Annotated in this window: 56 protein-coding genes (1 of these 56 running past the window's edge); 28 read left to right on the top strand and 28 right to left on the bottom strand. The window is 63.4% G+C overall.

Annotated elements, in window-relative coordinates; genetic code table 11:
* Positions 1–223 precede the first annotated feature (223 nt).
* The 8 genes from CHB69_RS14165 to purE form a co-directional block, all read right to left on the bottom strand.
* The gene (locus CHB69_RS14165; RefSeq protein WP_089216676.1) at positions 224–643 is read right to left on the bottom strand and encodes a DUF3035 domain-containing protein; all 420 of its coding nucleotides are present in this window, start codon (positions 641–643) and stop codon (positions 224–226) included.
* 26 nt (positions 644–669) lie between these two features.
* On the bottom strand, positions 670–1,209 hold the full coding sequence (gene lspA, locus CHB69_RS14170) for a signal peptidase II (protein ID WP_089216677.1): 540 nt from the start codon (positions 1,207–1,209) through the stop codon (positions 670–672).
* Positions 1,206–4,289, bottom strand: coding sequence for an isoleucine--tRNA ligase (gene ileS / locus CHB69_RS14175; RefSeq protein WP_089216678.1), 3,084 nt, complete (start codon positions 4,287–4,289; stop codon positions 1,206–1,208). The genes lspA and ileS overlap by 4 nt, the downstream gene beginning before the upstream one ends.
* A gap of 284 nt (positions 4,290–4,573) precedes the next feature.
* On the bottom strand, positions 4,574–5,509 hold the full coding sequence (locus CHB69_RS14180; protein WP_089216679.1) for a bifunctional riboflavin kinase/FAD synthetase: 936 nt from the start codon (positions 5,507–5,509) through the stop codon (positions 4,574–4,576).
* Between the two features lie 142 nt (positions 5,510–5,651).
* Positions 5,652–6,833, bottom strand: a complete 1,182-nt coding sequence (locus CHB69_RS14185) for a dipeptidase (RefSeq protein ID WP_089216680.1) — start codon at positions 6,831–6,833, stop codon at positions 5,652–5,654.
* Positions 6,833–7,324 (bottom strand): dihydrofolate reductase, encoded by a 492-nt coding sequence (locus tag CHB69_RS14190; protein WP_089216681.1) that lies wholly within the window; start codon positions 7,322–7,324, stop codon positions 6,833–6,835. Before CHB69_RS14190 ends, CHB69_RS14185 begins: the two co-directional genes overlap by 1 nt.
* Positions 7,321–8,394 (bottom strand): 5-(carboxyamino)imidazole ribonucleotide synthase, encoded by a 1,074-nt coding sequence (locus CHB69_RS14195; protein WP_281252663.1) that lies wholly within the window; start codon positions 8,392–8,394, stop codon positions 7,321–7,323. Before CHB69_RS14195 ends, CHB69_RS14190 begins: the two co-directional genes overlap by 4 nt.
* 4 nt (positions 8,395–8,398) lie before the next feature.
* Positions 8,399–8,896, bottom strand: coding sequence for a 5-(carboxyamino)imidazole ribonucleotide mutase (gene purE / locus CHB69_RS14200; RefSeq protein WP_089216683.1), 498 nt, complete (start codon positions 8,894–8,896; stop codon positions 8,399–8,401).
* A 185-nt stretch (positions 8,897–9,081) separates the two neighbouring features.
* On the opposite strand from purE, the gene CHB69_RS14205 reads away from it, so the two are divergent.
* From CHB69_RS14205 to CHB69_RS14220, 4 genes are all read left to right on the top strand, one after another.
* A complete protein-coding gene (locus CHB69_RS14205; protein WP_089216684.1) occupies positions 9,082–9,726 on the top strand; it encodes a GGDEF domain-containing protein in 645 nt (214 codons plus the stop codon).
* A 75-nt stretch (positions 9,727–9,801) separates the two neighbouring features.
* The gene (locus tag CHB69_RS14210; protein WP_089216685.1) at positions 9,802–10,116 is read left to right on the top strand and encodes a hypothetical protein; all 315 of its coding nucleotides are present in this window, start codon (positions 9,802–9,804) and stop codon (positions 10,114–10,116) included.
* 32 nt (positions 10,117–10,148) lie between these two features.
* A complete protein-coding gene (locus CHB69_RS14215) occupies positions 10,149–10,715 on the top strand; it encodes a TMEM165/GDT1 family protein (RefSeq protein WP_089216686.1) in 567 nt (188 codons plus the stop codon).
* Between the two features lie 106 nt (positions 10,716–10,821).
* Positions 10,822–11,271: a Dps family protein gene (locus CHB69_RS14220; protein WP_245836814.1), complete on the top strand. Its 450-nt coding sequence runs from the start codon at positions 10,822–10,824 to the stop codon at positions 11,269–11,271.
* Positions 11,272–11,471: 200 nt separating this feature from the next.
* Here CHB69_RS14220 and CHB69_RS14225 read toward each other — a convergent pair whose 3' ends face one another.
* Complete coding sequence (locus CHB69_RS14225; protein ID WP_089216688.1) at positions 11,472–12,110, bottom strand: glutathione S-transferase family protein; 639 nt, start codon at positions 12,108–12,110, stop codon at positions 11,472–11,474.
* 104 nt (positions 12,111–12,214) lie between these two features.
* Here CHB69_RS14225 and CHB69_RS14230 point away from each other — a divergent pair, with 104 nt between their 5' ends.
* A complete protein-coding gene (locus tag CHB69_RS14230) occupies positions 12,215–12,976 on the top strand; it encodes a competence/damage-inducible protein A (protein ID WP_089216689.1) in 762 nt (253 codons plus the stop codon).
* Here the strand turns inward: CHB69_RS14230 and CHB69_RS14235 are convergent.
* A complete protein-coding gene (locus CHB69_RS14235) occupies positions 12,949–14,202 on the bottom strand; it encodes an MFS transporter (protein WP_089216690.1) in 1,254 nt (417 codons plus the stop codon). The genes CHB69_RS14230 and CHB69_RS14235 overlap by 28 nt on opposite strands.
* A gap of 112 nt (positions 14,203–14,314) precedes the next feature.
* On the opposite strand from CHB69_RS14235, the gene CHB69_RS14240 reads away from it, so the two are divergent.
* Positions 14,315–15,079, top strand: coding sequence for a transglutaminase-like domain-containing protein (locus CHB69_RS14240; RefSeq protein ID WP_342746782.1), 765 nt, complete (start codon positions 14,315–14,317; stop codon positions 15,077–15,079).
* 151 nt (positions 15,080–15,230) lie between these two features.
* Positions 15,231–16,526: a tyrosine-type recombinase/integrase gene (locus tag CHB69_RS14245; RefSeq protein WP_089216692.1), complete on the top strand. Its 1,296-nt coding sequence runs from the start codon at positions 15,231–15,233 to the stop codon at positions 16,524–16,526.
* 284 nt (positions 16,527–16,810) lie between these two features.
* On the opposite strand, the gene CHB69_RS19775 is transcribed toward CHB69_RS14245, so the two are convergent.
* Complete coding sequence (locus tag CHB69_RS19775) at positions 16,811–17,170, bottom strand: hypothetical protein (protein WP_141133992.1); 360 nt, start codon at positions 17,168–17,170, stop codon at positions 16,811–16,813.
* A gap of 79 nt (positions 17,171–17,249) precedes the next feature.
* On the opposite strand from CHB69_RS19775, the gene CHB69_RS19780 reads away from it, so the two are divergent.
* Together CHB69_RS19780 and CHB69_RS14250 are read left to right on the top strand one after the other, a co-directional pair.
* The gene (locus CHB69_RS19780) at positions 17,250–17,600 is read left to right on the top strand and encodes a hypothetical protein (protein ID WP_141133993.1); all 351 of its coding nucleotides are present in this window, start codon (positions 17,250–17,252) and stop codon (positions 17,598–17,600) included.
* A 402-nt stretch (positions 17,601–18,002) separates the two neighbouring features.
* Complete coding sequence (locus CHB69_RS14250) at positions 18,003–18,365, top strand: phosphoglycerate kinase (protein ID WP_089216693.1); 363 nt, start codon at positions 18,003–18,005, stop codon at positions 18,363–18,365.
* A gap of 42 nt (positions 18,366–18,407) precedes the next feature.
* Here the strand turns inward: CHB69_RS14250 and CHB69_RS14255 are convergent, their stop codons facing one another.
* From CHB69_RS14255 to CHB69_RS14270, 4 genes are all read right to left on the bottom strand, one after another.
* Entirely contained in the window at positions 18,408–18,779 is a 372-nt protein-coding gene (locus tag CHB69_RS14255; RefSeq protein ID WP_089216694.1) for a hypothetical protein, read from the bottom strand.
* A gap of 42 nt (positions 18,780–18,821) precedes the next feature.
* On the bottom strand, positions 18,822–19,196 hold the full coding sequence (locus CHB69_RS14260) for a HepT-like ribonuclease domain-containing protein (RefSeq protein WP_089216695.1): 375 nt from the start codon (positions 19,194–19,196) through the stop codon (positions 18,822–18,824).
* A complete protein-coding gene (locus CHB69_RS14265) occupies positions 19,196–19,456 on the bottom strand; it encodes a nucleotidyltransferase family protein (protein WP_170935570.1) in 261 nt (86 codons plus the stop codon). The genes CHB69_RS14260 and CHB69_RS14265 overlap by 1 nt, the downstream gene beginning before the upstream one ends.
* Before the next feature lie 159 nt (positions 19,457–19,615).
* Positions 19,616–19,828 (bottom strand): hypothetical protein, encoded by a 213-nt coding sequence (locus tag CHB69_RS14270; protein ID WP_141133994.1) that lies wholly within the window; start codon positions 19,826–19,828, stop codon positions 19,616–19,618.
* Positions 19,829–20,217: 389 nt separating this feature from the next.
* Between CHB69_RS14270 and CHB69_RS14275 the strand changes: the two genes are divergently transcribed.
* The 11 genes from CHB69_RS14275 to CHB69_RS14325 all read left to right on the top strand — a co-directional run bounded on the left by CHB69_RS14275 (position 20,218) and on the right by CHB69_RS14325 (position 37,318).
* The gene (locus CHB69_RS14275) at positions 20,218–20,868 is read left to right on the top strand and encodes a hypothetical protein (RefSeq protein ID WP_141133995.1); all 651 of its coding nucleotides are present in this window, start codon (positions 20,218–20,220) and stop codon (positions 20,866–20,868) included.
* Positions 20,865–23,459: a type IV secretion system DNA-binding domain-containing protein gene (locus CHB69_RS14280; RefSeq protein WP_170935571.1), complete on the top strand. Its 2,595-nt coding sequence runs from the start codon at positions 20,865–20,867 to the stop codon at positions 23,457–23,459. The genes CHB69_RS14275 and CHB69_RS14280 overlap by 4 nt, the downstream gene beginning before the upstream one ends.
* Before the next feature lie 514 nt (positions 23,460–23,973).
* Positions 23,974–24,411 carry a plasmid mobilization protein gene (locus CHB69_RS14285; RefSeq protein WP_089216700.1) on the top strand — a complete coding sequence of 146 codons (438 nt, stop codon included), beginning with the start codon at positions 23,974–23,976 and terminating at the stop codon, positions 24,409–24,411.
* Positions 24,377–25,864 carry a relaxase/mobilization nuclease domain-containing protein gene (locus CHB69_RS14290; protein ID WP_089216701.1) on the top strand — a complete coding sequence of 496 codons (1,488 nt, stop codon included), beginning with the start codon at positions 24,377–24,379 and terminating at the stop codon, positions 25,862–25,864. Before CHB69_RS14285 ends, CHB69_RS14290 begins: the two co-directional genes overlap by 35 nt.
* A gap of 765 nt (positions 25,865–26,629) precedes the next feature.
* Positions 26,630–29,698, top strand: coding sequence for a helicase-related protein (locus CHB69_RS14295; protein ID WP_245836815.1), 3,069 nt, complete (start codon positions 26,630–26,632; stop codon positions 29,696–29,698).
* Positions 29,695–30,465 carry a DUF4391 domain-containing protein gene (locus CHB69_RS14300; protein WP_089216703.1) on the top strand — a complete coding sequence of 257 codons (771 nt, stop codon included), beginning with the start codon at positions 29,695–29,697 and terminating at the stop codon, positions 30,463–30,465. Before CHB69_RS14295 ends, CHB69_RS14300 begins: the two co-directional genes overlap by 4 nt.
* Before the next feature lie 23 nt (positions 30,466–30,488).
* The gene (locus CHB69_RS14305; RefSeq protein WP_089216704.1) at positions 30,489–32,471 is read left to right on the top strand and encodes a site-specific DNA-methyltransferase; all 1,983 of its coding nucleotides are present in this window, start codon (positions 30,489–30,491) and stop codon (positions 32,469–32,471) included.
* Entirely contained in the window at positions 32,471–32,980 is a 510-nt protein-coding gene (locus CHB69_RS14310) for a gamma-glutamylcyclotransferase family protein (RefSeq protein ID WP_089216705.1), read from the top strand. The genes CHB69_RS14305 and CHB69_RS14310 overlap by 1 nt, the downstream gene beginning before the upstream one ends.
* Positions 32,977–35,958, top strand: coding sequence for a type III restriction-modification system endonuclease (locus CHB69_RS14315; RefSeq protein ID WP_089216706.1), 2,982 nt, complete (start codon positions 32,977–32,979; stop codon positions 35,956–35,958). Before CHB69_RS14310 ends, CHB69_RS14315 begins: the two co-directional genes overlap by 4 nt.
* Before the next feature lie 48 nt (positions 35,959–36,006).
* Positions 36,007–36,624: a DUF6338 family protein gene (locus tag CHB69_RS14320; RefSeq protein ID WP_089216707.1), complete on the top strand. Its 618-nt coding sequence runs from the start codon at positions 36,007–36,009 to the stop codon at positions 36,622–36,624.
* 439 nt (positions 36,625–37,063) lie between these two features.
* A complete protein-coding gene (locus CHB69_RS14325) occupies positions 37,064–37,318 on the top strand; it encodes a hypothetical protein (protein WP_089216708.1) in 255 nt (84 codons plus the stop codon).
* Here the strand turns inward: CHB69_RS14325 and CHB69_RS14330 are convergent.
* On the bottom strand, positions 37,315–38,322 hold the full coding sequence (locus CHB69_RS14330; protein WP_141133997.1) for a hypothetical protein: 1,008 nt from the start codon (positions 38,320–38,322) through the stop codon (positions 37,315–37,317). The genes CHB69_RS14325 and CHB69_RS14330 overlap by 4 nt on opposite strands.
* Positions 38,323–38,731: 409 nt before the next feature.
* Here CHB69_RS14330 and CHB69_RS14335 point away from each other — a divergent pair, with 409 nt between their 5' ends.
* The 4 genes from CHB69_RS14335 to CHB69_RS14350 all read left to right on the top strand — a co-directional run bounded on the left by CHB69_RS14335 (position 38,732) and on the right by CHB69_RS14350 (position 42,156).
* Positions 38,732–39,646, top strand: a complete 915-nt coding sequence (locus CHB69_RS14335) for an ArdC family protein (RefSeq protein WP_089216710.1) — start codon at positions 38,732–38,734, stop codon at positions 39,644–39,646.
* A 506-nt stretch (positions 39,647–40,152) separates the two neighbouring features.
* Positions 40,153–41,421: a tyrosine-type recombinase/integrase gene (locus tag CHB69_RS14340; protein WP_089216711.1), complete on the top strand. Its 1,269-nt coding sequence runs from the start codon at positions 40,153–40,155 to the stop codon at positions 41,419–41,421.
* Between the two features lie 61 nt (positions 41,422–41,482).
* Positions 41,483–41,821: a type II toxin-antitoxin system RelE/ParE family toxin gene (locus CHB69_RS14345; RefSeq protein WP_089216712.1), complete on the top strand. Its 339-nt coding sequence runs from the start codon at positions 41,483–41,485 to the stop codon at positions 41,819–41,821.
* A 35-nt stretch (positions 41,822–41,856) separates the two neighbouring features.
* The gene (locus CHB69_RS14350) at positions 41,857–42,156 is read left to right on the top strand and encodes a helix-turn-helix domain-containing transcriptional regulator (RefSeq protein ID WP_245836816.1); all 300 of its coding nucleotides are present in this window, start codon (positions 41,857–41,859) and stop codon (positions 42,154–42,156) included.
* A gap of 468 nt (positions 42,157–42,624) precedes the next feature.
* Here CHB69_RS14350 and CHB69_RS14355 read toward each other — a convergent pair whose 3' ends face one another.
* Genes CHB69_RS14355 through trbB form a run of 11 tightly spaced genes read right to left on the bottom strand, consistent with a single transcriptional unit; the run spans position 42,625 to position 51,868 of the window.
* On the bottom strand, positions 42,625–42,846 hold the full coding sequence (locus CHB69_RS14355) for a DUF2274 domain-containing protein (protein ID WP_089216714.1): 222 nt from the start codon (positions 42,844–42,846) through the stop codon (positions 42,625–42,627).
* Positions 42,843–44,018 (bottom strand): TraB/TrbI/VirB10 family type IV secretion system protein, encoded by a 1,176-nt coding sequence (locus tag CHB69_RS14360; RefSeq protein ID WP_245836817.1) that lies wholly within the window; start codon positions 44,016–44,018, stop codon positions 42,843–42,845. Before CHB69_RS14360 ends, CHB69_RS14355 begins: the two co-directional genes overlap by 4 nt.
* A 32-nt stretch (positions 44,019–44,050) precedes the next feature.
* A complete protein-coding gene (gene trbG, locus CHB69_RS14365) occupies positions 44,051–44,902 on the bottom strand; it encodes a P-type conjugative transfer protein TrbG (protein WP_089216715.1) in 852 nt (283 codons plus the stop codon).
* Positions 44,899–45,582, bottom strand: a complete 684-nt coding sequence (trbF, locus tag CHB69_RS14370) for a conjugal transfer protein TrbF (RefSeq protein WP_089216716.1) — start codon at positions 45,580–45,582, stop codon at positions 44,899–44,901. Before trbF ends, trbG begins: the two co-directional genes overlap by 4 nt.
* 6 nt (positions 45,583–45,588) lie before the next feature.
* Positions 45,589–46,869 (bottom strand): P-type conjugative transfer protein TrbL, encoded by a 1,281-nt coding sequence (gene trbL, locus CHB69_RS14375; RefSeq protein WP_089216717.1) that lies wholly within the window; start codon positions 46,867–46,869, stop codon positions 45,589–45,591.
* Entirely contained in the window at positions 46,866–47,120 is a 255-nt protein-coding gene (gene trbK-alt / locus CHB69_RS14380; RefSeq protein WP_089216718.1) for a putative entry exclusion protein TrbK-alt, read from the bottom strand. The genes trbL and trbK-alt overlap by 4 nt, the downstream gene beginning before the upstream one ends.
* Position 47,121: 1 nt before the next feature.
* A complete protein-coding gene (gene trbJ, locus CHB69_RS14385; protein WP_089216719.1) occupies positions 47,122–47,841 on the bottom strand; it encodes a P-type conjugative transfer protein TrbJ in 720 nt (239 codons plus the stop codon).
* Positions 47,842–47,854: 13 nt separating this feature from the next.
* Positions 47,855–50,290: a conjugal transfer protein TrbE gene (trbE, locus tag CHB69_RS14390; RefSeq protein ID WP_089216720.1), complete on the bottom strand. Its 2,436-nt coding sequence runs from the start codon at positions 50,288–50,290 to the stop codon at positions 47,855–47,857.
* A complete protein-coding gene (locus CHB69_RS14395; protein ID WP_089216721.1) occupies positions 50,287–50,556 on the bottom strand; it encodes a VirB3 family type IV secretion system protein in 270 nt (89 codons plus the stop codon). Before CHB69_RS14395 ends, trbE begins: the two co-directional genes overlap by 4 nt.
* Positions 50,556–50,888: a TrbC/VirB2 family type IV secretion system protein gene (locus tag CHB69_RS14400; protein WP_089216722.1), complete on the bottom strand. Its 333-nt coding sequence runs from the start codon at positions 50,886–50,888 to the stop codon at positions 50,556–50,558. Before CHB69_RS14400 ends, CHB69_RS14395 begins: the two co-directional genes overlap by 1 nt.
* A complete protein-coding gene (gene trbB, locus CHB69_RS14405; protein ID WP_089216723.1) occupies positions 50,885–51,868 on the bottom strand; it encodes a P-type conjugative transfer ATPase TrbB in 984 nt (327 codons plus the stop codon). Before trbB ends, CHB69_RS14400 begins: the two co-directional genes overlap by 4 nt.
* A gap of 216 nt (positions 51,869–52,084) precedes the next feature.
* On the opposite strand from trbB, the gene CHB69_RS14410 reads away from it, so the two are divergent.
* The 4 genes from CHB69_RS14410 to CHB69_RS20185 are packed head-to-tail and all read left to right on the top strand — an operon-like array spanning position 52,085 to position 54,421.
* A complete protein-coding gene (locus tag CHB69_RS14410) occupies positions 52,085–52,576 on the top strand; it encodes a helix-turn-helix transcriptional regulator (protein ID WP_245836818.1) in 492 nt (163 codons plus the stop codon).
* Positions 52,577–52,635: 59 nt separating this feature from the next.
* Positions 52,636–52,968 (top strand): hypothetical protein, encoded by a 333-nt coding sequence (locus tag CHB69_RS14415; RefSeq protein WP_089216725.1) that lies wholly within the window; start codon positions 52,636–52,638, stop codon positions 52,966–52,968.
* Between the two features lie 41 nt (positions 52,969–53,009).
* The gene (locus CHB69_RS20180) at positions 53,010–53,483 is read left to right on the top strand and encodes a hypothetical protein (RefSeq protein WP_170935572.1); all 474 of its coding nucleotides are present in this window, start codon (positions 53,010–53,012) and stop codon (positions 53,481–53,483) included.
* 44 nt (positions 53,484–53,527) lie between these two features.
* Positions 53,528–54,421 carry a JAB domain-containing protein gene (locus CHB69_RS20185; protein WP_170935573.1) on the top strand — a complete coding sequence of 298 codons (894 nt, stop codon included), beginning with the start codon at positions 53,528–53,530 and terminating at the stop codon, positions 54,419–54,421.
* A gap of 310 nt (positions 54,422–54,731) precedes the next feature.
* Here the strand turns inward: CHB69_RS20185 and CHB69_RS14425 are convergent, their stop codons facing one another.
* Positions 54,732–56,027, bottom strand: the 3' portion of a protein-coding gene (locus tag CHB69_RS14425) for an alginate export family protein (RefSeq protein WP_245836819.1). 96 nt of this gene lie beyond the right edge of the window; 1,296 of the gene's 1,392 nt are visible here — the last part of the coding sequence; its start codon lies off the right edge, out of view; its stop codon occupies positions 54,732–54,734.

Here is a 56,027-nt window from a genome sequence, read left to right on the forward strand (position 1 = left end):
TCGAACAGCGCTCCTCAAGCGATAAATGACGGTATCTCGACATGGCACCACCTGCTTGAGGTGTTGCACTTCGTTTGTGAACTCAGGGGGGTCCATGATTTCGGCGCTGCCATGGATCCCGGATCAAGTCCGGGATGACGAAAGAGAGTGAATGGCCGCTCCCCACCCCAAAGCCGTCAACCGGCTTCAGGCTCGCAAATGACCGGGAGTGGAGGCGCGCGGATCAGGCGCCGGGGATCGAAGCGCTCGCGTCGCGGCCGTCGCCTTCGGGGGCGGCGAGGATGTCACGGGTGACGAGGCCCTTGTCGACGACCTGCGTGTCGGCGCTGCCGACCTCGCTGCGGATGCCGGGGTCGGCGCGTGCGCCGTCGGCTTCATCGAGTATTTCGGTTTCGCTCGGGCTGCGCGGCGCGGCGCCGCCGAACAGCGCGCGCAGCGTCTGCTCGGCTGCGGTCTCTCCGCCGCTGCGCGCGGCGCCGGGGGCGGGCGGGACGAGCGCGAAGTCGGGCGGCACGACGAGCGGCGCCTGACGCGACACGGCGAATTCGTCGGGACGGTCGCGGCTGAACAGGCTGTTCGAGCCGCACGCCGACAGGGTCGTCGCGGTCAGGGCGCTGGCGAGGATGAGGATGGTCCGGTTCACTGAAAAATCTCTCCTGATACGCCCCGTTAGTCGGTGGCGGCCCCGTCCGTCGAACGTTCGGCCGCCGAAGGGGCCTTTTCGCGCAAGAGCAGCGCGCGCGCAACCAGCAAAAGCACCCCGATCGTGATGCACGCGTCGGCGACGTTGAAGATGAGGAAGGGGCGAAATGTCCCGAAATGCAGGTCGGCGAAATCGACGACATAGCCGAAACGGATGCGGTCGAGAATATTGCCGATCGCGCCGCCGAGGATCAGCGCGAGCGCGATCACGTCGCCCTTCGCCTTCTCGCGCGTCATCCAGAAGGCGACCGCGGCCGCGACGATCGCGGTGACCGCGACGAGGATCCAGCGCACCGTTTCGCCCCCGTCGGCGAACATCGACAACGAGATGCCGGTGTTTTCGGCCCATTGCAGGTTGAAGATCGGCAACAGCTCGATCCGCGCGCCGGGCTGCGTCTCCAGCGACAGCGGCACGGTGACGACCCATTTGGTCGCCTGGTCGAGCAGGAAGGCGGCGGCCGCGAGCAGCAGGCCGAAGCGCAGGTGCGGGGAACGGGTGGCGGTCATGTCGCGTCCAATACCGTCTCGCAGCGATTGCACAAGGCGCCGTCTTCGGCGACCTCGGGCAGATGGCGCCAGCAGCGGCCGCATTTGTGGTTGGCGGTGCGCTTCACGTCCCAGTCGCCGTGATGGACAGTTGAGGTGATGAAAATCTCCTCGAAATCGACGTCGCCGCGGTCGTTCGGCAGCCAGACCTCGGCTTCGAGGCTGGAACGGATGACCTTCTCGCGGCGCAGCGGTTCGATGCGTTCGGTGACGAGCGCGCGCGTGTCGCGAATCCCTGCCCATTTCTCCTTCAGCCCGTCATTCCCGCGAAAGCGGGAATCCAGGGTGGAGTCGGCCGACGCACGCTCTGGATCCCCGCTTTCGCGGGGATGACGAATATCGGGAAGCGTGGGCCACTCGAGCAGATGCACACTGCCGCCGCCGGGATAGCGCGTGCCCCACACTTCCTCGGCGGTGAACACCAGCACCGGCGCCGCGTAGCGGACGAGCGCATGGAAGAGGATATCGAGCACGGTGCGGTACGCGGCGCGCTCTGCCGTCTGATACCCGCTCGCCGGATTGACGTCGCAATAGAGCCGGTCCTTGCGGATATCGAAGTAAAAGGCCGACAGATCCTCATTACAGAAGTCCGCAAGCGCGCGCGTATAGGCGTTGAAGTCGAAATCGTCGACCGCGCGCGCGAGCTTTGCGTCGAGGTCGGCAAGCAGCGCCAGCATATAACGCTCGAGCTCGGGCATCGCCGCGACATCGGCGACACGCTCGTCCTCGGTGAAACCTTCGAGCGCGCCGAGCAGGTAGCGGAAGGTGTTGCGCAGCTTGCGATACTGGTCGGCGACCCCGGCGAGGATTTCCTTGCCGATGCGGTGGTCCTCGGTGAAGTCGACCGACAGCGCCCACAGCCGCAGAATGTCGGCGCCATAGTCGCGCATCAGGTCGATCGGGCTGATCGTGTTGCCGAGCGACTTCGACATCTTCATGCCCTTGGCATCCATGGTGAAGCCGTGGGTGAGGACGGCCTTATAGGGCGCGCGGCCGCGCGTGCCGCAGCTTTCGAGCAGCGACGACTGGAACCAGCCGCGATGCTGGTCCGACCCTTCGAGATAGAGGTCGGCGCTGTGCGCCCCCCCGTCGCGGCGGACGAGCGCGGGCCATTTGCCGCTTTCGAGCACGAAGGCGTGGGTGCAGCCCGAATCGAACCACACGTCGAGGATGTCGGTGACGCGCTCATAATCGGCGGCGTCATAGGCATCGCCCAGATATTCCTGCGCGCGCGCGTCGCTCCACGCATCGACGCCGCCTTCCTTTACCGCAGCGACGATGCGGTCGTTGACTTGCCCGTCGATCAGATACTGGCCGGTCTTGCGGTTCACGAACAAAGTGATCGGCACGCCCCACGCGCGCTGGCGCGACAGCACCCAGTCGGGGCGCGTTTCGACCATGCTGCCGATGCGGTTGCGGCCCTTGGCAGGGACGAAGCGCGTGTCGGCGATCGCCTGCATCGCGAGCTCGCGCAGCGTCTCGCCGTCGCCTTGCGCGGCGCGGATGTTTGCTTCGTCGGCACAGCGCGGGGTGTCGCGGTCGATGACCTTGTCCATCGGCACGAACCATTGCGGCGTGCAGCGAAAGATCACCTTCGCCTTCGAGCGCCAGCTGTGCGGATAGCTGTGCGTGTAATCGGCGCTGGCAGCGAGCAGCGCGCCGGCGTCGCGCAGGTCGGTGCAGATCGGCCCGTCGGGGGCGTTGAACTTGGGATTGATGACGCTGCCAAGGCCGCCGAGCCACGCCCAGTCTTCGCGATATTTGCCGTCGCCCTCGACCGCGAAAACGGGGTGGATGTCATACTGCTTGCACAGCTCGAAATCATCCTCGCCATGGTCGGGCGACATATGGACGAGCCCGGTGCCGCTGTCGGTGGTGACGAAATCGCCGGGCAGGAAGGGGCGGGGGCGGGCGAAGAAGTCCAGCGCGCGTTCCCAATCCTCGTCATTCCCGCGAAAGCGGGAATCCAGCGTGGGGTTGGCCGACGCACGCTCTGGATCCCCGCTTTCGCGGGGATGACGAAGATAATTATAGATCGGGTGGCGCGCGATGGTGCCGGCGAGGTCGGCGCCTTTGATGCTCGTGGCGTGGCCGCGTGAGACGAATGGCTCGATCACGACGGAACGTCCGTCGATGCTATCAGCATAGGGCGCAGGAAAGTTCCAGCGCTTCAGGACAGATTCAACAAGATCGCACGCGACGAGCAACATGAGATTGCGGTCGTTCCAAACGATATTGAGCAGGGAATATTCCACCTCCGGCCCATAGGCCAAGGCCTGGTTGACCGGGATCGTCCACGGCGTCGTCGTCCAGATCACCGCATAAGCGCCGACCAGCTCCGCGATCGGGCTCTCCACAATCTCGAACGCGACGTCGATCTGCGTCGAGACGATGTCCTCATATTCGACCTCGGCTTCGGCGAGGGCGGTCTTTTCGACCGGCGACCACATCACCGGCTTGGCGCCGCGATAGAGCTGGCCCGACTCCGCAAATTTCATCAACTCGCGGACGATGGTGGCCTCGGCCTCATAATCCATCGTCAGGTACGGATGATCCCAGTCGCCGCCGATGCCGAGCCGCTTCAGCTGCTCGCGCTGGACATCGACCCAATGCTGCGCATAGGCGCGGCATTCGGCGCGGAATTCCTCGACCGGAACCTCGTCCTTGTTGAGCTTTTTCTTGCGATACTGCTCCTCGACCTTCCACTCGATCGGCAGGCCGTGGCAATCCCAGCCCGGCACATAGGGCGCGTCCTTGCCCTTCAGCGTCTGGGTGCGGACGACCATGTCCTTCAGGATATGGTTGAGCGCATGGCCGATGTGCATGTCGCCATTGGCGTAGGGCGGGCCGTCGTGGAGGATGAACTGCGCGCGGTCCTGGCGCGACGCGCGAATCTGCCCCTCGAGGTCCTGCTCGAGCCATTTGGCGAGAATCGCCGGCTCCTTCTGCGGCAGGCCGGCCTTCATCGGAAAGTCGGTCCTGGGCAGGAAGACGGTGTCGCGATAGTCGCGGGTTTCGGCGGGAACGGGCGTGTCGGTCATGGTGCGCGCGCTTAGCGCAGTTTTGCTGCGGCGCAAAGAAGCGCGAGCAGCAGGTTCCAAAAGATTCGCGCAAAGGCGCAGAGGCACGGAAATTTTGGTTCACGCGAAGACGCGAAGGCGCGAAGAGGTCGGCTTGGCTGCGAAGCGGCCTTCTGATTCTCGCCGCGTCATGGCACGGCGTCGATCGGAAGAAGGGCCTTTCGGCCCGAACCATCTTCTTCGCGCCTTCGCGTCTTCGCGTGAAACCCTTCTTCTTTCTCTTTTCTCGGCGGCCGCTGTGCGAATCAAATATCCGCGAGCAGCGCCTTCGCTCGTTCGCAATCGGCCGCGATCTGCGCCGTCAGCGCGTCCATGTCGTCGAACTTCGCTTCGTCGCGCAAGAAAGCGTGGAAGGCGACGTCGATTTCCTGCCCGTAAAGATCGCCCGAAAAATCGAAGAAATGCGGCTCGAGCAATTCCTTGGGCGGGTCGAAGCTGGGGCGGATGCCGAGGTTCGCGGCTCCTTTCAGGATGCGGCCGTCGGGCAGGCGGCCGGTGACGGCATAGATGCCGTAGCGCGGGCGCAGATAGGGCCCCATGTCGATATTCGCGGTCGGAAAGCCGAGCAGGCGGCCGTTCCTGTCGCCGTGCTGGACGGCGCCGCGCACGGTGAAGGGGCGCGTCAGGAGCCGCGTCGCGGTCGCGCAGTCGCCCGCCTGCAGCGCTTCGCGGATGCGGCTCGACGAGATCACCTCGTCGGCGTCGTCGACGGGCGACACCATCTCGGTGAAGAAGCCGAGGCGGCGGGCATGGTCGGCGAGCGTCACGACATTGCCGCCGCGCCCCTTGCCAAAGACGAAGTCGCTTCCGGTGACGACCCCCGCGGCGCCGAAACGATCGAGGAGCAGGCCGGTGATGAAATCCTCGGCGCTCGTGCCCGCGAGCGCGGCGTCGAAGGGCAGGACGAGCATCGCGTCGGCACCCGCCGCGCCGAACAGCTCCTGCCTTTGGTCGAGCGTGGTCAGGCGGAAGGGGGCGACGTCGGGCTTGAAGAAGCGCACCGGATGCGGGTCGAAGGTCGCGACGATCGCGGGGCGGCCGTCATCCTTCGCATGATGCACCGCGCGGCCGACGACCGCCTGATGCCCGGCGTGGAAGCCGTCGAAATTGCCGAGCGCGATCACCCCGCCGCGCAGCGGATCGGCGATGCGATCGTGGCCGTCGAGGCGGACCGCGGTCACGTGACAAACTTTCCCCGTTCGCCCTGAGGAAGCGCTGAGCGAAGTCGAAGCGCTGTCTCGAAGGGTCCTTCGAGACGGAAAAGACCCTTCGACGGGCTCAGGGTCTTTCTCTCCTCAGGACGAACGGATTTCAGAGCCGGCTTCATATCGCGGCGCCCATCGGCACGATCCCCGCGCGCAGCACGCGGATCGCATTGCCGCCCATCGCGGCGCGAATCTCGTCGTCGGTGAAGCCCGCGTCGATCAGCGCCTGCGTCACCTGCACCAGCTGCGACGTGTCGAAACGCACCGTCGTCGCGCCGTCATAATCGCTGCCGAGCGCGACATGCTCGATCCCGACGAGATCGCGCACATGCTTCATCGCCCTCGCGATGCTGGCGGGCGACAGGTCGCACACCGCGGCGTCCCAATAGCCGATGCCGATCAGCCCGCCGGTCGCGGCGACCCCGCGAATTTCGGCGTCGGAGAGGTTGCGGTTGACCTTGCACGTCGCCTGCACCCCGCCGTGGCTCGATACCACCGGGCGCCGCGCCATTTCGAGCAGGTCGGCGACGCCCGCGTGGCTCAAATGGGCGATGTCGACGATCATGCCCTTATCCTCCATCGCGCGCACGACCCGGCGCCCGAAGGGGGTGAGCCCGCCCTTCTTCAGCCCGTGCATCGAGCCCGCGAGGCGGTTGTCGAAGAAATGGGTGAGCCCCGCCATGCGGAAGCCTGCGGCGCGGAGCTTGTCGAGATTGGCGATGTCGCCTTCGAGGTCCTGCAGCCCCTCGATGCTGAGCAGCGCGCCGACCGGCACCGCCTTGCCGCCGCGCCGCGCAGCGAACAGCGCATCCAGATCGACCGGGTTCGCGACGGCGCGCAATTGGCCGTTCGACGCCGCTTCGGCGCGGTGCAGCTTTTCGGCGTGCCACAGCGAGCGTTCGAGCAGCGAACCCCAGGTGCGCACCGGCTGGAGCTGGGCAATGACCAGGCCGGTGATATTGTCGCCGTCGGCGCTGTTCGCGTCGTAATTCTGCCCCTTTGGCGTCTTGCTGACGCTCGAAAAGATTTGCAGCGCGACATGCCCCTCTTCGAGCCGCGGCAGGTCGACATGGCCGCGGTCGGCGCGGTCGAGCAGGCTGCGCTTCCACAGCAAAGTGTCGCTGTGCAGGTCGACGATGGTGAGGCTGCGGTGGAGCGCACGCGCATGTTCGCTCACCGGCGGCAGCGCGCCGCCCTCGACCTTGTTCATGCTGCGCTCGATCATCGCGGGGCCGAGCAGGAAGAAGGCGCCGGCGGCGACCAGCAGCAGCGCGAGAAGGCCGATGATCCAGCGGCGCATCAGCGGCGCCGGGTCAGCGTGACGAAGGCATGCGCCGGGCGGCCCTCGGCGGCGGGATGCGCCTCGCGCGCCACCTCTTGCCATTCGGCGGGGTCGGGGGCGTCGATCACCGCGTCGCCCGCGGGTTCGATCGCCACTTCGGTCAGGTCGATGCGGTCGGCGAGCGGCAGGAAGAGGCGATAGATTTCGGCGCCGCCGATCACCATCACCTGCGGCGCATTGGCCATGCGCAGCGCCTCTTCGACGCTGTGCGCAACTTCGGCATTCTCGTCCTGCCAGCCGGTATCGCGGGTGAGGACGATGTGCCGCCGCCCCTCGAGCACCGCGGGCAGGCTGTCGAAGGTCTTGCGCCCCATGATCATCGGGCGCCCCATCGTGCGCTGCTTGAAGCGGCGCAGGTCGGCGGGAAGGTGCCACGGCAGCTTGCCGCCCGCCCCGATCACGCCATTGGCGGCGCGGGCGAGGATCAAAGTGATCTCGGGATGATTCATGCGGGAGAGATTCCGACCCAAGTGACGTGACCGAGCTTGCGACCGTCGCGCACGTCGGTCTTGCCATAGTGATGCACATGTGCGCCCGGCTCGGCAAGCAGGCGCGGCACGCTTTCGATGCCGGCGCCTATCAGGTTGCGCATCGTCACCGGGAGCAGCGGCACTGCCGTGTCGCCGAGCGGCAGGCCGGCGACGGCGCGGATATGATTTTCAAACTGGCTCGTGGTCGCGCCCTCGATCGTCCAGTGGCCGCTGTTGTGGACGCGCGGCGCCATTTCGTTGAACACCGGCCCCGTGTCTGTCGCGAAAAATTCGCCCGTCAGGACGCCGACATAGTCGAGCGCCTCGGCGATCTTTGCCATCATCGCGCGCGCTTCTGCCTGCTGCTCGATCACGATCGGCGGCGGCGGCAGCATCGAGGCGCTGAGAATGCCGCCCGCATGGACGTTGAGCGGCGAATCCCAGAAGCGCGTCTCGCCGCCCGCCCCGCGCACCATCAGCACCGAAAATTCGTGCGCGAAGGCGACGAAGCCTTCGAGGATCGCGGGATGGCGGCCGATCGTCTCCCACGCTTCGTCGGCATCCGATGCGTCGGCAAGCCGCGCCTGCCCCTTGCCGTCATAACCCATGCGTGCCGTTTTGAGGATAGCGGGCGCGCCGATTTCGGCGATCGCGGCATCGAGCGCGGCGCGGTCGGGAACCGGCGCGAAAGGCGCGGTGCGGCCGCCGAGACCGGCGACGAAGCGCTTCTCGGCGAGGCGGTCCTGCGCGATTTCGAGTGCCGCGGCGCCGGGTCGCACCGCGACGTGGCCCGACAGGAAGCGCACGGTATCGACCGGAACATTCTCGAACTCGAGCGTGACGACATCGCACGCCGCGGCGAAGGCGGCGAGGCGCGGTTCGTCGTCCCACGCGGCCTGCACATGATGCGCCGCTACGTCCGCCGCGACGCTTTCATGCTCGGGGGCATAGATATGCGTTCTATAGCCGAGCTGCGCCGCAGCGAGGCCCAGCATCCGGCCGAGCTGGCCGCCGCCCAATATGCCGATGGTCGAGCCCGGTGGCAGCACGCGTTCAGCCCTCGCGCACCGGAGCGGGAGCGACGCTTTCGGTCTGCGCGGCGCGCCACGCATCGAGCTTCTGCGCGAGACCGGGATCGTCACCGGCGAGCAGCGCCGCCGCGAACAGGCCGGCGTTGGTCGCGCCGGCCTTGCCGATCGCGAAGGTCGCGACGGGGACGCCGCCGGGCATCTGGACGATCGACAGCAGGCTGTCCATGCCGCTCAAGGCCGCCGACTGCACCGGCACGCCGAGCACCGGGACGCGCGTCATCGAAGCGACCATGCCGGGCAGGTGCGCGGCGCCGCCGGCGCCCGCGATGATCGCGCGCAGCCCGCGGCCCGCCGCGCCCTTCGCATAATCGACGAGGCGGTCGGGGGTGCGGTGCGCCGACACGATATGGACCTCGTGCGCGATACCGAACTCTTCGAGAATCTGGACCGCGTGCGCCATCGTCGGCCAGTCCGACTGGCTGCCCATGATGACGCCCACCTGCGGCGCGCTGTCGCCCATTCGCAATCCCTCCTGTCCGGCGATTCACCGCCGTGTCCGTCCCCTAGCGGCTCATAATGGGACGGGCAACGCCGTCGATTCGCCGAGCGTTTACCGATTGGTATGAAGTCGTGGTTATCGTGGGGTGTAACGAGACCGACGGCATTCCGCCGGCGGCTATTTTCGCTACGCGCCGGGGACTAGGCATGGACAGTATCGGGGGGGCACGGATCGCGGTCGACCAGCTCGGCTTCGCACCTGTCGACTCCATCGAGGATCAGCTGCGCGAAATCCGCCGCGAGCGCGACGCGCTGCGCCGCGAAAACAGGGTTCTCAAGATCGCGGTCGCCGAGCTCGAGCGCGTGTCCGAACGCGACACGCTGACCCCGCTGTTCAACCGCCGCTATTTCCTGACCGCGATTCATCAGCGCATCGCGCGCTTCGAGCGCCACGCCGAACGCGCCGCGGTGGTGTTCGCCGACGTCAACCAGCTCAAATATATCAACGACAGCCTCGGCCACGCCGCGGGCGATTTCGCGCTGCTCGAAATCGCCAACCGGCTGCTCGCCGCGATCCGCGCGACCGACGTCGCGGCGCGCATCGGCGGCGACGAATTCGGGCTGATCCTCGACCAGTCGAGCGAGGCCGGTGCGCGTGCGCAGGTCGAACGCCTGTCCGAACTGCTCAGCGCCGGGCCCGCAATCTACGACGGGCAGGAGATCCCGCTGTCGGCCTGTTTCGGGGTCGCGATGCTCGAGGCCGACATGAGCGAATCGGACCTGCTCGCCGCCGCCGACCGCGATATGTATCGCAACAAACAGGCGCAGGAAGCGTCCGCCGGGCATCGCTGAGCCCGTTAGTTTTCAAACTAAACCGCCCGTTAACCAAAATCCGCCATGCTTGCCCGCACCGATGGGGGGTGTGGGATGATGGGTTGCAACAATCCGGTCGACGAAATTCGCGGCCATATCGACGCGCTGGTCGAAAGGCTGCCGCGCGCGGCGCCGGTTCAAATCGCCGAGGGGGTCGAGGCGATTCGCCGCCTGGCGCGCGAGAGCGGCTTCGACGCGGTCGAGGTGCTGGCGCGGCAATGCGAGTCGGCGGTCGGCGCGGGACGCGATCGCGCCGCGATCCGCGTCTATCTCGACGCGATGCACGACGCGGCCTTCGTGCCCGGCCTGCTTTCGGCCTTTGCCGCCGAGGCGTGGCTTGCGTCGGTGGCAACGCGGCTGGCGAATTAGCGCAGCAGCTCCAATTCGGTTAGGGCGCCCGCATGGACGCGATCATGATCACGCTGGTGGCGGTGCTGCTCGCCAACGCCGACGGGCGGAGCGGCGTCTTTCTCGCGCGCCTGGCCGCCGCGCGCAACGACGCCCGCACGGTCATGGCGATCGCCCTCGCCGGCTTCGCCGCCAATGCGCTGGTCGCTGCGTCGATCGGCACGCTCGCCAACCGCACGATCGGCCAAGGAGCGATCGCGCTGATCGTCGCGGTTGCGCTGGTCGCCGCTGCGGTCGCCTTGCTCTGGTCGCGGCGGCCGCATGACGACGCCCGGCTCGTCGCCGCGCCCCTGCCGCTGCTCGCGCTGCGGATGCTGGCCGCGCAGTTCGGCGATCGCGGTTCTTTCCTGATCGCGGCGCTCGCCGCGACGAGCGGCGCGGGGCTGTGGGCGGCAGCGGGCGGGACGATCGGCTGGCTCCTCGCGCTGCTGCCCTTTCTGGCGCTCGGCCCGGCGCTCGCCGATCGGCCGCCCGCGCGGCTGCTGTGCTGGGCGAGCGCAGCGATCCTGCTGTTGTGGGGCCTGCGTTCGGCGCTGGGTGCATTCGGCCTGTTCGCATAGGCGACTTCGTTTCATCGAATTTATCAATGATAGCGACCAAGAGCCTCCATGGGCGTTCGGCTTGGTGTCCCCCCATATGGGCGCTGCCAACGAAAGGAGTTCACCCATGTCCAAGAACCAGCCCGCCGTCGCCGATGCGCTCAACGCCCTGCTCGCCGACAGCTATGCACTTTACCTCAAGACCAAAAATTATCACTGGCACGTCGAGGGGCCGCGTTTCCGCCAGCTTCACCTGCTGTTCGACGAACATGCGTCGCAGATCCTCGCGACCACCGATCTGATCGCCGAACGCGTGCGCAAGAATGGCGCGGCGACGCTGCGCTCGATCGGCGACATCGCGCGGCGCCAGTCGATCAAGGACGATGATGCGGCCAAGGTCGACGCCGACGCGATGGTCCGCAACCTCGCCGACGACAATGAAGCGCTGCTCGCGCAGATCAAGGAAACCAAGGCGGCGGCCGAAGCCGCCGGCGACATTGCGACGAGCGGCCTCGTCGACGGCTGGGCCGACGAAACCGAACAGCGCATCTGGTTCCTGAAGGCGACACTGGCGTAAAGCGCGGTCGTTGCCGGTTGCGGGTGGAAGTTGCCACAATTCTCCCCTCCCGCAAGCGGGAAGGGAAGCCTATCCTTCCTCGTCACCCCGGACTTGATCCGGGGTCCATCGCGGCTGAAGTCGTGGATCCCGGATCAAGTCCGGGATGACGAAGAAGCGAATGATGGCTTCCCATCCCGAAGCCGCCAACCGACGCCCGCTCAGCCCGCCGGGTTTGCCGCTTGCATTTCGGCGATCAGCGCGCCGTCGATCGCCTTCGCACGCTTATAGGCGGCGCGCTCGCGCAGCGGTTCGACATAGGCTTCGAAGGCCGGGCGCGGAGCGATCGTGCCGAACTGCAGCCCCCAGTCGATCTGGCTGCCGACATAGACGTCGGCGGCACTGAAGCGGTCGCCCGCGACAAACGCCTTGCCGGCGACCGCGCTTTCGAGCGTGTCGAGCGCGGCGGCGAGCGAGCCGAAGCCCGCCATCCGTTGCTGGTCGATGTCGGGCTCGATGCCGAAATGCTTCGCGGTAATCGCCTGTTCGACCGGTCCCGCGGTGAAGAAGAGCCAGCGGTAGTAATCGGCGCGCTCGGCGGGTGCGGGCGCGAGCCCGGCGCCGGGAAAGGCATCGGCCAGATAGGCGCAGATCGCGGCGCATTCGGTGACGACCCGGCCGTTGTGGACGATCGCGGGCACCTTGCCCATCGGGTTGATCGCCCGATAGGCGGCGTCCTTCATCGTCGTGCCGTAATCGAGCAGGCGCTGCTGATAGGGCGCGCCGACCTCTTCGAGCATCCAGCGGACGATCTGTCCGCGCGACATCGGGTTGGTATAGAAAATCAGCTCGTCGGCCATCGCTCGTCTCCCTTGGTTGCGAATCGCGTGATGGGAACATATCAGGAACGATCTTTGCGTTCCAGCGGGCTTGTTTTGTCATCATGGGCCGGTAAGGCAAAGCGATGAGCGACGAACGCATCTGGACCGCCGCCGTGCTGGTGATCGGCGACGAGATTCTCTCGGGCCGCACGCAGGACAAGAATGTCGCGCAGATCGCGACCTGGCTCGACGTGCAGGGCATCCGCCTGCGCGAAGTGCGAATCGTCCCCGATGTCGAGCGAGAGATCATCGACGCGCTGAACGCGCTGCGCGCGCGCTACGACTATGTCTTCACCACCGGCGGCATCGGCCCGACGCACGACGACATCACCGTCGATGCGGTCGCGAAGGCGCTCGGCGTCGGCGTGGTGATCCATCCCGACGCGCGCGCGATCCTCGAGCGCTATTACCGCGCGCGCGGCAGCGAGCTCACCGAGGCGCGGCTGCGCATGGCGCGCGTCCCCGACGGCGCCGAGCTGATTCCCAACCGCATGTCGGGCGCGCCGGGCATCCGGCTCGGCAATCTCTTCCTGATGGCGGGGGTGCCGCACATTACAGCCGGGATGCTCGACGCGCTGACCGGTCAGCTCGAGGGCGGGGCGCCGCTCGTCGCGCGCACGATCGGCGCCTGGGCGCCCGAAAGCGAGATCGCCGACCTGCTACGCCAGGCCGAAAAGGATCACGCGGGGGTCGCGATCGGCAGCTATCCCTTTTTCCGCGACGGGCGCACCGGCGCCAATTTCGTCTTTCGCTCGACCGAGGCGGCAGCAGTCGAGGCCTGCGTCGCGGCGGTTTCGGCGGGGCTCGAGGCCGCGGGCTATGCAGTGACCGACGGCGGCATCTGATCGGGCAGGTCGTCGCCCGCCGAGCGCGTGACGCGCGGCAGGCGGCGCAGGAACGCCATCGCGAGCAGCCCGAAGAGCGCAGCAACGATGAAGGCGGCCCCTGGGAAATGCACCGGCGCGCGCGTGCCGGTGAACCACGCCATCGTACCGGTGAGCAGTGCGGGCGCGGCGATCTGTCCCAGTCCCATCGTCATCGCGGTGATCCCCTGCACCTCGCCCTGCATGTCGGCGCCCGCGCGGCGCGACATCATCGCCATCAGCGACGGCTGCACCGGCGACTGGAAGGCGACGGGGATCAGCAACAGGAAAGCGCCCCACGTCGTGCGCACGAAGGCGAAGCCGACGAAAATCGCGACCGCGACCGCAAGCCCGATCGTCGCCGCATCACGCTCGCCGAAGCGCGCGACCATCGGCCCGACGACAAAGGTCTGGCCGAGCGCGATCGCCACGCCGACGAAAGCGAGGCTCGCGCCGATCATCGCCGGCGACCAGCCGAGCTGCGCAATGCAGTAAAAGCTCCACGTCATCGGATAGACAAGGCTCGCGATCTGCCACAGCAGCAGCACCCCCGCGACCCCGCCCATACCCGGCAACCGCCGCATCGTCGCCCACGCGCCGAGCGGGTTGGCGCGCCGCCAGTCGAAGGCGCGGCGCTTCGCCGCGGGCAGCGTTTCGGGAAAGACGAAGGCGCCATAGGCCATGTTCGCCGCCGCGAGCAGCGCCGCCGCGACGAAAGGCGCGCGCGGCCCGACCTCACCCAGAAAGCCGCCGATCGCCGGGCCGACGACGAAACCCACGCCAAAAGCCGCGCCGACGAAGCCGAAGTTGCGCGCGCGCTCCGCAGGCCGCGTGACGTCGGCGATGGCGGCCTGCGCCGCAGCAAAGCTGCCGCCGAACAGGCCCGACAGCGCTCTCGCAATGAACAGCCAGGGCACGGTGTCGACGACGACGAGCAGCGCATAGTCCGCGGCGAGTCCGGCGAGCGAGAGCAGCAGCACGCGGCGGCGCCCGATATGGTCGGAGAGATTGCCGAGCAACGGCGAGGCGAGGAAGGTCGCGAGCGCCATCACCAGCCCGATCCACGCGCCGACCTCGATCGCGGGAGCGAGCGCGATGCGCCCGACCTCCATCACCAGCTGCGGCAGCACCGGCATGATGATGCCGAAGCCGATGGCGTCGATGAAAATCGTCGCAACGATGAAGGGGATGGTGCGCGATGCGGTCATGCTGCGGCCCGTTCGGCCGAAATCGGGCAGGCTGCAAGATGTTTCGGCGGTTTCAAGATTTTCCCTTTCTTCGCGCGACCGATACGCGGTCCATGCGCTATGGAGGATGACGATGCGGATCAGTGCTTTCCTCGACTATCGTTTCCCCGAACCCGCCGACGTCATGGTGCAGGTCGAAGCCGCAACGCTTGCCGACCAGCGGGTGCGCGATGCGTCGCTCGATACGGGCGAAACGCCCGTGCTCGCCCGTATCGCGGCGCTCGAAGGCGTCGGCGAACGCATCTGGCTGCGCCCCGCCGACCGGCTGACGCTGCGTTATGCCGCGACGGTCGAGGTGGCGCGCGGGCGCCCCGACTATCGCGCCCGCGCCGCGGTGCCGCTGCCGCGGCTGCCCGCCGATGCCGTGCCCTATCTCAACGAATCGCGCTACTGCCCGTCGAATCGGCTCGACGCCTTTGCAACGGAGCGCTTCGGCGCACTGACCGGCGGCGCGAAGGTTGCGGCGATGGCCGACTGGATCGCGGCGCATTTCACCTATGCCGCGGGCATCAGCGATGCCGGCACGACGGCGCTCGACAGCCTAGCACTGCGCAGCGGCGTGTGCCGCGACTATGCGCATGTGCTGATCGCGCTCGCCCGCGCCGCCGAAATCCCGGCGCGCATCGCCAGCGCCTATGCGCCGCACGTCGAGCCGCAGGATTTCCACGCGGTCGCTGAGGTCTATCTGGAGGGCGGCTGGCACCTCGTCGACCCGACGGGCATGGCGCGCGCGAACGAGATGGCGCTGATCGGCGTCGGCCGCGACGCGACCGACATCAGCTTCCTGACCGCCTATGGCACGGCGGAGCTGATTGATCAGCGCGTGACGGTGGAATAGAAAACTGGAGCGGGTGAAGGTATTCCAATAAACCACTACAATTGTTCACTATTTTTTGTTATAATAGCCTACACAGAACCTGCACAGGCACGGGGAATCAATCACTTACCCTGCTATTCTGCACAGTTTCTGCACAGTAGGAAGCAGGGAAATGAGTTTCATCCTCGATAAAGAGCAGGTCAAGCCGGGCCTCATTATCTTCCGACGTGGCGATGTCGGGCACGACAACTACTATTGCCGGGTCAGAATCCAGAACGAGGACCGCTACAAGACAATCTCGCTCCGCACGGCTGACAGGCAGGCGGCGCGTGACCGAGCACTGGACGAATATGCTGATATCCGGTTTCGGGTGAAACACGACGTTCCAGTATTCAATCGCCCCTTCTCGCAGGTGGCGGAGGAATACGCCGATGCCCAGCAGCGTCGCGCCAACGCAGGGGAAGTCAGTAAAGCCCGCTCACGAAATATCAGAAGCAAGATCGACGGCCCGCTCAAGGCTTATGTCGGCAGCACACAGATTCATCTGGTGACGCAGGAGCGCTGGGCCGACTATCCGCTGTGGCGACGGGAAAACGGCGAAGGCCGTCGCAAAGGCGTCATCAGCGATTCAACCATCCGTATTGAGATGACCATTTTCGCTGCGATTATGAATTTCGCTATCAGCAAGCGGTATGTGCCCGCGCACCACCGCTTTGAAGGTATGCCAAAGCTGAAATCCAACCGGCGCGACGAGTTCACGCTTGAGGAATACCGCAAGCTGCACACGAAGGGGCGCAAATGGATGAAAGAGGCGACCACGCCGCAGGGCGTCTGGTATCGTCAAATCTGCTACAATTTCATCCTCATCATGTGCAACACAGGGATGCGCCCGCCCGAGGCAAAGAACCTGCGCTGGCGGGACATCACCACTGCCAAGGACAAGGACGGGCAGGAAATCCTTGTCCTCTACGTTCAGGGCAAGGGTAAAACCCGCAAACTGATCGCTCCAATCAGCGTCGGAAAGTATCTTGATCGCGTCCGGGAGCTATCCAAGGCGACCAAGCAGGACGATCATGTATTCACCATCATCAACGGCAAACCTGCCAAATGGCTCTACCGTGATACTGTCGAAGAACTGCTTAAATGCACTGACCTTCGCGAGGGGCCGAGCGGCATTCCCCGCACGACCTATTGTTTCCGTCATACCTACGCCACCCTGCGACTGTCCGCAGGTGTCGATGTTTATATCCTCGCCCAGCAGATGGGCACGTCAGTCAAAATGATCGAACAGCACTATGGGCATGTGAACACCATCAAGCACGCCGACCGCGTGTTGATGGGCATTGGCGGATGGGACGCCATGCACAATGAAATGAACGAGGAGATCGACAAGCTGGAAGCCAAGGCGAAAGCTGTTGAGTCCATCAAGGCCAAGCAGACGGATAAACCGTCGCGGCCCAAACGCTAGGCGGGTATCGAACCAGCAACCGGGTCCGGTTGCCGATGCTTCAAGCCTTGCGTTCTGCCGGATTCACAATGCGCCGCTGGCGCTTCTCGATTGTGAACCGGCTGGCGGTTTGGGGAATCAAGCCGTGTCGAGTTCGACACGGCCCCCATGCCGCCTTTCTGCCTGCCCGTTGCCGCTGGCAATCTTGAGGGCAGGACTGTTGCCTCAGCCGCTGGCGAAACAGAGGCAATAGGTTGAAGGTCCGCTACACGGACAAATCCTCGCTTACGTTACGCTCCGAAGAATTATTGGCTGACGTGCCCACGATAATGGCCGCTACTGGTGTGAACGCAGACCCCCGGATAGCAAGCTGCCATCGAAGTTCCAGATTTAAGAACCCAAGCTGTTTCAATGGCGCATGGACGCTTTTCTGTGAGGTTTTCAATCTCGACGGTTTGCACCCTGTTGGCGGTATCGGTGAACTCGACCAATATCTCGCCCTCGTTCAAGTCGAAATGGCGATGAAGCAGGGTTATGCCAAACCGTGAAAGCTTGCCATGCTTTTCAAGAACATCCCTCAATTCTTCCATACATTTGTGATCGCTAACATTCAGGGGATCGATATCATCAATGTGCGGAAGCGCGTTGAACTCTTCTGCCGACATGGATTGTATTGACCGCACGGTCTCGACTCCCGTAAATTTTGATAAGGTCTACCGTTCTTCCCAAGAAGGAGCAACACACATGACGGCATCGGGTGCACTAGCAACCATTGGACAGAGCTGGCGGGACGAACTGCGTAAAACGACTCTCACACCGAACCAGCTACCAGCTCCTGACGAAGATGCCGGATATGCTTATTTCGAGCAACTTAAGAGCAAGGTTATTCCAGGCTGCATTCCGGGCGCGGTGAATGCCGGATCGAACGAAATCATACTGGACGCACCACTTGGAGCCATCCAATCCCAAGCCTTTGAGGGTTTCTTGGAATGGGCACGTTCGCAAGACATGGAAGCCCGATTTGGTGGTATCGTAAGGGCAGAAAGCGATACTGCGGATTGCCGCGCCGTAATTCGACTGACCGTTGATATCTGAATCAGCATGTTCGCGGAAATTGCCTTCACTCTGCATCGCCGCCGTTGCTGACACAGCGCGAGGCGCTCTGAATATCTACGCAGCTTTCTCTTGAGGGCGAAAATCGTTCCATCGCCGTAGGCGCCGCATAGCCACTTTACGGTAGCATCCTCCGTCAAAGCCTTTGCTCCACAATCCGGCTGCATCCGTGACCATTGCGGAAAAAGAGTCCGCAGATCGCTCCGCTTGGAATTGATCGCCCTCACATCATTGACGCGACATTTGCGCCGGGCGCTTTGCCGTCAATGGTCTGCCCGCACCACCCCTTCGGGCCGTGTTGGCCATGACAGCCGCAGCTCGATCCCGCCGCTTCCGGGTCCGCGTCCTTCGGGACGATCAACCCCAATCCATAGGAGCGAAAACATGGGACTCGATATGTATGCAATGGTCACAACCACGCTGCCGGACAGCCCGGTTGACTTCAAGGTGGCTGACGCCACGGAGCTACACTACTGGCGCAAACACCCGAACCTGCATGGCTGGATGGAAACCCTTTATTTCGAGAAGGGCGGTGCCCAGGAGTTCAACTGCGTGCCCGTCGAGCTGACTGCCGACGACCTTAACCGCCTTGAGGCCGACATTCGCGCTGGCAACCTGCCGCAGACCAGTGGTTTTTTCTTCGGATCATCCGATGGCACGGAAATCGCCGACGATCTGGCCTTCGTCGCCAAGGCCCGCGAAGCCATCGCGCAAGGCAAGACCGTCTATTACGACTCTTGGTGGTGACGCCGCGAGCGGGGCGCGGTGCGCCCCGCTTATGGCTTATGCCTATTCGTCATTTGGAATGTCCGTGAATCGTGAAGTGGCGGGCTTGCTCGCCAGCACCGCCGCCCGAGCGGTCTCATCGTCCCATAGCAATCGCTCGACCTTGCCACGCAGGACGGTTTTGATTGCCCGCCGTATCTGTTCGCCTGCCTTGAGCGTCTGGACAGTCTTTCCGGCGGCCTCATCTTTTGTAACGATGCAGCCCCGCACAAGCAGTTTTATCCAACCATCTTCACCACGTTCCAGCACTTCGGCGGCAACCTGCCGCTCGCCTATGCGAAGCGCCTTGCCTTTGCGTCGGTTGTGAAAGACGCCTTCTTTCCACCGGATCACGTCAGCGGCGATGAAGTCTTGGGCCTCTATCCATTGCTCCATGCTGTCCTGTTCCGCGCCGCCACGGGGCGCATCGGAAATCCGTCAGCGCCTGCGCCCACCGTCGCGCTCGCGTTGCTCCGCTTCAATGCGCGCTAGTTCCTCGCGGATCATTTGCTTGATAGGTTCGAGCGACCGTGTTCCTTCCCAAACCATATCAGGCATGATGCTGAAATAGTCGTGGCTGGCGACGTTCCTTAAACCGCGTATCTTATTCCAAGGTATGTCTGGGTGTCGCTCTTTCACGTCGTCAGGCAGCTTGCCCGATATTTCGCCAAGCATTGACAGGCGATATGTGGTGGCATCTTGGAGGTCTTGGTCATTCAGATAGTCCTCATAGGACCTATCCTTCAAACCATCCTCTATGCGTTGAATCAGCACTTGGAGATTATCGAGGTTATCGCTTAGGTCGCGGCTCATTAAAAAACCTGAACCATGTCAGCTTCTACGCGCTGCCTGACCCTATCGCGTAATCCTCTGCGGGGAATGAAATCCACCTTCGTGTTCAGTAGCTCTGAAAGCTCGACTTGAAGCCCAGCCTGATCGAACAAGCTGAACCCACGATCAGGCACATATTCAAAAAGCAGGTCGAGGTCCGATTTATCGTCCGCCTCGCCGCGTGCAGTGGAGCCAAAGAGATACAAGGCCGAAACGCCTTGCTGGCGCAGCCTTTGTTCCAACGGCCTCAATCGGGCCAATGCTACCTCTCGTTCCATATCTTAATTCTGGCACAGAGTGGCTTCGGAGGCAAGGTGGCTCGCCACGCCCCTTACTCTATCTAATTGATAGTAAATGACTTTTGTTTGGATCAAGAATGCCAGCGAGGACCAGCGCACCCCTTAGAACCCCGGCGGCTTAGGTCCACGCGGTTTGGGCTGCTGTTGCAGACGCTGGATCGCAGCGTCGATGTTTTGCAGTGAAGCGTAGATATGCGGGTTGAGAAAGACCGACTGACCCATGCTGCGCAGATCGGCCATGATGCGGCCACGCAGCGCGCGCAGTTCTTGTTCGCTCATGCCGTGTAGCTCGTTGGGGGCGATGAATTGTGACATGATTTTTCTCCCTGTCTGATCCGCGACCATCGCGGCCTTCATAAGCAGACAGAGGCAGGGCGTTCGCCCTTGCCGCACCGTGTGAGGTCGAAACGAAGTGGAGAAGCCGTGAAACGGCTTGCGGCGTAATGGGGCGAATCCCCTGCAAGGATGCGAATAAAGAAGGTCGAGAGTGTCGGGTTTACAGGGAAGTCAGACGCTCAACTTCTGCCCATCATCCGTGCTGAAATGAAAGAACAACACCAATCGCGCAATTACTTGTCCGCTGATGTCAGGATGCAATGCACAGTCTGCTTGATCGCATCGCTGCCCCGCTTAATATGCCGAACGGAATCATTGGCTTGTCGCGCCGTTAGTTGCAGCCGTGGCAAGCTTGGGGGAGCTTGCTTGTGGAGCAGTGGGAGCAGCTTGTAACGCAAGGCCATGTGAGGGCGGCACGCTGGCGCAAGGCCGCGCCTTTCCTGTTTTGGGGCGCGGTGGCCGCGATCATTCTTGGTGTTTGGCTTGCCCTTTCATTGCCACACAGCCCGCCATCAACGCGCGTGTCCGAGGCTAAGGCGGCCTTCGCCGACACGCAGCGCCGCGCGGTCAGCCAGTTTATACAAGGGAGCGGTGACAGACTCAGCCAGCCGCCACAGACCGCCATTCAGGCACCCGCGCCCGATGCAGCCCACGCCGCAGTGACCGCTGCGCTTGACGCGCTGCGCCGAGACGGGGACTTGCCTGCGACCGTCACCCGCCTGACCGCCGATGCGTTCTGGCGTGGCGATTGGCAGGCCGACCGCATTCAGGCGGTCGAGGACGGGCGCACGATCCTGATTGGCTATTACGTTGATGTCGCCAACCGCAGCTATCAGCAGCCGCCGCAGGTTCGGCGTATCTTCGGGCTGATCCGGCGCGACGATCAAGGCGCGTGGCAGCACTATTGCCTTGCCATGCAGGGTGCCTTGCCATGCGGATCGCCCGCTATCGACCCCACCACCATCCCGGAAACCATGCGCGGATTGTTGCCCGCCGCTGCCTTGGAGGTGCAAAGATGACAGGCTGGCTTATCCCTCTCGCCATCGTTGCCGCTGTCGCGATAGCCTTGCTGTTTGCGCCCATCCGCAAAATCCTGCGCAAGGCGCTCAATCTCATTCCTGCGCTCGCGCTATTTATCATCGGTCTTGCCGCCTACGTGCTGTGGAGGCCGGTCAACTGGCTTGTCGCGCGTGTGCCGTTCCTTGCCAGTGCAAGCGACCGCTTCGCGGCGGGTGTGGAGCGCATCGGCACGCGCAAGACAGGGTTGCCCGCTGGCGATCGGGCAGCATTTGCGCGCGACCTCTGGCCCGAAGAACGCTACCCGTTCCTCTATCAAGAGGTGCCCGAGGATATTCGCCGTCCCTTGTGGGAGGATGGCAAACTTGTTGGCGGTCAGGATATTCCGTGGATGGCCGACCGCCATTTCAGCGCGGGACTGACGAAGGCCGCAGCACAAAGCGGCCTTGCGGCGGCGCTGATCGCCCTTTTAGCGCAACCGCTGTTGCTGCTGGCGTGGAAGGGCTTCGCCTCGCAAAGCGCAACTGCCGCGCCTGTCGTGCTCGAACAATTCCCCGGCGAAGCGCCTGCCTATGTTTCGGGCTGGGATGTATGGCAGACCGTGGCAGCGGACTTCACCGCAACGCTGTTCGGCGGTGCCATCACCATCTTGGGCCTACTGGCCGCATGGCTGTTAATTGCCGTGGGCGTTGGCATCCTCGTCGCCATCGCCGCCATTGAGCATTGGCGGCGCGAGGCATCGGCCCCCTATGAAGTTCTGTCCAAGGATGCGCATGTGCGCTGGCCATTTCGTGCCGAAGCGCGGGAGATCGCGCGCGCAGGCTATGTGCGTCAGGTCGCTCATGCGACCGACTATCTGGCAGACGCGCCGTTGTTTCACCTCGGCAAGGGCACGGGCACCTTGCGCGTGCGCGGTGACATGGCGGCTCCATGCAAAGGACAAACCCTCGCTCTCGACGGGGAGTCCCTGTTCCAGCACCTGCTGGTGTTTGGCGGCACGGGCGACGGCAAGACCACGGCGATTCTGAAACCACTGCTGCGTCAGGTGTTCGCAGAGCCAGAGTGCGGCGCATATATCACCGACGCCAAGGGCGTGTTGTGGCACGACGCCGAGAAGATCGCCGCCGCCGCAGGGCGGTCGGGCGACGTTCTGCGTATCGGCACAGGCACGGGCGACCTTGGCGTGAACATCACCGCCAGCCTCGCACCCAGCCACGTCGCTGCCGTCCTGCGCTCGGTTCTCGCGCAGGTCGGCGGGGCGCAGGGAGATACCTTCTGGCCCGACATGGCCGCCAACCTCATGCGCCATGCGCTCACCGTTGGCCGCGCCTATGCGGCAACACCAGAGGGAGAAGCGGAGGCTTCGCGCGTTCATCCGTCAAGCCTATGGTGGGCGTATCAAACTGTGCTGGACGAAAAACGCCTGCAATCCGCCTGCGATGCAATTGGCCGCGCCAACAAAGCCTGCCTTGAGGCGATGGAGGACGCCCGCAAAGCGAGCGATCAGGAAGCCCTCTTGCGCCAGATCGACCGCATGGGGGTATTGTCGGCATCCGATGTCGCCGCCAGCTTTTCCTATGTGACGACCACATGGAAGGACATGGCGAAGGACACCAAGACAGGTATCACCGCCAATATCTCGCAGCTTATGGACGGCTTTGCTGGGGCGACGGCCTTGCGCGAGCGTTTTCTCTGCGGACAGGACGCCGATACCGCCAGCCTCGACGCGCCGCTCAATGGCAAGATCGCGCTCGTGACCTTGAACACGATGGAGGACGGGTTGCCCGCGCGCCTTGTTGCCATCCTGCTCAAGACGGTGCTGTATCGGGAAGCGCGTCGGCGCGAGGCTACGTTGAAAAAGCAGGGCGGCAGCCCGCAATCCAAGCCCTGCGTCGTGATGATGGACGAGGTGCAAGAACTTGCGACCGTTGACCCGGCATCGGGCTTGAGCGACGCGACGTTTTGGAACGTCGCGCGCTCGACCGGGGTTGCGGGCGTATTCGCCACGCAGACCGTCGCGGCGCTGACGCAGGCGATGGGCAAGGACGCCGCCGAAAACTTCATGCAGCAGGCCCGCAGCAAGATATTCCTGCGGAGCGAAGATCAGGCCACCGTGTCCTATGCCTGTTGGCTGGCGGGTGAGTTCGAGCGCAACCGCGTCTTTGGCGAAGGGCAGTGGGAGAGCTTAGATCAGCGGGAATTGATAAGCGGCTGGTCGCCCTTTGCGCCAGTGGACGATGATGCACCGCCACCGGACGCGGGCGGGGCGAGGTTCTACTTCAAGGCGGCGCGCGGCTTCTTGGACAGCGCCGCTATCGGCTCGGCGACAGCCAAGCCGACCTATGCGCCGGATATGCGCTTTGTGCCCGAAGCCACCGATCAGGCCACCCAGCTTGCGGCCTTGAGCGCCCAACAACAAGCAGCATGGCGGCAGGAGGATCGGGACCGCCAATACCGCTCCGAAGGCAACGCCATGGCCCCGGCGATGACCCCCGCTGACTTCATCGCAATGGGACGCTGGCACGCCTATGCCCATATCCAGCGTGCCGGTATAGCACGGCAGGACGTAGTGGCACTGTCGCACGAGTTCTGACCCGCAACCCGTGGCTGAAAGGTCTGTCTGGCGCGCGCGTCAAAGTTGCGTGAATAATTGCCGAATCGTGTTATTATGGAAATATCGGGAGGTGCAAGCCATGTGCGGACTAACCGTCCACACTGGAACCTGACGGTTCCGGCTTGGCAAGGGGTCTATTCTACCCCGTTGCATCCCCACGACCAATGGGAGCCTTCGTGCCCCCCGTTGGAACCCCCAGAGCAGGAGCCTTCCCGCCCCTGCACCCTGGACAGGGCCGCTGCCATGACCCGCATATCGGGCATGTCTGCGTCCCAGCCAAAGGAGCCTTCGCGCTCCCTTGGAACCCATCGACCGCTGTTTCGGCGGCGGCATCGACCAAAGGGCTTTCATGCCCCTTGGAACCCTGACCGGAGCTTTCGCGCCCCGGACCACGAGCAGGAGCGTGTCGGCCCCTGCACCCTGACGAAGGGAGGGTGAACCCCCTTCGATCCCCCGGCGGATTTGTTGTCGGGGGCAACGGAGAGGCCAGATTATGGCCGATGACGAGCAAACACCGCCGCGCGAACCATTGCCCGGCACCCGGCGCAAGTCCGAAAAACGGCAGCGCACGGAAACCCTTTTTGCCCGTGTCACCCCCGAAGAAAAATCCGCTTTTGTCGCCCGCGCTGACCGTGCGGGCATGGCATCCGCCGCCTTCGTGCGCGCCCTCGCTTTAGGCGACGCAGGCCCACGCGCGCGTCGCCGCCGCCCCGTCGAGCATCAGGCACTTGTGCAGGCGCTCGCCACCCTCAACCGCGTCGGCAACAACCTCAACCAGATTGCCCGCAATACCAATCGCGGGATGGATATTGACGTGCCGCAACTGCGTGACGCGCTGCACCAATACCATCAAGTGATCGCCGCCATTTACGAAGCCCTCGGCATGGAGCCAGCCCGTGATAATCAAGGGCAAGAGCCGGGCTGGCCCTAGTCAGCTCGCCCACCACCTTGGCCGCGCAGATACCAACGAGCGCGTCGAAATCCTGCAACTGGATTCCGCAGGCACCCCCGAGCAAGCCTTCCGCGACTGGCAGACTTACACCCTCGCCACCAAGGGCAAGCTGGGCCTCTACCACGCTAATATCGACCCCGACACCAAGTATGAAATGACGCCAGAGCAATGGACGCGGGCAGTCGAAATCTTGGAGGAGGAGCTTGGTTTGCAGGGCCAGCCTCGCGCCGTCGTCATGCACGAAAAGAACGGGCGCGAACATATCCATGTCGTCTGGGCGCGCACCGACATGGACACCATGACGCTGCGATCTGACAGCCAGAATTATCAGGCGCACGAGCGGGCCAGCTTGCGGATGGAGCAGGAGTTCGGGCACGAGCATGTGCCCGGTAAGCACGCCAAGCGCGACAAGGAGGCCCAGCCCGAGTTCCCGACCGCCGAAGTCAGCCACGACGAATGGCAACAGGCCGAGCGTAGCGGTATCGACCATCGGGAGCGCAAGGCGCAGGTCACGGCGCTTTATGAAGCCAGCGATTCCGGCCCCGCCTTCAAGGCCGCGCTTGAAGATGCGGGATACGTGCTGGCGCGCGGCGACCGCCGCGATTTTGTCATCCTTGATGACGATGCCAAGGTGCATAGCCTTGGCCGCCAGCTTCCCGGCGTGAAGGCCGCAGACCTGCGCGCCTTCATGGTGGACATTGACCCGCAGAGCCTGCCGAGCGTGAAGGAAGCCCGCGACGCGATCCGCGAAGCTGGGCGCGTCGCGCCATCGCCAGAGGCCGATCAGTCCGGTCAGCCCGACATCAGCGCAGAGCAGACGATTCAAGAGTCAAAATCCGCTGATCGCGATACACAGATGTCGCAGGAGGCAGCGGCAGAAGCCGAGCGGCAGCATATCGACGCCTTGCGCCGCGCTGTGATGGAGCTTCACGCAACCGAATTGCGGGAACAGGAGCTGCGCCACGCCCGCGAGGTGACGGAGTTGCAGGAAAGCCAGCAGGCCGCAGCCGACAAGGCGATAGAGACATTCGCCAAGGAGCAGGCGCAGCGTATAGTCGCGGATCGCTTGCCCGAGCCGGGTGGCTTTGAGCGTATCTGGCGCAATATCCGCGAGGCCGTGGACGAGGAAGCCCGGCAACAGCGCCTTGCGGACGAGGCACGACGCGCCTCCGACCTTGAAGATCGCCGCAACGATGAAATCCGCATCATGGTGTCCGGCCTTGACGCCGCACAGCGAGCCGAGATCAACGCACTCGTTGACCGTCAGGGTAAAGAGCGGGCTGACCTGCTGAAAGAGCAGGCCAACGACCTTAAACGTCGCATTGAGGATGACGAACGCGCGCGCCAGATCGCGCGTGAATATGAAGAACGGCAACGAGAAGCCTTGGCACGCGAGCGCGAAGGGCCGGAGCGAGATCCGCGCGCACGCTGACAGGCTCGCGTTTCCTGCAATCGCAACCGGGCCTGCTGCTAGGACAGATTGCCAGCCTTGTGCCTCAAGCCGCCAAATCGGTATCGCGCTTCGTGCGCAATACGGCCCTTGCACTCGTTCCGAGCCTTGTATCCCGATTTATGGCAGTTGCCCGCCGCGCCAAGAAAACGAAGGGCGGGGCTGGTAGCGCCAGCCATTCCGAAATCACGTCGAGTTTCTTTTCGACTTCCGGCAGCACGTCCGAGGGCGTGGGCGACGGGGCTGATTTGGGTTCGATGTTCCTTGCTCCGCCGCTGGCACCGCGACCGAAGCCGCCACGTGCGGTGCGCCGTCGCCTGCGTTCAAGATTCCGGGCGCGTCACTTCCTGAAACCGCCGTGGATGCGCTGATCGAAGCCTATTCCGGCTGGCTCATGGCATTACGGCTCAGGATTCGCGCGTGGCTGTCCGGCACATTGAAAGAAAATTACCTTTGCCGTGTGGCATGATGGCGGCCACAATGCGCAACCGGGGAGGCACTCCGTTATCGCTTTGCCGAGCATTTGCTTGGAGGGGGCAAACGGAAAATTATCCCTCTGCACTTAATAAAACAAAGTTGCCGATGCGTTCATGGGCAACTATTCGGATGAATTGAATGCAACTTTTACGTAACAGCGGAAATGAACGCGTCATTGACCGGCTCCGGGACTGGCTTTTACCAGACTCGGCAGTTGACCTTATGTCACCCGACTTTTCGCTTTACGCGTTTGCCGAAACACACGAGCACGTGAAAAAAGCCGGACGGTGTCGTATTCTGCTTGGCTCCGACACCGCCATTGCGAGTTCCCTTTACGGCGGGCCGGGCGACATTACCGCGCGCGGCAAGCTGCAAGGTCGCTGGCTTGCCAAGATCGCCGGTGAGTGGCTGGGCAAGCACGCCGAGGTTCGCCACGTCCCGACTACGCCACCCCAATCCATGATCGTCGTCTCGAACAACGACAATCGCCACGTCCTGACCGGCACATGCCCGTTCACGACCGAGGGCCTAGGCGTAACGCCGGGCAATCAACTTGGCCTTGTTCAAATTTCCGATACTGACACAGAGGCAGCGGCATTTGCCGACTGGTTTCAGGCAAATTGGTCAGGCGTGAAGCCGACTGCGAGCAATCTTGCCGTGAGCCTCGCCGATGCTGCGAGCCATCGCCCGCCGTCGCTTCTGTATTTCAAGGTGCTCTTTGAGCTGTTCAAGGATTTGGGCGACGAGCTGGACGAGGAGCGGATTATCAAATCCGCGACCGGCATCCGCAACACCACCGTCTGGCAAAAGCTGTTCAAGTTTCAGCGCGACGGCGTCGTGGGGGCAATCGACAAGCTGGAGCGCATCGGCGGCTGCATCATTGCCGACAGCGTCGGCCTCGGCAAAACCTTCGAGGCGCTGGCTGTCATCAAATATTACGAGCTGCGCAATGACCGCGTTCTGGTCCTGTGCCCCAAGCGGCTGCGCGACAACTGGACGCTCTATAAGGCCAATGATCGGCGCAATATCCTTGCATCCGACCGCTTCAACTATGACGTGCTCAATCACACCGACCTGTCGCGGGACGGCGGCATGTCCGGCGACATCGACCTGAGCCATGTGAATTGGGGCAACTACGATCTTGTCGTGATCGACGAGTCCCACAACTTCCGCAACAAGGCGACCCATAAAGACCGCGACACCCGTTACGACCATTTGATGAAGCGGATCATCAAAGCGGGCGTCAAAACCAAGGTGCTCATGTTGTCGGCTACACCGGTCAACAACCGCCTTGCCGACCTCAAGAACCAGATCGCCTTTATGACCGAGGGCAATGACCTCGCGCTTATGGGACATGGCATCCAGAGCATTGAAGCGACCATCCGCAAGGCGCAGACGCAGTTCAACCGCTGGCTCGACCTGCCCGAAGCCGACCGCCGCCCGGCGCGGCTGATGGACATGCTCGGCTTTGATTACTTCAAATTGCTCGACCTGCTGACCATCGCCCGGTCGCGCAAACACGTCCAACGCTATTACGGCACCGAGGAAACCGGCCAGTTCCCCGAGCGGCTGCGCCCCGTCAATATCAAGGCCGACGTGGACTTAGCCGGAGAGTTCCGGCCCATCCGCGAGATCAACAACGAAATCCGCCGCCTCACACTCGCCGCCTACGCGCCGCTGCGCTATGTCCTGCCCCACAAGCAGGCCGTCTATGACGAAAAATACAGCACCAAGATCAGGGGCGGAGAGAGCTTCTTCCGGCAGGTGGACCGCGAGGAAAGCCTGATCCACCTGTTGCGCGTCAATATTCTCAAGCGCATGGAAAGCTCGGTTGCGTCCTTCGCGCTCACCATCAAGCGTCAGCTTGCCGACGTGAACGCGCTTTTGGCGAAGATCGACGCCCACGATGAAAGCGTGGATGAGGTTTCCATCGACGATGTCGATATAGACGATCCCGCTTTCGAGGCCCTGTTGATCGGGCGCAAGGTCAAGGTGTTGCTGCATGACGTGGACCGTGTCCGCTGGCGGCAGGATTTGATCGAGGACCGCAACCGCCTTGCCACCCTGCTATCCGCAGCGCAGGCCGTCACGCCGGAGCGCGACGCCAAGCTCGCCGCCTTGCGCGATGTGATCGCCAGCAAGATCGCCACGCCGATCAACGGCGACAACCGCAAAATCCTGCTGTTCACGGCCTTCGCGGACACGGCGGACTATCTTTACGCCCAGCTTGGCGCTTGGGCGAAGAACGAGCTTGGCCTTGAAACCGCTGTCGTCAGCGGCACCGGCGCGAACAAGACGACGCTGAGCGGGCTGCGCGGTGACATGAGTTCGATCCTCTCCGCTTTCTCGCCGCGCTCGAAAGAGCGCCCTGAGGAAATGAATGCCGAGGGCCAGATCGATCTGCTCATTGCCACCGATTGCATTTCCGAAGGCCAGAACCTTCAGGACTGCGATTTCCTCACCAATTACGATATTCACTGGAACCCCGTGCGGATCATCCAGAGGTTCGGGCGCATCGACCGTATCGGCTCGACCAACACCCGCATCCAGTTGGTCAATTTCTGGCCCAACATGGAGCTGGACGAATATCTCGACCTCGAATCCCGCGTGAGCGGGCGCATGGTGCTGCTCGACGTGTCCGCGACCGGCGAGGAAAACGTCATCGAGTTTCAGGCCGGAAACCAGATGAACGACCTCGAATATCGTCGCGCCCAACTGCAAAAATTGCAGGACGCAGTGATCGACCTTGAAGACTTGTCGAGTGGCGTTTCCATCGCCGACCTCACCCTCAACGATTTCCGCATCGACCTCGCCGGATATATGCGCGAACACCGCGAGCGGCTGGAAAGCCTGCCGCCCGGCACCTATGCCGTGGTGCCCGCGCCCGACACAGACGCGCCCGAAAATGACCTGCCCCCCGGCGCTATTTTCTGCCTGCGCGCTGTCGGCGAGGCGGCGGAAAGCGCCGCCGAACCCGGCTATCCTCTAAGCCCCAATTTCGTCGTCCATGTCGGCGACGAGGGCGATGTGCTGTTGCCCTATACTCAGGCCAAGCAGGTGCTCGACCGGCTCAAGAAGGCAGCCATCGGGCGCGACCTGCCCGATGCCGAAGCCTGCGCGCGCTTCGACAAGGCCACCCGATACGGGCGCGACATGGAGGATTATCAGACGCTGCTGGCGCGAGCTGTCGCCTCCATCGCTGGCAAAAGCGAGGAGCGTGCCGTTGCCAGCCTGTTCAGCCCCGGCGGCACCCACGCCCTGAAAGGCGAGTTTGCCGGTATCAACGACTTCGAGGTTGTCGCCTTTCTTGTCATCCTGCCCGAAGCGGAGGCCGCATGACGGCTGGCGCGGACTTTCTCGCCATCGTCAGCGCGCTGGGGCTGCCGCCCGGCGCGCGTGTCGATTCCCGCATCCCCAAGAAATTGCTGATCGAGCAGGGTGCGCCGACCGCCGCCGACAAGCGCGCCATTCAGGACGGCATCGACGAGCTGCAATGGTTCGCCGCGTGCAAGCCCACCACCATTGGCGTGCCGACATTCGCCGACGATACCCGCGAATATCTTGAGATCGCCGTTCTCGGCTGCGCTTTCCGCTCCGGTGCGAAGGCATCGCGGCTGATCGAGCTGATCCACCGCGCCATTCCCTATCCGGTGCTGCTTGTCACCGCCGACGAGAGCGGCCTCGCTGTATCGGCGGCGCACAAGCGCCATGCGCAGAACGAGGCTGGCCGCACCGTGATCGAGCAGGTTATCGTGGCCAGCGGTCTGCGGGCCGACGCCGTGGATTCCGTGCAAGTTGCGTTCCTGAAAAGCCTTGCGCTGGCGCAGCAAGCGCGCACCGACCTGTTCGCTCTTTATGCGGGCTGGATTGCCCGGATCGAGGCCGTCAACGCGGCGCGCTTGACGGGCGCGTTCGCGGCGTCCGATAATCAGGAAATCATCGACCGCCGCCGCGAGGCGCTGGACGCGCACGCGCGGCTGACTAAAGAAATCGAAGGTCTGCGCGCCAAGGCCAGGCGCGAGAAGCAGCTCAGCCGCCGCGTGGACCTCAACCTCGAAATCCAACGGCGCGAGACCGACCTCGCCGCCTATGCGAACCATCTGTGACTCTTAGGGAGAAGCCGTCTTTCATGCCTGAAATCAAAAAACTCGTTCTGGATGACCCTGCCACCAAGAGCGCCGACATCGTGACCGGGAACGTCGAGGCCCTGAAAGACCTGTTCCCCGAAGCCTTCGAGGAAGGGAAGATCGACTTCGATGTGCTCCGGCAACTGCTGGGCGCTGCCGTCGATGAAAAGGACGAGAAATACGGGCTGAACTGGCACGGCAAGCGCAAGGCGCGGCAGATCGCGCTGACGCCGTCCACCGGCACGCTGTTGCCGTGCCCGGATGAGAGTGTCGATTGGGATACGACGCAGAACCTGATGATCGAGGGCGACAACCTTGAGGTGCTCAAGCTCTTGCAGAAGAGCTACGCGGGCAAGGTTAAGCTCATCTACATCGACCCTCCGTATAATACAGGCAAGGAATTTATTTATCCTGATCGCTTTCAGGACAATTTAGAGACTTACCTTCAATACACTGGCCAGAAGGGTGGGGATGGTTTTCGGATAACAAGCAACACCGAGAGTCACGGACGATTTCATACCAACTGGCTGAACATGATTTACCCGCGCTTAAAGTTGTCGCGAGCATTACTTTCGGACGATGGAGTTATTGCGATTAGCGTTGATGAGAACGAAATCGACAGGCTCCGAGCGGTGATGGCTGAAATATTCGGAGAAGAAAATTTCGCTGCGCAAATCAGTGTCCAAAGCAATCCCCGTGGTCGGCAGTCTGATACGTTCTTTGCCACTGTTCATGAATATCTCCTAGTTTACGCTAGGAGCAGAGAAAGTGGCATTATCGGAGGCGAGGCTCTGACCGATGCACAGCGCTCCGAGTTTAAGTATTCCGATCCTGACGGTCGAGCATATCGGCTCTTAGGCCTTCGCCAGCGTGGTGCTGCATCGCTCCGCAGCGACCGGCCAGATATGTATTTCCCGATCTACGTGAACTCGAAAACATCAGAAGTATCGCTTGAGCCGAAGGAGGGTTTTGACCACGAGGTTCTCCCGCGCAAATCAACTGGCGAAGATGGACGGTGGATGTGGGGCAAAGATAAATGCACTAAAGACATCGCTCTCCTCGTTTCCAGACTGATTGAACGTCGCGGTGAATATGACCTCTTCGTCAAGGATTATCTGGAGAAGAACGGCGAAGAACGTTCAAGAAAATTTAAGACCATATGGGATGATAAGAAGCTAAATACCCAAAATGGAACCCAAGAAGTAAAGGAGCTACTTGGGTCAGGTGCAATGTCATTTCCAAAACCAGTCGCTTTATTGCGTGACGTGATTCAACTTGGTGCTGACCGTCACAGCTTGATACTTGACTTCTTTGCGGGGTCAGGGACGACTGGCCACGCCGTCTTTGAGGAAAACGCGAAGGACGGTGGCAGCAGAAAGTTCATCCTTGTCCAGCTTCCTGAACCGCTCGACCCCAATAACAACGAACAGAAGGTGGCGGTCCAGCTTTGTGACACGCTTGGGAAGCCGCGCTCTATCGCGGAGGTGACGAAGGAACGTCTGCGGAGAGCTGCCAAGAAAGTTAGAGGCGATTTTCCTCTCTTCAAAGGCGACTTAGGATTCAGGAATTACAAGCTCGCTCAATCGAACATAGTCCCGTGGGAACCGGAGCCGACCGATCTTGAAGGCAGTTTGCTCGCCAACGCCGAGCATCTTGTGCCGGGCCGCACCGAACTGGACGTGCTCTATGAGCTGCTGCTCAAGTTGGGCCTCGATCTGTGCGTTCCCATCGAGAAGAAAGACATTGCCGGAAAGGCCGTCCATTCTATCGGCGGCGGCGCGTTGATCGTTTGTCTGTCAGATGGCCTGACCAAGGACAGCGTCGAAACCGTCGCCAACGGCATCGTCGCATGGCGGAAGGAGCTTGCCCCTGCCGTCGATACCCGTGTCGTGTTCAAGGATGCTGGCTTCGCCGATGACGTTGCCAAAGCCAATATGGCCGCGATCCTCAATCAGAATGGCATCCTCGACGTGAGGAGCCTGTAATGAGCGCGGATCGTTTCGTCACCTTTGCCTATGGCTCGAATATGCTTGCCGCACGCCTACGGGAGCGTTGCCCCTCCGCGCGCGCAATCGGCATCGCAGAATTGCCCGGCCACGAACTACGCTGGCACAAGCGGAGCAACCAAAAGTCGGGCAAGTGCGATATTGTCGCCAGCGACACTGCTTCCGTGTTTGGCGTGCTCTACGAGATCAATGCGCAGGAAAAGGGCGCGTTGGATCGCGCCGAGGGCCTTGGTGCGGGCTATGAAGAAATTGAGATCGAGGTTCTTTGCGGCAGCGAGCGAGTTAATGCAAAGGCATACAGGGCGACCAATACCGATCCCACGCTTCGCCCTTTCACTTGGTATCGCGCCTTGGTCATCGCGGGCGCGAAGGAGCATGGCTTGCCGGCGTCCTATATCGCCGGGCTGGAATCTGTGCCTGCTGATCAAGACGCCGACCGTGCCCGCCACGACACAAACATGGCGTTGATCGAAGGAGTGCAGGAATGAAACTGCATTTCGAGCCGGACCTCGATTACCAGCACACCGCCATCGAAGCGGTCTGCGACCTGTTTCGCGGACAGGAGATCAATCGCACCGAGTTTACCGTCACCCGTCAAGCCGCCGGTGGCGCGCAACAGGAGCTTGGCCTTGTCGAAAACGCCCTAGGCATCGGCAACCGGCTGACCCTGCTGGACGATGAGATTATCTCCAACCTCAACGAGATTCAGCTTCGCAATGGCCTGCCGCCATCCGCCAGCCTCGCGTCCGGCGACTTCACCGTGGAGATGGAGACGGGCACCGGCAAAACCTATGTCTATCTGCGCACCATCTTTGAGATGAACAAACGCTTCGGCTTCACCAAATTCGTGATCGTGGTGCCGTCCGTCGCCATCAAGGAAGGCGTCTACAAGACTCTCCAGATCACCGAGGACCATTTCAAGGGCCTCTATTCCGGCCAGCCCTTCGATTATTTCCTCTACGATTCATCGAAGCTGGGGCAGGTGCGCAATTTCGCCACCAGCCCGACCATTCAGATCATGGTCGTGACCGTTGGCGCGATCAACAAGAAGGACGTGAACAACCTCTACAAGGACAGCGAGAAAACGGGGGGCGAAGCGCCCATCGACCTGATCCGCGCCACGCGCCCCGTCATTATCGTGGACGAACCGCAAAGCGTGGACGGCGGCCTTGAAGGCCGGGGCAAGCAGGCCCTTGGCGAAATGCACCCGCTTTGCACGCTACGCTATTCGGCGACCCATGCGGACAAGCACCACATGGTTTACCGGCTGGACGCGGTGGACGCCTACGAGCGCAAGCTGGTCAAGCAGATCGAAGTGGCCTCGCTCGAAGTCGAGGGCGGGCACAACAAAGCCTATCTGCGTTTCCTCTCCGCCAGCAACAAGGGCGGCGCCGTGACCGCCAAGGTCGAGATCGACGTGCAGCAGGGCGGGCAGGTTCGCCGAAAGGAAGTCAATGTGCAGGACGGTGACGACCTTGAGGACACCACGGGCCGCGCCATCTACAAGGATTGCCGCATCGGCGAAATCCGCGTAGCGGGCGGCGACTCCCTGCTCGAAGTGAAAACCGCAGGGTCGGAATCCTTCCTTGCCGTAGGACAGGCCATCGGCGACGTGAACGCCGACGCCGTCCGGCGGTTGATGATCCGCCGCACCATCACCGAGCACCTAGAGAAGGAACGCCGCCTTGCTCCGCTGGGGGTCAAGGTGCTCAGCCTGTTCTTCATCGACGCCGTGGAGCACTATCGGTCCTACGACGAGGACGGCAACGCCGTGAAAGGCAAATACGCGACGATCTTCGAGGAAGAATATCGCCGCGCCGCCAAGCTCCCCGAATATGCCAGCCTGTTCAAGGAAGTGGACCTCGCCACCGACGCAGAGGAGGTCCACGACGGCTATTTCTCCATCGACAAGAACAAGCGATGGACAGACACCGCCGAGAACAATCAGGCCAACCGCGACAGCGCCGAACGCGCCTACAACCTCATTATGAAGGACAAGGAGAAGCTCTTGAGCTTCGATACGAAGCTCAAGTTCATCTTCTCCCACTCCGCGCTGAAAGAGGGTTGGGACAATCCCAACGTGTTCCAGATTTGCGCGCTGCGCGAAATCGGCACCGAGCGCGAACGCCGCCAGACCATCGGGCGCGGCCTGCGCCTTTGCGTCAACCAGCAGGGCGAACGCCTGCGCGGCTTCGAGATCAACACCCTCACAGTGATCGCCACCGAGAGCTACGAAGCCTTCGCCGAAAATCTCCAGAAGGAGATCGAGGCCGATACCGGAATCCGTTTCGGCATTGTCGAGAAACACCAGTTCGCGGCCATACCCGTCCAGCAGGAGGACGGCACCCTCACCATGCTGGGATTCGAGGAATCCGCTGCGATCCACGAATATCTCAAGAACGCCGACTTCATCGACGCCAAGGGCAAGGTGCAGGACAAGCTGCGCACGGTCCTGAAAGAGGGGACACTGACGCTCCCCGACGAACATGCCGCGCTCCTTCCGCAGATCAAGGAAGTCCTGCGTAAGATCGCGGGTAGGCTCGACATCAAAAACGCCGACGACCGCAAGCCAGTGCGTGTGCGCAAGGAAGTCCTGCATAGCACCGAGTTTCAGGCGCTATGGGATCGCATCAAGCACCAGACGACCTATCGCGTTCACTTCGACAACGCCAAGCTGATCGAGGATTGCACCAACGCTATTTCCAATGCGCCGCCGATCACCAAGGCGAAGGCCGTCATCCGCAAGGCTGACCTTGCCATCGGCCAGGGCGGCGTGATCGCCACCGAAACCGCGACCTCCGGCCCCGTCACCATCGAGGAGGGCGATATTGTTCTCCCCGACGTGCTGACCGATTTGCAGGACCGCACGCACCTGACGCGCCGCAGCCTTGTCACTATCCTGACTGACAGCGGCAGGCTTGGCGATTTCAAGCGCAATCCCCAAGCCTTCATCGAGCTAGCGGCGGAAACCATCAACCGCACCAAGCGGCTCGCACTCGTGGACGGCATCAAATACCAGCGGATCGGCGGCGATCATTTCTACGCGCAGGAGCTGTTCGAGCAGGAGGAGCTGACCGGCTACCTGAAGAATATGCTTCAGGATGCGCAGAAATCCGTTTTCGAGCACGTCATCTATGATTCCGGCGGCGTCGAGCGCACCTTTGCCGAACAGCTCGAAAAGAACGAAGCGGTAAAGGTTTACGCCAAGCTGCCCGGCTGGTTCAAAGTCCCCACGCCGCTCGGCACCTACAATCCCGATTGGGCGGTGCTGGTGCAGGTGGACGGGGAAGAACGTCTTTATTTCGTGGTCGAAACCAAGGGCAGCCTGTTTACCGACGACCTGCGCGACAACGAGGCCGCGAAGATTGCCTGCGGCGAAGCGCACTTTAAGGCGCTCGCGGTCGGCGAAAATCCGGCGCGCTACGTCAAGGCGACCAAGCTGGACGACCTCATGGAGCATTGCTGACATGGGCAATGATCCCGCTGACAGGACGCAGGAGAAGGGAGGCCGGGCATGGAACTGCTAGACCTCGAAAAGGCGCGGCTTTTCCTTGTGTTGGCCGTGCCGGGCATCGTGATACTGTATATGCGGAGCCAGTTTCTGACAGGGCGGATGCTCTCCTTGATGGAGGGGTTGATCGCTTACGTCACGGTCTCACTGGTGTATTATGCCCTCGTATTGCCAGCCTTTGCGTGGCTTGAGCAACGCACGGGCATCGCCGCTGCGGCGCTCTGGTTCCTGATCGTTCTAGCCGGTCCCGCCATCGTCGGGGCTTTGCTGGGCCTGAATGTCCGTAAAGGCTGGTCACAAAAGGTGCTGAGGCGACTTGGCATCAGCACTGTCCATCCGATCAGCGCCGCATGGGATTGGCGGTTTTCGGGTGGCGAAGCCTGTTGGGTGCTGGCGATCCTGAAGAACGGCACCCGATGGGCCGGTTATCTCGGCACCAATTCCTTCATGTCGTCCGACCCGTCAGAACGCGACATCTATATCCAGCAAGTTTACGAGTTGGATTCCAAGAGCCAGTGGACGCCCCGCGACAGCAGCGTTTGGATCGCCCACGGCGAAATTCAGTCGCTGGAGTTCTGGCCGGACGGGAAAACCCAACAACAGGAGAAAGCACAACCATGAGCGACAAGAAATCGCCGCCACCGAAACCGCCCGCCCGTCCTTTGCATGATGGGTATCGCCCGACTGACAACCGAGGCTACAAACCTGTAGGCACCGTTCAAAATGGGCATCAGCCTACCACGAGTCAGCAGGGGCCAAAAGGACCGCCGCCGAACCAAGGCAGCGGTGGCCAAAGCAGCGACAAGAAATAGCAGCGGCGGAAGTTGCCGCTTCCGATAGCCACGTTCCCCTTATCAGCAGCCGCGAACGGCATGGCCTCATTCGTGGATTCACTGGCTTGGCCAGCTCGGGCGTCAATCGCGTGCGCTTCCGCATTTCATTTGTGCAGCTTCCCCTGACGGGTTCCCTACGGTCAGCATGACCCCGCGACCCTTTGGCCGCGCCTTGTTCTCCACATCGGCCGCAACGGTTGCGGCTCATAGCCACAAGGAGAACTGACATGACCACCGAAACCAACAGCCCCGCCTTCATGCTCTATCGCGTGGACGGCAACGGTCCCGACGCCCGCTGGACCAAGATCGGTGCAGCATGGCCGAACCGCGACGGCAAGGGCTTCAACATTCTGTGCGATGCTGTTCCACTGCAAGGTCGTATCGTCATGCGGGCTTACACCCCGAAGCCGAAGGCCGAAGGCGCAATGGATGCCGAAGCTCCGAAGGCGCGGGCGACCACCAAAAAGGCCGGTGGGCGCTAACGCGCCCCCGGCTGTCCGGCTTCATCAACCGTGATCTCCTCGACAGCATATTTCTTAAGCTGACTGACAAGGTGGAATATAAAGTCCGCCATGATGATGGTGTTCAGGCTCGTTTGCTGCGTCTTGTAGCAGATGATGCCGTGCAGAGCGCCGTGTCGATTGGGAACGGGGTCGGTGCGGTATTTCTCGCGCGCCGCTTCATCATCGCCAACTTCGTCATACAGGTGTTCTTCCACCTTCCTGAACAACTGCCATGAATATTCATACGCCGCTAGATCGCCGAGCGGCATTTCGCGGACCATTTCCCAGACCTCTTTCAGCCGGGTAATCCGCAGGCGGGATTGCTTGCCGTTCTTTGTTGGGACGGTGATCGTTCGCTTGCCGTCAAAGAACGCATCGCTGCATACCCGTTCAATCTCTGGGAACAGGAGCCGGGGCGCGACACGGAACATGCCCTGCTGGTGCGCCATCAATGCTTCGCTCATCGTTTCCTTCGCTTCCTCGTCAACGTCATAGTCGGCGAGTTTTGCAAGGAACGCTTGTTCTACCGCGGCCCATTCCTTCGCGTAATATTCTGCGATCAGGTCAGCGACCTGACCCTGCTCCATGCCATCGCTTTCGAGAAGATCGAAAGGTGTAGTGTGATGCGGAAGCCAGCCCGACTTTTCGACCATCGCCGCCTTGCGGCCTTCCTCGATGAGCCAATCGAATGCGCTGAATACCCGTTTGAAGTTGAATGCCTCAAACCGCTTTACGAAGTCGGAAAACACGTTCCCAAGTTCGCTTTGAGCCTTGGTCCACGCCGATAGGTCAGGGATGATCGGAGGCTTTAGCTTGAGAGGCTCCATGATACGCGCCCAGCGTTCGCTGTGCTCTTTGAGCGCGTTGGTCGCGCTGCCAAAGACGTTATCCCGAAAGACAGGGTTAAGCAGGCCAGCGTTTCTCATGGCTTCCGATAGCTTCTGCAATCCTTGATTTTTGGTCGGATGGCCGTCGTCACTCACTTCTATGCTCCTAGGTTTCAATTATGCGAGATTGCCCGCCTGAGCGGAAGCAGTTTCGATGCCAGATTTACTTGGGCGTCCCCTTAGGGTCGGGCTTTATCGCTGGCGCGACGGAACCCGCGCTGCGGTTTCCGCCCATGGGGGTGACAATCCCTGACGCGAGATAGGGGCGGCAGTGCCGCCCCCTGAATGACGCCGCCAACGGCGCAACTTTTCCTGTTTCGAGGGAGAAAGCGGCTCTGCCTCTCTCTCCCTGCAAGGTGCCGCTTTGGGGCCGTGGCTCACTTTGTTGCGCCCGCACCACCCCCGGCACCGGACCTTGCCCCCTCTCTCTCCGCCCCTCGCCGGGTCGGCAGGGGTCATGCGCGGCGCATGACCCGCTGCGCGGATCAGAAAAGGAGCAAACACCATGACCAAAACAACCACCAAGCTAGACCCACACACCAGCATCACCGACCGGATTCTTGCCGAACTGGAACAAGGCACACGCCCTTGGTTGAAACCGTGGAGCGGGGGCGACATGGCGACATCGGGCGCGACCCGCCCGCTGCGTGCCACCGGCCAGCCATATCGCGGCATCAATGTTCTGTTGCTGTGGATCGAGGCGCAGGCATCGGGCTTTGTAAGCCCGTCATGGATGACATACCGCCAAGCCCAAGCCTTTGGCGCGCAGGTGCGCAAAGGCGAACGGGGCGCAACCATTGTCTATTACGGCGACAGCAACAAGACCGTGCGCGACGAGAACAGCGGAGAGGACAACGAACACCGATTCCGTTTCCTGAAAAGCTATACCGTGTTCAATGTGGCGCAGATCGACGGGCTTCCCGAGCGGTTTCACTATATCCCCGAACCCGCGCCAGAGGTGCAGCGCATTGCCGCTGCCGAGGCATTCTTTGATCGCATCCCCGCCACCGTGAACCACGGCGGCGACCGCGCCTATTATATCCCGTCAGCCGACCGCATCCAGCTACCGCCCTTTGCGGCTTTCCATGACGCTCACGGCTATTACACCACCAGAGGCCATGAAACCGTCCATTGGACGAACCACAAGAGCCGCCTTGATCGCTCATTCGGACGCGAGAAATGGGGCGATGAAGGTTACGCCCGCGAGGAACTGGTCGCCGAACTTGGCGCAGCCTTCCTTGCCGCCGACCTTGGCTTGTCGATTGAGCCGCGCCCCGACCATGCCAGCTATCTCGCAAGCTGGATTAGGGTCTTGCAGAACGACACCCGCGCCATCGTGCAAGCCGCTGCGCACGCGGAACGTGCCGTTGCATATCTTCACCAACTGGCGAACCCCGACGAAGTGAGGGAGGCGGCTTGAGCCGCCGACAGAGAGCGCCGCCCCGAATGCGGGGCGGCGCAGGTCGTTTGACCCGCACCACCCACCCCAATGCGCGGGGCCGCTCGCAGGCGCTCGCGGCTAACGCTATTCCGCCCCGGCCCCGGAACCCCGCCCGATTCCAATTTAATCGTCCAACTGTGAAGATTGCGCACGACGCGCTGCCAACGATTCCGCAAATTTTTCTGCACAATACCTACACAGGCAAAAATCGACGATTTTTGCTGTTACATTTCAGGTATTTACTGGAATCCAAAGATTTGGAGCGGGCGAAGGGATTCGAACCCTCGACCCCAACCTTGGCAAAACGATTCAGGCCATTTCGCTGCTGTAGCCGAAACTACGAAATAGCACTATATTTCAGTTAGTTGTTGCAACATCGCTTACGACGCCGTAGCCTAAGAATCGCCACGAAACGGCAAAAATTGGAGACAATATGGAGACAGAAAGCCTCGAATTGAGCTTTGTCTCCAAATGGAGTCGTAACGATGCCGACAGCCAAGATCAACAAGCGCTCGGTCGATGCCTTCAGCGCTGGTGGACAGCCGCAGGCAGTCTTATGGGATAGCGAGATCCGGGGCTTCGGCGTCCGCGCTCTGCCGTCAGGGCTCAAGACATTTATCGTTCAGTACCGCAATGCCGAGGGTATCAAGCGGCGGATCAACCTCGGGCGCTACGGGGTCATCACGGTCGAACGCGCGCGCGATCTGGCGAAGATCAAGCTTGGTGAAGTGGCAGCGGGCGACGATCCGGCCGTGGCGGTCCACGAAGCCCGCAAGGGCATGACGGTCGCCCAGATGTGCGACTGGTATCTGGCCGAGGCTCGCGCCGGCAATATTCTTGGGCGCAAGAACCGGCCGATCAAGGAGTCCTCGCTCAAGATGGACGAGAGTCGGATCAACACACACATCAAGCCGCTGCTCGGCAAGCGCCACGCCAAGCACCTGACCATCGCGGAAGTCGAGCAAATGCAATCCGATGTGCGGGACGGCAAGACTGCCAAGGCGCGTGGCGGCGGGCGCGGGGGCAAGGCCGCGGGCGGCCCGGGAGTCGCAGCACGCTGCCTTGGCACGCTTCAGGCAATACTGGGCCATGCGAAGCACAAGGGGTTGCTGACCGAACATCCCACACGCGGCGCGAAGAGGCTGGCGACCAACAAGAGGACCCGGCGGCTCAGCTCAGCCGAGATCATCGCACTGGGCAAGGCAATGGCCTATGCCGAGCGCAATGGTGAAAACCTGACCGCACTTGCGGTCGTCCGTCTTCTGGCCCTGACCGGTTTTCGGCGCGAGGAAGGCCAGGCTATGAAGCGCACGTGGGTCCATGTTGAAGGCGGTTTTGTCGCCTTTCCTGATACCAAGACCGATGCCCAGCTGCGCGCAATCGGACCGGAGGCACTGCGGGTTGTGCTGGCGCAGGCAGAAATCGCCGGCAATCCCCATGTTTTCCCGTCATTGACCGGAGCAGGCCCCTATCAGGCCTCCAGCGCCTGCTTCATTCGCGTCTGCCGATTGGCCGGGATCGAGGGCGCGACGTTGCACACGTTGCGTCACACCTTCGCCAGCGTCGCCGGCGAACTCGGGTTCACCGAGCTGACCATCCGCGCCATGCTGGGCCACGCGTCGCAGAACGTAACGCAGGACTACATCCACATCGACGAGGCATTGAAACTCGCTGTCAGGCGCACCTCGGACGAGATTGCCCGTCTGCTCGATCAAGGGGCGGCGAGCTTGCGGCGCCCCAGCCTCGCCGCCTGATCGTGCCAGAATTGACTCCCTCGACACAAGGTAACGAATATGTTACCAATGGCGGTGCAATGTGATTGTTGAGGAATATGTTCTCGAGGATGGTTCCTGCCCGTTCCGGGGCTGGTTCGACGATCTCGATGTCCAGGCTGCAGCCAAAGTGGCAACCGCCATCGTCCGCATGGAACTGGGCAACCTGTCGAACGTCAAATGGATTGGCGGCGGGCTTGGCGAGTATCGGATCGATTGGGGGCCAGGATACCGGCTCTATCTGACGCAGGACGGCGATCAGCTGATCATCCTCTTCGTGGGCGGGACCAAGAAGCGGCAACAGTCGGACGTCAGGCAGGCGAGCGCACTGCTCGACGAGTACAAGGGCCGCAAGGCCAAGGCGAAGAAGACAAGGAACTAGGCAAGGTGGCACTGACACGCGATTTCAAGGAGACGGTGAAGGAACGCGCCGCGCGCGATCCTGCCTTTGCCAAGGCCATGCTCGACGAGGCCGCCACCGCCTTTCTCAACGGCGAGCCGCATGTCGCGCGCCTGATTCTGCGCGATCTGGTCAATGCCTCGGTCGGGTTCGAGGAACTGGCCAGTGAGACCAAACGGCCGAGCAAGAGCCTGCACCGGATGCTGTCCGAAAAGGGCAATCCGAGCATGGACAATCTCGCCGCGATCTTCGGCGCCGTCCGTAAGCGGCTTGGCGTGGCCTTCGAGGCTCATGCCGTCGAGGCAGCGTCGATATGAAATATTCACACTGTCCGAAAGGCTGATAATCTACGTCCGAGCTTCGTCGTCCTTGTCCGTGAAACTTTCGTTCCAGGAGCAACCGATCCGGCCCGAAAGCCAAGAGCGCGGTGTAGGAGCAGCGTCAGCTGCCATCGACCGCGTGCCGGATCGCACCTTCGACCTTATTGCCGGGACTGCGGCGAGGGGCTTCGTCTTGCCGCTGCGCAAGACAGGCGAAGCCCGACCCAGTGAATTCGACCGGCGGAGCGAGGGAAGGAATGCGCTCGCGATCTTGATGGAAGGCGATTGCCGATGGCCCCACTCCCTCAGGCTATAGTTCGGGAAAAATGGCGCGACTGGTTACAGGCATGCAAGCGCCTTGTTCGGGCTAGCCGATGGGACGCTTCATTGGCCGGAAGCCCAAAGAGCGAGGCGACCCCGACGGGCGCAGCGCCGAACGAAGATGGATCCTGAGCAACAGGGGCGTTACGCCTTGCGGCGCCATTTGCCAAAGGCGCGGTCGCTGGCAATAAAGCGATCGATGATGGGGGGAGCGATGCGCTCGGGCGGAAGCGGCTTTGCCAGTCCCGTTTCGCTGGCATGCGCGGCTGCGTAATCCGACAATTCCCGATATAGCCGACCCGAAAGTTCCAATGTCAGTTTCACCGGCTTCTCGTCGGCGACGGGCCCCAAACGAAGTTTTGTCATCGTCCGCCTCCATCCAGCGGTTCCATGATGAGGTCGCGGGTCACCATGACCCGCAGCGCGAAACCCGGCCGGACCGTAATCGTCGGCGGGATCCGGAGCTGCCGCTCTACAAGCTGCCGGCCTGTATCGTCGATGCTGTCCTGCGTCCCGCGCCGCAGGGCCCGAACGAGACGGTCGTCGTCGCTCGCCCCGAGCTCGGCACCGGCGCCAAGCAGCGCCGAAATCAGCGCGCCCTTCAGCATATGTCCCCAATGATGATCGCTCCGATCGGCAAGCCCGGCCATACCGGCCGTATCGGCTCCGGGCAGACGGTCGAGAGAAATCGAGCGCCCACCCGGCAGGATGAGCCGGTCCCACGCGAGCATCACCCTATTCTGTCCGTCGGCGATTTCGCTGTCATACGCGCCGATCAGCCGGGAACCCTGCGGAATGAGCAGGATGCGCCCGGTGGGGCTGTCATAGACATTCTGCGTCACCTGCGCCGTGATCTGGCCGGGAAGGTCGGACCTGATTCCGGTGATGAGCGCTGCCGGGATCACGCTGCCCGCCTGGATCACATATCGCGATGAGGGGTCGGCAAGCCGCGCCATGCTTTCGGTCGGCCGGGCCCGGACGTCGCCCAAAAGGCCTCGTCGTGGGTCCGCGCCAGCCTGGCTCGGCTGCGGATCGGCGGGCGGCGTTCGCACCAAGCTATCGCCAATGGGCGAGGCCTGCCGATGCGATGAATTTCCGCCGCCGAGAAAGATCCCGCTCGCGCGCGCGCCTTCGCGTTCCTGCGCCGCCCGCGCGCGGGCCTGGCCGGCGGCCGTGATATGCGGATCGGCACGCGGAGGCGCACCGATCGGCGGCACCGCCTCGCCATTGTCGCGCGGGGCGGGGTTCGGTCGCCCGAGATCATCGGGTAGCGGCGCGCCGGGCCCAGGAATCTTGCCATAATCGCCCGGCCCGCCCGTCACGAGCTCAGACCGGTTCGGCCGGTCGCTGTCATAGAGATTTTCGGATACCTTGGGCTTCGACGGCTGCAACGCGTAGAGAAGCGCGCCGCCGATCGCGATACCCGAGGCGCCGCCGAGGATCGCAAGGGCCTTGCGCGACAGCCTCATCACCTTCGGGGGCTCGGCACCCAGCCGGAGCGGCTCCGCATCCGTGGGAGGCGCCGCGGCAGGTTCCAAATCCGCCTCCTCCGCCTCGCGTTCCGGCGCGCTCACGAGCGCCCCCGCACGCGCCCGGCGCGCTCGATGATCACTTTGCGCGCCGAGCGGCCGGCACCCATGCGAAGTTCGCCGCGCTCGAACAGCCGATCGACGATCATGAAGCGACCATGGACGCGGTAGTTCAGAAGCTCGGCTTCACCCTTTTCGTCCGCCGCGAACAGCGGAGGCATATCGCCCGTGGCGATTCCCTCGCCGAATTCGATGAAGATCTGCCGTCCGTCGTCAAACACACGGACCGGGCGCCAGTCCGGCTTGTCGCCCGAAAGCCGGTAACGGAAGTTGAGCGCGGTAAGATCGAGGCCGGCGGCCACCGGTGCGATCCGCTCGCGTTCCGCTTCGGCGGCACGCAGCGCGATCAGTTCGGCTTCCGGATAGGACCAGGAAACCGAGGCCATGTATGTGGCGGGCGTCGCGCGCAGCTCGAGGTGATAGGTCCGGCGGCTCGTGTTGATGACGATATTCGTCATGATGTCGGGCCGCGTTGGCTTAACGAGGATATGCACGCGGCGGTTCGCGCCGTTGCCGCCCACCGTATCGCCGATAATCCAGCGTACCGTGTCGCCAGCGGCGACCGGCCCTGGGCCGACAAGCTCTTCGCCATCCTGCAGCACGATGTCCGTGACCCGCCCCGGTGCGGTATAGACCTGGAACAATGCGCCCTCTTCCCACGCATATTTCTGGATCGCGCCCTGAAAGGTCGCGCGCTCGGGCTGGACGCGAGCGGCGTCGTTGGCGCGGCCGACGCTCGACTTCGGATCACGGCTCTCCGCGGCGATCGTTGGCGAGGACATGCCGAGCGCGACGGCGCCCGCCACTAGCGAAATATGGAAAACGGCGTTCATTGATTGAGCTCCTTCGACCAGGAAATAGCCGACACGAACACGCCGAGCGGATTGCGGCGGAGCGCGTCGGGCGTGCGCGGCGGCACGTGGGTGACGGTGACGATGGACGACCAGCGCGAGGTCTCGATCAGGCTCCCGTCCTGATAACGCCGCTCGGTCCAGGCGATACGGAAGCTGTCCTTCGATGCCCGGATCACGCTCGAGACGTCCACGGCCACCTGGACTTTGCCGACCTCGGCGAAGGGGTCGTTGTTGCGGGCATAGTCGTTGAGCGCTTGCGCGCCCGCCGCGGTCGTGAAGTCGTAGGCCGACAGCCAGGCTTTACGCAGCACGACCGGATCGGCGGGGATCGAGCGCACATGCTCGATGAAGCGCGCGAGGTGGAAGGCGGTCTGCGGATCGGTCGGCTGATAATCCTCGTCCGCCGGTGCCACGGCCCGGACCTCGCCGAGCTTGTCGACCTCGACAACCCAGGGCGTGATCGTGCCGCGCGCCGAGTGCCAGATGAGCCCGCCCGCAAGAGCGCCCGAGAGGAGCAGCGAGCCGAAGCAGGCGAGCCGCCAGTTCTTCGCCTGGACACGCGCCGAGCCGATGCGGTCGTCCCAGACCTGTGCGGCGCGCTGATACGGCGTTACCGGCTCGGGCGCGCGCGCATAATGGGTGGAGGGTCTCTTGAACATGATCGGTCAGTCCTTCTCGCTGATGTCGGGCGCCGCGCCGCCGCCGTGGCTGTCGCCCGCCTTGAGGCTATGGGCGCCGATAGTGGCGCCCTGTGTCACCATCTGGCGGCGGCGCATCGCGGCAGCCCAGGCGGGCGGCGCATCGGCCGCCCGCGCAGGCGCCGCGCTGTCGGCCGGGCCGTCGCGCCCCGCCTCGAAGTTCGCCTTCATTTTCGCACCGGCGCTGCGGAGCGGGGACGAGGCGCCGCTCGCCGCGGTGCGCGCGACATTGGCGAGGCCCGAACCGACCGCCCTCGCCCCGCTCTTTCCGGCCGCGCCTGCGGAATAAGCCCCCGAAGCGCTTCCGGCGCCCCGGGCGCCCGCCGCGGCCGCCCCGCGCGCCGCCGTTGCGGCGGCGCCGGCCGCGAGCGTCGCACCGGCGGCACCGGCAGCGAGAGTTGCGCCCGCCGCGACAGTAGTCCCGGCAGCAGCGCCGGCACCAAGCTGGGGTCCGCCAGCGACGATACCATTGGCGATGCCGGGTCCGAAGATGCCGAGGCCGAGCAAGGTGAGTGCGCCGAGCGCGATCGCCATCGCCTGCTCGATATCGGGCTCGGGACCGATGCCTGCATCGAGAAAGCGATCGAACAGCGTGGTGCCGATGCCGGTGATCACGGCGAGGACCAGCACCTTGATGCCAGAGGATATGATATGCCCGAGCACACGCTCGGCCATGAACGCGGTCCGCCCGAAAAAGGCGAAGGGGATAAGGACGAAGCCCGCGAGGGTGACGAGCTTGAACTCGAGAATCGTCACGAAGACCTGCACCGCGAGAATGAAGAAGGCGAGCACGACGATGATCCAGGCGACGAGCAGGATCATGATCTGGACAAAGTTGGTGAAGAGCCCGACGGGTCCGAGAAGATCGGCGCTGGCGTCGAGCAAAGGTTCGGCGGCATCGAGCCCGGTTGCCGCAATCACGCCGGGACGCATGAAGTCGCCGATCGCCATCGCCCCGCCGCTCGCTTCCAGACCGAGGCCCGCAAAGCTTTCGAGCATGATCGTGGCCAGCCCCGAGAAGTTGCCGATGATGAAGGCGAAGACACCGATATAGAGCGTCTTCTTGACGAGCCGCTGCAGGACATCCTCATCGGCGCCCCACGCCCAAAAGAGCGCCGCGATCGTCACGTCGATCACGATCAGCGTCGATGACAGGAAGCCGACCTCGCCGCCGAGCAGACCGAAACCGCTGTCGATATAGGCCTGGAAGACCGAAAGAAATTGGTCGATTACGCCCGTGTCGTTCATCTCTCTTCCTCTCCCTGGCCGAAGAAACGACGCCGCTTCGCCTCCCACGCCGCCTCGCACTCGGGATGGGCGACGGTGACGGTGCGACAGCGGCGCAGCGTGTCGCCATAATCGGGCCCAGCGTCCGCTCCGGAGATCTGCGCGGGAGCGGACGCACGGGGCGCGGGCGGGTCCGACGGCGCGACGAACGCGAGGGTCAAGACGAGACCGGCGAGCACTGCGATGCTCGCGATCCTTCCCGCCCGGCCCATCTCAGTTGCCCTTGCGGAAGCGGCGGAAGCGTTCGCGCCCTTCGGCCTCCGCAGCCGCGGCGCGCGCGGCACCCAGCATTTCGGCGCGGCCCTGCGCCGCGATCGCCGCCGCGAGATCGCCGAGCTGCTGCGACTGGAGCGCGAGCAGCTGATTGCCCGCCTGCGCCGCCTGCAGTGCGCCTGTCGCCGACTGGCTGGCGCCCACCAGCGTGCCGATCGACTGGCGCGCGGCGCCCATATTGGTGACGACACCGGCCTGCACCTTCATCGCATCCTGAAAGGCGCCGACGCTGTCGTTCCAGCGCGCCTCGGCATTGGCGACGAGGGCCGCCTGCGGCCCCGTCAGCGCCGCACCCCTGTAGCGCGCATCGAATGTCTTCTGGATATCGCCGACGTCGAAGGCGACGCGCTGCGCCTCGCCCAGCAATTCGCGGGTGCGGTCGATCTGTCCTTGCAACTCCCGCAGCGTCGAGGTGGGCAGACTTTGCAGGTTGCGCGCCTCGTTGACGAGCGAGGTCGCCTGGTTCTGGAGCTGCTTGATCTGGTTGTTGATCTGCTCGAGCGTGCGCGCGGCGGTCAGCATATTCTGGGCATAGTTGCGCGGGTCGTGGACGATCCCGCCGATCTGCGCCGAGGCGGGCGCGACCACGGCGCCCGCCGGCACCATCGCGATCGCGATCAGACCGGCCAGCGCCGCACGGCGATAGAGGCTCTTCTTCATCAATTTCACTCCTTCAGGGGGCTGCGATTTCGAGATGGCCGAGCAGGTCGGCGGCCCATGTGAGGCCACGGTGACGAAGCCAGGCGGCTGCGAACTGCTGCTGGCCATGGGCCGCCATCAGTTCGCCGATGCGGATCTGGTCGGACTTCGAGGAGGCGGCGGCAAAGGCGAGCGCGATGTCGCCGAGGCCCAGGTCGAACAGCCGGTTGCCGCGGCGCGACTGGCAATAATAATCGCGCTTCGGGGTCGCCCGGCTCAGGATTTCGATCTGGCGGTCATTGAGCCCGAACCGCTCATAAACCCGCGCGATCTGCGGCTCGGCGGCGCGCTCGTTCGGCAAGAATATCCGCGTGGGACAGCTTTCGATGATCGCGGGCGCGATCGGGGAGCTTTCGATATCGGCCAGGCTCTGCGTCGCGAAGATCACGCTCGCATTCTTCTTGCGCAGCGTCTTCAGCCACTCGCGCAGCTGCGCCGCGAACGCTGGGCTGTCGAGGACGAGCCAGCCCTCGTCGATGATGATCAGTGTCGGCGAGCCGTCGAGGCGACCTTCGATCCGGTGGAACAGATAGGAGAGCACCGCACCCGCCGACGAGGCCCCGACCAGCCCTTCGGTTTCGAGCGCCTGCACCCGCGCGGAGCCGAGATGTTCGGCCTCGGCATCGAGCAGCCGGCCCCAGGGACCACCGACAAGATAGGGCGAAAGCGCAAGCTTTAGTCCCTGCGACTGGATGAGCACGGCAAGTCCGGTGAGCGTCCGCTCCGAAACCGGCGCGGTCGCAAGCGAGGTGAGCGCCGACCAGATATGCTCCTTGGCACCCGGATCGACCGCGACGCCTTCGCCGGCGAGCAGCGCGGCAAGCCATTCGGCCGCCCAGGCGCGTTCGGCCGCTTCGTCGATCCGCGCCAGCGGCTGCAGCGCGACCGAGCCGTCGCTGCCGGCCTCGTGCAGTGCGCCGCCAAGATCCTGCCAGTCGCCGCCCATGGCGAGCGCCGCGGCGCGGATCGAGCCGCCATAATCGAAGGCGAAGATCTGATTGCCCTCGTAGCGCCGGAACTGCATCGCCATCAGCGCGAGCAGTACCGACTTGCCGGCGCCGGTCGGGCCGACGACGAGGCAATGGCCGACGTCGCCGACGTGCAGCGAAAGGCGGAACGGGGTCGAACCTTCGGTCTTGCCGTACAGCAAGGGGGCATCACCGAAATGCTCGTCCCGTTCCGCCCCCGCCCACACCGCCGAGAGCGGGATCAGATGGGCGAGATTGAGCGTCGAGACTGGGGGCTGGCGGACATTGGCATAGACATGACCGGGCAGGCTGCCGAACCAGGCCTCGAGTGCATTCACGCCCTCGACGGTGCAAGTAAAGTCGCGGCTCTGGATGATCTTCTCGACCAGCCGGAGCTTCTCCGCCGCCAAGGCCGGATCGCGGTCCCACACGGTGATCGTCGCGGTGACATAGGCGATGCCCGCCTCGTCGGCGCCGAGCTCCTGCAGGGCCATGTCGGCGTCCGCCGCCTTGTTCGAGGCATCGCTGTCCATGAGGACCGAAGCCTCGTTCGTCATCACCTCCTTGAGGATCGCGCCGACCGACTTGCGCTTCGCGAACCATTGGCGCCGGATTTTCGTCAGCAGCCTGGTGGCGTCGCTCTTGTCGAGCATGATCGCGCGGGTCGACCAGCGATAGCCGAAGGCCTGGCGATTGAGCTCGTCGAGCAGCCCCGGGAAGGTGACGCTCGGAAAGCCGGTGATGGTGAGCGTGCGCAAATGGTGATCGCCGAGCCGCGGCTCGAGACCGCCGACGAGCGCCTCGTCGGCGAGCAGCGCGTCGAGATAGGCGGGCGTCTCGGGGACGCGAACGCGCTGGACCTTGGTCGAGATACAGCTGTGAAGATAGGTCAGCGTTTCACCGTCATCCAGCCATTCGGCCTCGGGCATGAAGCCCTCGACGAGATGCAGGACGCGTCCGGTCCGGTCGATGAAGCCCGCGAGCAGTTCCCTGGGATCAACCCCGGTCTTGGACCGTCCCTCATAGAGCCAGGCCTCGGCGCGCACGGCTTCCTCGGCGGGCGGCATCCAGAGCAGGGTCAGATAATAGAAGCTCTCGAAATGCGCGCCTTCCTCGCGAAACTGTTCGCGGCGCTCGACGTCGACCAGTCCGGAAACCGCGTCGGGAAACTCCGACACGGGATAGGACCGCGCCGGCACACGCTGCGCCTCGACGAACACCGCCCAGCCCGATCCGAGCCGGCGAAGCGTGTTATTGAGCCGCGCGGTGACCGCGACGAGTTCGGCGGGCGTGGCGCTGTCGAGGTCGGGTCCGCGAAAGCGCGCAGTGCGCTGGAAGGAGCCGTCCTTGTTCAGCACCACGCCCTCCGCCACCAGGCAGACCCAGGGGAGAAAATCGGCGAGGCGGGCGGATTTCGTGCGATATTCGGAGAGGTTCATCATGGGCGCATCCAGACGGGATATTTGAGGTGACGCCGGGCGACGTCGACGAATTGCGGGTCGCGGCGCGCGGCCCACACCGCGAGGGCGTGGCCGACCGCCCAGAGGACGAGGCCGACGATCCAGAGGCGGAGCCCGAGGCCCACCGCGCCCGCGAGGGTGCCGTTGACGATCGCGAGCGACCGCGGGGCGCCGCCCAGGAGGATGGGCTCGGCGAGCGCCCGGTGCACCGGAGCGAAGAAGCCCGGCACCTCCGCCTCCCGGCCCATCAGACAAGCGCTCCGCCGCCGAAGGAGAAGAAGGAGAGAAAGAAGCTCGAGGCCGCGAAGGCGATCGACAGGCCGAACACGATCTGGACCAGCCGGCGGAAGCCGCCCGAGGTGTCGCCGAAGGCGAGACTGAGCCCGGTCACGATGATGATGATCACCGCGACGATCTTGGCGACCGGCCCCTCGATGCTGTCGAGGATCGACTGCAGCGGCGCTTCCCACGGCATCGAGGAACCGCCGGCCCTCGCCGGCGCCGAAACCGCGAGTGCGACAAAGAGCGCGGTCGAACAGAGCATAGCGCGGCGGGCGCCATGCCGCAGGGCATGGATCATCGATTGTCTCCTTCGGGGGTGATGAGGTGGGTGAGGTGATATTCGAGGGTCAGCCGGTCGAACGCGTCGACGCGTGCGAGCTCTGCCAGCCTGCGTCCGGTTCCGTCGCGGACGAGTACGGCGACGAGATCGATCGTCTCGGCGAGTAGCGCGCGCGGCACGGTGATCACGGCTTCCTGGATAAGCTGTTCCATCCGCCGGAGCGCGCCGAGCGCGCTGCCCGCGTGGATCGTGCCGACACCGCCGGGATGGCCGGTGCCCCAGGCTTTCAGAAGATCGAGCGCCTCGGGCCCACGCACCTCGCCGATCGGAATGCGGTCGGGCCGAAGGCGGAGCGACGAGCGGACGAGATCGGAGAGCGACGCGACACCATCCCTGGTCCGCATCGCGACGAGGTTGGGTGCGGCGCATTGGAGTTCGCGCGTGTCCTCGATCAGGACGATGCGGTCGCTGCTCCCGGCGATCTCGGCGAGCAGTGCGTTGGTGAGCGTCGTCTTTCCGGTGCCCGTGCCTCCCGCGACGAGAATGTTGAGCCGGTCGCGCACGCCGGCTCGCAGCGTCTCGGCCGCGCCGTTCGACATGATGCCCGCAGCGACATAGTCGTCCAGCGTGAAGACGGAAATGGCCGGTTTACGTATTGCAAAGGTGGGCGCCGCGACGACAGGGGGCAGCAATCCTTCGAAGCGCTCGCCGCCGTCGGGCAGTTCGGCGGACACGCGCGGCGCCACGCCATGGACTTCGGCGCCAACATGATGTGCAACGAGCCGGATGATCCGCTCGCCATCGGCCGCGCCCAGCCTCTCGCCGCTGTCCGAAATGCCTTCGCCGAGCCGGTCGACCCAAAGCCGGCCATCGGGATTGAGCATGACTTCGACGATTTCGGGGTCGGCGAGCCATTTCGCGATGGCAGCGCCCATCGCCGTGCGCAGCATGCGCGCGCTACGATTATGTGCCTCCAGCCGGATCGGTTCCGGGCCCATCGGATCCCCCGTTTCTTGGAGCGGGCCAGGACGCCGCTCGACGGGGAGAAGTAAGAGACGCAGGAAAGCCGTAGATTCAACAAGCATTTCCTCGCGTCGCAGCCTGGCGATGAAAGACAGGCCCTGGCGTAGGGCATTGCCCGGCGGGGAACTGATCCTGCCACGCAAGGAGGCGCGAAAACTTGCTTCGAGCACGATTTTGACAAGAGTGTAACAATGACTGATTCGGGGTCGCAGCCATCAGACGAACCTGTGCGCTGGGCGCGTCTCACCGCGAAGCAACGCGCCTGTCTCGATTTGCTGCTCGAGCGCCAGACCTCCAAGCAGATCGCGCGCCGCCTGCAAATATCGAAGCAAGCGGTCGATCTCAGGATCACGACCGCCCGGCATATCCTCGGCGCCGCCAACCGCGACGAGGCCGCGCTCATCTACGCGCGCCTCCGCCAGACCTACGACCGGATACCATGTGATCCGGTCATACTACCGCCGCGCGCCGACTTCGTGCCATCGGACTTCCCGGACGGCGAGCAGGTTCCGCTGGTGTTGAACGACAGCGTGTCCGACCCGCCGGCCAAGGGTCTGTGGAAGCACGATCATCGTCGCGCGAACCGGGGCTGGATCATGGCGGCCATGTTGGCCTTTGTCGTTATTCTCGCCCTTGCGGCGGTGACGATCGGTGAAACACTGACGCGTCTCCTGTCCGCCTGACCCTTTCAAACAGTCGATCAGCAAAGGCCGGAGCCCTGGCTTCCGGCAGAGGAGAAGTCATGTCCAACGAAATCACCATCACGGCCGCGCGTCTCATCCGCGATGTTCCGGCTGCTGAAGTTCGCGTCGACGACGCACTCATCGCATTATCCTCGCTGATGACGAGCGTGGTAACCGCGCGGCGCGACACGGCTGGGGTGCCCGCGGCCAGGGGGCAAGCCACGATCCGCCGGCTGATGAAGGCGCAGGTCGCGCTGGTCGGCGTCAGCGGCGATATGCTCCGCATTCATGGCGACCTCGCCGACATCGGCCGCGAGACCGCGGGCTATGACCTCCACGAATGTCCGTCGATCGCCGAGGCAGGAACAGGCTCCCAGGCCATTTGCGCCTGACGCTGATTGACGGGCAATGGCCGCCATGAAAGTCTCGGCCCATGCGTATCGCATTGTTTCTCGGCTTTCTGGCGGCTGCCATTTTCTATGCCGCCTGGCGGGGTGGCGGCCCGGAGCGGGTGATGGCTGCAATCGCAGCGGCGATGGTGGGGCTCGATCAGCTGCTCCACGCCTTCGTTCCACCGAATTTCCTGTCGCTCGACAGCGGTCATCTCGCGATCGACCTGTTCGGAGCGGCGGCAACGATAATCCTCGCGCTTTTTGCGCATCGTTTCTGGCCCATGTGCGTCGCCGTTTTGCATATCGCTCCGCTACTGGCGCACATAAGCCGGACAATCGACGTCAACCTTCACCCAGCAGCCTATCTCACCATGCAGGTAGCGACGTCCTGGCCCGTACCCGCGATTCTCATCTTCGCAACCTGGCGTCACCGGCGGCGGCTGGCGCGCGGCGTCAGCGAGCCGTCCTGGCAAATCTCGTCGCCGTCATCGAGCCCGACAATGGCGCGGCGCTAGCAGAGACCCTGCTCGCCGAGCATGGCACGCTTGCCCGAATTCTTATGCAGTCGCCGGAGGCACTGGCGCGAACACTCGGCAAAGACAGCGCGGTTAGCGCATTGCTTACCGCGGCGAACGCTGCCGCGATCGAATCGATGCGCGCCGACCTCGGCGATCGCAGCCTCGATCCCGCCAGCCCCAAGCTGCTCCGCTACCTCAAAATGTCGATGGGGGCACTACCCCAGGAAACGCTGCGGGTGTTTTTCCTCGATCCGGCCCAGCGCCTGATTGCCGACGAGCAGTTGCAGCAGGGCACGATTGGCCATGTGGCCATCTATCCCCGCACGATATTCCGGCGCGCGATCGAGCTCGATGCCGCCGCCATCATCCTCGTCCACAACCATCCGAGCGGCGATCCGACACCGAGCGATGCCGACGTCGCCGCGACGACCAGGCTGGCCGCTATCGGCCGTTCGCTCGACATCGAACTGCTCGAACATATCGTCGTCGCGCTTCGCGGTCACCGCCCCATCCTGAACCGCAATTCGATGCAGCGCACTCCGGCTGCCGCCGACCATCTCCTTTGCGACACATCCGCCAATTGGCGCGGCGCGCCCGACGCGGCGCGTGCGCTTGCGAACGCGCAGCGCACGGCGCGGCGGCGGCTGCTTCGCCGGCAACTCGTCGGTGCTCCCGGTCTTTTCGGCGAGCCGGCCTGGGACATGCTCATCGATCTCTTCATCCATGAGGCCGAAGCCAAACCCGTTTCGACAAGCTCGCTCTGCATCTCGTCGGGATTGCCGATGAGCAGCGCGCTGAGGCTCCTGCAGCGCCTGACCGACGCCGGCCTTGTCACGCGAGAAGCCGACCGCACCGACGGACGGCGCAACTTCATTCGCCTGGATCCCGCTCTTGGGCACCGCCTCATGGCCTATTTTGCGGAAGGCGACGAATGACCGTCTCTCATGGCGGTGACCGGTTTATCCGCGGCGGCTGCCGTTCCGCAATTGGTCGACCGGCTAATGCGCCGCTTTGGCATGAGTTGAAGCCCCGTGCCGGTAAGGGAAGTCGCGACTTACGACGTGGGCAGGCGCGCGACGGATGCCCGTGATGGCGCGGACCGGATGAGCCTGGCGCGCTCATTGATCGCCGAACACCATTTCGGGGGGCATCCGGATGGCGCCCGCGGTAGGGGTGCGGCTGAACTTAGGGCCGGCCGTCAGGGGAAGGCTTTCCCCCGCAGCCTGTCCCTAAGCACAGTGACCGTCAAAAAGTCGCAGTGAGATCGGCATAGCTGTAGATCGTATCTCCGAAATCGTTGCTATTCGGAGCATTTCGCAGGAATCGCCCTTGAAACAAGACGGCGCCGCCGAAATCGAGCCGCAGAAATTTCGGAACGACCCAGTAGCGCGCACGGGCCTCGATCTGATGACCGCCGAGCCGGCTCGAGGCACCCGTCGCGTCGCGCACACCCGTCGAGGCAAAACTGTCGGTCGCGCTATCGAGCCAGGCGGCGCGATAGAAGATGAAGCCATCCCAGCGCTTGTCCGGCTTCACCTCGAGGCGAAGCCCCGGCGAACTGATGTTGTTGCGCCCGAGCGGGCCGTAGATGCCGGTCGGGCCATAGTCGAAGCGTCGCGGACCATAGAGGCTGTCGAAGCGTCCGAACTTGCGGCCGGCATCGTCGCCGGTGGCGAGATCATATTCGACGGCGAGCCGGGGTTTCCACGCACCGTCGAACTGATAGCCAAGCTCGGCGTGCAGGAATTGCGCCGAAACGTCCAGCTTGGCCGCTCCGGCTGCGCTGCTCGCGCTGATATCGCCGAACTGATAGGCATATTCGAATTCATAATCGATCGCACCCGGCGCTGGATCGCGGAACAGGCGAACGCCTGGGGTGAACAGCTTGCGGTCGCGGGTCGCGCGCGACGGCCGGTCGTCTTCGTCGAGAGCATAGAAAAAGAGATCGAGATTCGTCGATCCGAAAAATTTCGGCTTGTTGAAGAAGCCGCCCCAGAAAATGAGATCGTCGCCTTCGTGGTCCCACTTCACCTCATTGTCGAGAATCGAAGGCTTGTCGCTCGGCAGCCGTTGCTGCGGATAGGTGTAGAAGAGTGTGAGCTGCTCCTTTCCTGCGCCGCCAAATTCGAACTTGGCACCGGTGAAGGCGTTGGTCGTGTTGCGAAAATTGTTGCGGCCCACGAGCCGGCGCGACCCGAGGTTGAGAACGAAGCGTCCCGCGTCGAGACTCGCCGTCGTTCCCCTGCCCAGCGCATCGCCGAGATCGGCGCCGAGATAGGCCTGCACCAGTTCGAGCGCATTGACTTCGCCGGTTCCGACCGAGCTGCCCGGGTCGTCATCATAGGCGCGGGCATCGATCAGTTCGCCGCCTATGCGGATCGGTCCGGTGTCATATTCGGCGAACAACGACGTGCGCAGGCTTATCAGGTCATCATTCTTGTCGAGGCCCGGCCGAAACTGGTTCGACAGGGTCTCGTACCGGATGCGGGCACTTCCCGACACGGTAAGGCCTTCGGGATCGCCGAGAGCCTGTTGCAGGGT

Origin of the sequence: Sphingopyxis indica, from assembly GCF_900188185.1 — a bacterium.
Taxonomy (GTDB): domain Bacteria; phylum Pseudomonadota; class Alphaproteobacteria; order Sphingomonadales; family Sphingomonadaceae; genus Sphingopyxis; species Sphingopyxis indica.

Excerpts from the sequence above, each read along its gene's own strand:
- CHB69_RS14185 (WP_089216680.1), bottom strand. The coding sequence starts at position 6,833 with ATGCGCCGCTGGATCATCGGCCTTCTCGCGCTGCTGCTGGTCGCCGCC.
- CHB69_RS14310 (WP_089216705.1), top strand. The coding sequence starts at position 32,471 with ATGAGCGCGGATCGTTTCGTCACCTTTGCCTATGGCTCGAATATGCTT.
- trbE (WP_089216720.1), bottom strand. The coding sequence starts at position 50,290 with ATGATGAACCTCTCCGAATATCGCACGAAATCCGCCCGCCTCGCCGAT.
- CHB69_RS14410 (WP_245836818.1), top strand. The coding sequence starts at position 52,085 with ATGACTGATTCGGGGTCGCAGCCATCAGACGAACCTGTGCGCTGGGCG.
- CHB69_RS14240 (WP_342746782.1), top strand. The coding sequence starts at position 14,315 with ATGCGGATCAGTGCTTTCCTCGACTATCGTTTCCCCGAACCCGCCGAC.
- CHB69_RS14395 (WP_089216721.1), bottom strand. The coding sequence starts at position 50,556 with ATGGGCCGGGAGGCGGAGGTGCCGGGCTTCTTCGCTCCGGTGCACCGG.
- CHB69_RS14320 (WP_089216707.1), top strand. The coding sequence starts at position 36,007 with ATGGAACTGCTAGACCTCGAAAAGGCGCGGCTTTTCCTTGTGTTGGCC.
- CHB69_RS14230 (WP_089216689.1), top strand. The coding sequence starts at position 12,215 with ATGAGCGACGAACGCATCTGGACCGCCGCCGTGCTGGTGATCGGCGAC.
- CHB69_RS14245 (WP_089216692.1), top strand. The coding sequence starts at position 15,231 with ATGAGTTTCATCCTCGATAAAGAGCAGGTCAAGCCGGGCCTCATTATC.
- trbJ (WP_089216719.1), bottom strand. The coding sequence starts at position 47,841 with ATGAAGAAGAGCCTCTATCGCCGTGCGGCGCTGGCCGGTCTGATCGCG.
- purE (WP_089216683.1), bottom strand. The coding sequence starts at position 8,896 with ATGGGCGACAGCGCGCCGCAGGTGGGCGTCATCATGGGCAGCCAGTCG.
- CHB69_RS14255 (WP_089216694.1), bottom strand. The coding sequence starts at position 18,779 with ATGGAGCAATGGATAGAGGCCCAAGACTTCATCGCCGCTGACGTGATC.
- CHB69_RS14340 (WP_089216711.1), top strand. The coding sequence starts at position 40,153 with ATGCCGACAGCCAAGATCAACAAGCGCTCGGTCGATGCCTTCAGCGCT.
- CHB69_RS14190 (WP_089216681.1), bottom strand. The coding sequence starts at position 7,324 with ATGAATCATCCCGAGATCACTTTGATCCTCGCCCGCGCCGCCAATGGC.
- CHB69_RS14215 (WP_089216686.1), top strand. The coding sequence starts at position 10,149 with ATGGACGCGATCATGATCACGCTGGTGGCGGTGCTGCTCGCCAACGCC.
- CHB69_RS14280 (WP_170935571.1), top strand. The coding sequence starts at position 20,865 with ATGACAGGCTGGCTTATCCCTCTCGCCATCGTTGCCGCTGTCGCGATA.
- CHB69_RS14260 (WP_089216695.1), bottom strand. The coding sequence starts at position 19,196 with ATGAGCCGCGACCTAAGCGATAACCTCGATAATCTCCAAGTGCTGATT.
- trbK-alt (WP_089216718.1), bottom strand. The coding sequence starts at position 47,120 with ATGGGCCGGGCGGGAAGGATCGCGAGCATCGCAGTGCTCGCCGGTCTC.
- CHB69_RS14315 (WP_089216706.1), top strand. The coding sequence starts at position 32,977 with ATGAAACTGCATTTCGAGCCGGACCTCGATTACCAGCACACCGCCATC.
- CHB69_RS14300 (WP_089216703.1), top strand. The coding sequence starts at position 29,695 with ATGACGGCTGGCGCGGACTTTCTCGCCATCGTCAGCGCGCTGGGGCTG.
- CHB69_RS14285 (WP_089216700.1), top strand. The coding sequence starts at position 23,974 with ATGGCCGATGACGAGCAAACACCGCCGCGCGAACCATTGCCCGGCACC.
- CHB69_RS14415 (WP_089216725.1), top strand. The coding sequence starts at position 52,636 with ATGTCCAACGAAATCACCATCACGGCCGCGCGTCTCATCCGCGATGTT.
- trbL (WP_089216717.1), bottom strand. The coding sequence starts at position 46,869 with ATGAACGACACGGGCGTAATCGACCAATTTCTTTCGGTCTTCCAGGCC.
- CHB69_RS14210 (WP_089216685.1), top strand. The coding sequence starts at position 9,802 with ATGATGGGTTGCAACAATCCGGTCGACGAAATTCGCGGCCATATCGAC.
- CHB69_RS14305 (WP_089216704.1), top strand. The coding sequence starts at position 30,489 with ATGCCTGAAATCAAAAAACTCGTTCTGGATGACCCTGCCACCAAGAGC.
- trbF (WP_089216716.1), bottom strand. The coding sequence starts at position 45,582 with ATGTTCAAGAGACCCTCCACCCATTATGCGCGCGCGCCCGAGCCGGTA.
- CHB69_RS14205 (WP_089216684.1), top strand. The coding sequence starts at position 9,082 with ATGGACAGTATCGGGGGGGCACGGATCGCGGTCGACCAGCTCGGCTTC.
- CHB69_RS14355 (WP_089216714.1), bottom strand. The coding sequence starts at position 42,846 with ATGACAAAACTTCGTTTGGGGCCCGTCGCCGACGAGAAGCCGGTGAAA.
- trbB (WP_089216723.1), bottom strand. The coding sequence starts at position 51,868 with ATGGGCCCGGAACCGATCCGGCTGGAGGCACATAATCGTAGCGCGCGC.
- trbG (WP_089216715.1), bottom strand. The coding sequence starts at position 44,902 with ATGAACGCCGTTTTCCATATTTCGCTAGTGGCGGGCGCCGTCGCGCTC.
- CHB69_RS14235 (WP_089216690.1), bottom strand. The coding sequence starts at position 14,202 with ATGACCGCATCGCGCACCATCCCCTTCATCGTTGCGACGATTTTCATC.
- CHB69_RS14325 (WP_089216708.1), top strand. The coding sequence starts at position 37,064 with ATGACCACCGAAACCAACAGCCCCGCCTTCATGCTCTATCGCGTGGAC.
- CHB69_RS20180 (WP_170935572.1), top strand. The coding sequence starts at position 53,010 with ATGCGTATCGCATTGTTTCTCGGCTTTCTGGCGGCTGCCATTTTCTAT.
- ileS (WP_089216678.1), bottom strand. The coding sequence starts at position 4,289 with ATGACCGACACGCCCGTTCCCGCCGAAACCCGCGACTATCGCGACACC.
- CHB69_RS20185 (WP_170935573.1), top strand. The coding sequence starts at position 53,528 with ATGCAGTCGCCGGAGGCACTGGCGCGAACACTCGGCAAAGACAGCGCG.
- CHB69_RS19780 (WP_141133993.1), top strand. The coding sequence starts at position 17,250 with ATGACGGCATCGGGTGCACTAGCAACCATTGGACAGAGCTGGCGGGAC.
- CHB69_RS14225 (WP_089216688.1), bottom strand. The coding sequence starts at position 12,110 with ATGGCCGACGAGCTGATTTTCTATACCAACCCGATGTCGCGCGGACAG.
- CHB69_RS14250 (WP_089216693.1), top strand. The coding sequence starts at position 18,003 with ATGGGACTCGATATGTATGCAATGGTCACAACCACGCTGCCGGACAGC.
- lspA (WP_089216677.1), bottom strand. The coding sequence starts at position 1,209 with ATGACCGCCACCCGTTCCCCGCACCTGCGCTTCGGCCTGCTGCTCGCG.
- CHB69_RS14220 (WP_245836814.1), top strand. The coding sequence starts at position 10,822 with ATGTCCAAGAACCAGCCCGCCGTCGCCGATGCGCTCAACGCCCTGCTC.
- CHB69_RS19775 (WP_141133992.1), bottom strand. The coding sequence starts at position 17,170 with ATGTCGGCAGAAGAGTTCAACGCGCTTCCGCACATTGATGATATCGAT.
- CHB69_RS14400 (WP_089216722.1), bottom strand. The coding sequence starts at position 50,888 with ATGATCCATGCCCTGCGGCATGGCGCCCGCCGCGCTATGCTCTGTTCG.
- CHB69_RS14335 (WP_089216710.1), top strand. The coding sequence starts at position 38,732 with ATGACCAAAACAACCACCAAGCTAGACCCACACACCAGCATCACCGAC.
- CHB69_RS14270 (WP_141133994.1), bottom strand. The coding sequence starts at position 19,828 with ATGTCACAATTCATCGCCCCCAACGAGCTACACGGCATGAGCGAACAA.